Annotated in this window: 67 protein-coding genes, 1 rRNA gene, 1 riboswitch and 1 other annotated feature; of the genes, 65 read left to right on the forward strand and 3 right to left on the reverse strand. The window is 44.5% G+C overall.

Annotated elements, in window-relative coordinates; translation table 11 throughout:
* Positions 1-84 (forward strand): 5S ribosomal RNA (gene rrf, locus IEY34_RS38185); the annotation flags it as partial.
* Between the two features lie 396 nt (positions 85-480).
* Here rrf and IEY34_RS28455 read toward each other — a convergent pair.
* Together IEY34_RS28455 and IEY34_RS28460 are read right to left on the reverse strand one after the other, a co-directional pair.
* A complete protein-coding gene (locus IEY34_RS28455) occupies positions 481-1,779 on the reverse strand; it encodes an ABC transporter ATP-binding protein (RefSeq protein ID WP_189018493.1) in 1,299 nt (432 codons plus the stop codon).
* A gap of 11 nt (positions 1,780-1,790) precedes the next feature.
* The gene (locus tag IEY34_RS28460; RefSeq protein WP_189018495.1) at positions 1,791-3,515 is read right to left on the reverse strand and encodes an ABC transporter permease; all 1,725 of its coding nucleotides are present in this window, start codon (positions 3,513-3,515) and stop codon (positions 1,791-1,793) included.
* A 314-nt stretch (positions 3,516-3,829) separates the two neighbouring features.
* A riboswitch (M-box (ykoK) riboswitch) is annotated at positions 3,830-4,000 on the reverse strand.
* Positions 4,001-4,408: 408 nt separating this feature from the next.
* On the opposite strand from IEY34_RS28460, the gene IEY34_RS28465 reads away from it, so the two are divergent.
* The 7 genes from IEY34_RS28465 to pssA all read left to right on the forward strand — a co-directional run bounded on the left by IEY34_RS28465 (position 4,409) and on the right by pssA (position 12,755).
* Complete coding sequence (locus tag IEY34_RS28465) at positions 4,409-4,870, forward strand: CtsR family transcriptional regulator (RefSeq protein ID WP_029196492.1); 462 nt, start codon at positions 4,409-4,411, stop codon at positions 4,868-4,870.
* Between the two features lie 13 nt (positions 4,871-4,883).
* Positions 4,884-5,396 carry a protein-arginine kinase activator protein McsA gene (gene mcsA, locus IEY34_RS28470; protein ID WP_189018497.1) on the forward strand — a complete coding sequence of 171 codons (513 nt, stop codon included), beginning with the start codon at positions 4,884-4,886 and terminating at the stop codon, positions 5,394-5,396.
* Between the two features lie 66 nt (positions 5,397-5,462).
* Complete coding sequence (gene mcsB / locus IEY34_RS28475) at positions 5,463-6,482, forward strand: protein-arginine kinase McsB (protein ID WP_373291366.1); 1,020 nt, start codon at positions 5,463-5,465, stop codon at positions 6,480-6,482.
* 60 nt (positions 6,483-6,542) lie between these two features.
* A complete protein-coding gene (clpC, locus tag IEY34_RS28480; RefSeq protein ID WP_189018501.1) occupies positions 6,543-8,984 on the forward strand; it encodes an ATP-dependent protease ATP-binding subunit ClpC in 2,442 nt (813 codons plus the stop codon).
* 157 nt (positions 8,985-9,141) lie between these two features.
* On the forward strand, positions 9,142-10,572 hold the full coding sequence (gene radA, locus IEY34_RS28485; RefSeq protein ID WP_189018503.1) for a DNA repair protein RadA: 1,431 nt from the start codon (positions 9,142-9,144) through the stop codon (positions 10,570-10,572).
* Positions 10,573-10,813: 241 nt separating this feature from the next.
* A complete protein-coding gene (disA, locus tag IEY34_RS28490; RefSeq protein WP_189018505.1) occupies positions 10,814-11,893 on the forward strand; it encodes a DNA integrity scanning diadenylate cyclase DisA in 1,080 nt (359 codons plus the stop codon).
* Positions 11,894-12,005: 112 nt separating this feature from the next.
* A complete protein-coding gene (gene pssA / locus IEY34_RS28495; protein ID WP_189018507.1) occupies positions 12,006-12,755 on the forward strand; it encodes a CDP-diacylglycerol--serine O-phosphatidyltransferase in 750 nt (249 codons plus the stop codon).
* A 77-nt stretch (positions 12,756-12,832) separates the two neighbouring features.
* Here the strand turns inward: pssA and IEY34_RS28500 are convergent, their stop codons facing one another.
* Complete coding sequence (locus IEY34_RS28500; RefSeq protein ID WP_079418106.1) at positions 12,833-13,228, reverse strand: nucleoside triphosphate pyrophosphohydrolase family protein; 396 nt, start codon at positions 13,226-13,228, stop codon at positions 12,833-12,835.
* A gap of 154 nt (positions 13,229-13,382) precedes the next feature.
* Here IEY34_RS28500 and IEY34_RS28505 point away from each other — a divergent pair, with 154 nt between their 5' ends.
* The 57 genes from IEY34_RS28505 (at position 13,383) to truA (ending at position 55,398) form a co-directional block, all read left to right on the forward strand.
* Positions 13,383-14,450 carry a PIN/TRAM domain-containing protein gene (locus IEY34_RS28505; RefSeq protein ID WP_189018509.1) on the forward strand — a complete coding sequence of 356 codons (1,068 nt, stop codon included), beginning with the start codon at positions 13,383-13,385 and terminating at the stop codon, positions 14,448-14,450.
* 132 nt (positions 14,451-14,582) lie between these two features.
* Positions 14,583-15,287, forward strand: a complete 705-nt coding sequence (gene ispD / locus IEY34_RS28510) for a 2-C-methyl-D-erythritol 4-phosphate cytidylyltransferase (protein WP_189018511.1) — start codon at positions 14,583-14,585, stop codon at positions 15,285-15,287.
* The gene (gene ispF, locus IEY34_RS28515) at positions 15,284-15,769 is read left to right on the forward strand and encodes a 2-C-methyl-D-erythritol 2,4-cyclodiphosphate synthase (RefSeq protein ID WP_189018513.1); all 486 of its coding nucleotides are present in this window, start codon (positions 15,284-15,286) and stop codon (positions 15,767-15,769) included. Before ispD ends, ispF begins: the two co-directional genes overlap by 4 nt.
* 33 nt (positions 15,770-15,802) lie before the next feature.
* On the forward strand, positions 15,803-17,257 hold the full coding sequence (gene gltX, locus IEY34_RS28520) for a glutamate--tRNA ligase (protein ID WP_189018515.1): 1,455 nt from the start codon (positions 15,803-15,805) through the stop codon (positions 17,255-17,257).
* Positions 17,258-17,593: 336 nt separating this feature from the next.
* Positions 17,594-18,265, forward strand: a complete 672-nt coding sequence (gene cysE, locus IEY34_RS28525; protein WP_189018517.1) for a serine O-acetyltransferase — start codon at positions 17,594-17,596, stop codon at positions 18,263-18,265.
* The gene (cysS, locus tag IEY34_RS28530; RefSeq protein WP_189018519.1) at positions 18,246-19,646 is read left to right on the forward strand and encodes a cysteine--tRNA ligase; all 1,401 of its coding nucleotides are present in this window, start codon (positions 18,246-18,248) and stop codon (positions 19,644-19,646) included. Before cysE ends, cysS begins: the two co-directional genes overlap by 20 nt.
* Complete coding sequence (locus IEY34_RS28535) at positions 19,643-20,074, forward strand: Mini-ribonuclease 3 (RefSeq protein WP_189018521.1); 432 nt, start codon at positions 19,643-19,645, stop codon at positions 20,072-20,074. The genes cysS and IEY34_RS28535 overlap by 4 nt, the downstream gene beginning before the upstream one ends.
* A gap of 51 nt (positions 20,075-20,125) precedes the next feature.
* Positions 20,126-20,872, forward strand: a complete 747-nt coding sequence (rlmB, locus tag IEY34_RS28540; protein WP_189018523.1) for a 23S rRNA (guanosine(2251)-2'-O)-methyltransferase RlmB — start codon at positions 20,126-20,128, stop codon at positions 20,870-20,872.
* Between the two features lie 5 nt (positions 20,873-20,877).
* Positions 20,878-21,390, forward strand: a complete 513-nt coding sequence (locus tag IEY34_RS28545) for an NYN domain-containing protein (RefSeq protein ID WP_189018525.1) — start codon at positions 20,878-20,880, stop codon at positions 21,388-21,390.
* A gap of 120 nt (positions 21,391-21,510) precedes the next feature.
* Positions 21,511-22,155, forward strand: a complete 645-nt coding sequence (gene sigH / locus IEY34_RS28550) for an RNA polymerase sporulation sigma factor SigH (protein ID WP_028557511.1) — start codon at positions 21,511-21,513, stop codon at positions 22,153-22,155.
* 224 nt (positions 22,156-22,379) lie between these two features.
* Entirely contained in the window at positions 22,380-22,529 is a 150-nt protein-coding gene (gene rpmG, locus IEY34_RS28555) for a 50S ribosomal protein L33 (protein ID WP_079418041.1), read from the forward strand.
* A gap of 19 nt (positions 22,530-22,548) precedes the next feature.
* Positions 22,549-22,761, forward strand: a complete 213-nt coding sequence (secE, locus tag IEY34_RS28560; protein WP_028557510.1) for a preprotein translocase subunit SecE — start codon at positions 22,549-22,551, stop codon at positions 22,759-22,761.
* Positions 22,762-22,785: 24 nt separating this feature from the next.
* A complete protein-coding gene (gene nusG / locus IEY34_RS28565) occupies positions 22,786-23,319 on the forward strand; it encodes a transcription termination/antitermination protein NusG (RefSeq protein WP_079418039.1) in 534 nt (177 codons plus the stop codon).
* A 101-nt stretch (positions 23,320-23,420) separates the two neighbouring features.
* Complete coding sequence (gene rplK, locus IEY34_RS28570) at positions 23,421-23,846, forward strand: 50S ribosomal protein L11 (RefSeq protein WP_029196472.1); 426 nt, start codon at positions 23,421-23,423, stop codon at positions 23,844-23,846.
* A 121-nt stretch (positions 23,847-23,967) separates the two neighbouring features.
* A complete protein-coding gene (gene rplA, locus IEY34_RS28575; RefSeq protein WP_189018527.1) occupies positions 23,968-24,660 on the forward strand; it encodes a 50S ribosomal protein L1 in 693 nt (230 codons plus the stop codon).
* A 54-nt stretch (positions 24,661-24,714) separates the two neighbouring features.
* Positions 24,715-24,869 (forward strand) — a sequence feature (ribosomal protein L10 leader region).
* A gap of 65 nt (positions 24,870-24,934) precedes the next feature.
* Positions 24,935-25,444, forward strand: a complete 510-nt coding sequence (rplJ, locus tag IEY34_RS28580) for a 50S ribosomal protein L10 (protein WP_189018528.1) — start codon at positions 24,935-24,937, stop codon at positions 25,442-25,444.
* A 55-nt stretch (positions 25,445-25,499) separates the two neighbouring features.
* Positions 25,500-25,865 (forward strand): 50S ribosomal protein L7/L12, encoded by a 366-nt coding sequence (rplL, locus tag IEY34_RS28585; RefSeq protein WP_057313458.1) that lies wholly within the window; start codon positions 25,500-25,502, stop codon positions 25,863-25,865.
* Positions 25,866-26,004: 139 nt separating this feature from the next.
* Positions 26,005-26,601 carry a class I SAM-dependent methyltransferase gene (locus IEY34_RS28590; RefSeq protein ID WP_189018530.1) on the forward strand — a complete coding sequence of 199 codons (597 nt, stop codon included), beginning with the start codon at positions 26,005-26,007 and terminating at the stop codon, positions 26,599-26,601.
* A gap of 381 nt (positions 26,602-26,982) precedes the next feature.
* Positions 26,983-30,522 carry a DNA-directed RNA polymerase subunit beta gene (gene rpoB / locus IEY34_RS28595; RefSeq protein WP_189018532.1) on the forward strand — a complete coding sequence of 1,180 codons (3,540 nt, stop codon included), beginning with the start codon at positions 26,983-26,985 and terminating at the stop codon, positions 30,520-30,522.
* Positions 30,523-30,591: 69 nt separating this feature from the next.
* On the forward strand, positions 30,592-34,212 hold the full coding sequence (gene rpoC / locus IEY34_RS28600) for a DNA-directed RNA polymerase subunit beta' (protein ID WP_308423063.1): 3,621 nt from the start codon (positions 30,592-30,594) through the stop codon (positions 34,210-34,212).
* A 188-nt stretch (positions 34,213-34,400) separates the two neighbouring features.
* Complete coding sequence (locus IEY34_RS28605) at positions 34,401-34,652, forward strand: ribosomal L7Ae/L30e/S12e/Gadd45 family protein (protein ID WP_189018536.1); 252 nt, start codon at positions 34,401-34,403, stop codon at positions 34,650-34,652.
* A 162-nt stretch (positions 34,653-34,814) separates the two neighbouring features.
* Positions 34,815-35,234, forward strand: a complete 420-nt coding sequence (gene rpsL, locus IEY34_RS28610) for a 30S ribosomal protein S12 (RefSeq protein ID WP_189018538.1) — start codon at positions 34,815-34,817, stop codon at positions 35,232-35,234.
* Between the two features lie 44 nt (positions 35,235-35,278).
* On the forward strand, positions 35,279-35,749 hold the full coding sequence (gene rpsG / locus IEY34_RS28615; protein ID WP_189018540.1) for a 30S ribosomal protein S7: 471 nt from the start codon (positions 35,279-35,281) through the stop codon (positions 35,747-35,749).
* A 39-nt stretch (positions 35,750-35,788) separates the two neighbouring features.
* Positions 35,789-37,864, forward strand: coding sequence for an elongation factor G (gene fusA, locus IEY34_RS28620; RefSeq protein ID WP_189018542.1), 2,076 nt, complete (start codon positions 35,789-35,791; stop codon positions 37,862-37,864).
* Between the two features lie 39 nt (positions 37,865-37,903).
* The gene (gene tuf, locus IEY34_RS28625; protein WP_047683193.1) at positions 37,904-39,094 is read left to right on the forward strand and encodes an elongation factor Tu; all 1,191 of its coding nucleotides are present in this window, start codon (positions 37,904-37,906) and stop codon (positions 39,092-39,094) included.
* A 239-nt stretch (positions 39,095-39,333) separates the two neighbouring features.
* Positions 39,334-39,642, forward strand: coding sequence for a 30S ribosomal protein S10 (gene rpsJ, locus IEY34_RS28630; protein WP_028557496.1), 309 nt, complete (start codon positions 39,334-39,336; stop codon positions 39,640-39,642).
* A 45-nt stretch (positions 39,643-39,687) separates the two neighbouring features.
* Entirely contained in the window at positions 39,688-40,311 is a 624-nt protein-coding gene (gene rplC, locus IEY34_RS28635; protein WP_029196463.1) for a 50S ribosomal protein L3, read from the forward strand.
* Positions 40,312-40,327: 16 nt separating this feature from the next.
* Positions 40,328-40,954 (forward strand): 50S ribosomal protein L4, encoded by a 627-nt coding sequence (gene rplD, locus IEY34_RS28640; RefSeq protein ID WP_189018544.1) that lies wholly within the window; start codon positions 40,328-40,330, stop codon positions 40,952-40,954.
* Entirely contained in the window at positions 40,951-41,241 is a 291-nt protein-coding gene (gene rplW / locus IEY34_RS28645; protein WP_028557493.1) for a 50S ribosomal protein L23, read from the forward strand. Before rplD ends, rplW begins: the two co-directional genes overlap by 4 nt.
* 32 nt (positions 41,242-41,273) lie before the next feature.
* Complete coding sequence (gene rplB / locus IEY34_RS28650) at positions 41,274-42,104, forward strand: 50S ribosomal protein L2 (protein WP_189018546.1); 831 nt, start codon at positions 41,274-41,276, stop codon at positions 42,102-42,104.
* A gap of 39 nt (positions 42,105-42,143) precedes the next feature.
* Positions 42,144-42,422: a 30S ribosomal protein S19 gene (gene rpsS / locus IEY34_RS28655; protein ID WP_029196461.1), complete on the forward strand. Its 279-nt coding sequence runs from the start codon at positions 42,144-42,146 to the stop codon at positions 42,420-42,422.
* Positions 42,423-42,452: 30 nt separating this feature from the next.
* On the forward strand, positions 42,453-42,785 hold the full coding sequence (gene rplV, locus IEY34_RS28660) for a 50S ribosomal protein L22 (RefSeq protein ID WP_047683189.1): 333 nt from the start codon (positions 42,453-42,455) through the stop codon (positions 42,783-42,785).
* Between the two features lie 13 nt (positions 42,786-42,798).
* Positions 42,799-43,461, forward strand: coding sequence for a 30S ribosomal protein S3 (gene rpsC / locus IEY34_RS28665; protein ID WP_189018548.1), 663 nt, complete (start codon positions 42,799-42,801; stop codon positions 43,459-43,461).
* A gap of 3 nt (positions 43,462-43,464) precedes the next feature.
* Positions 43,465-43,899 carry a 50S ribosomal protein L16 gene (gene rplP / locus IEY34_RS28670; RefSeq protein WP_161407565.1) on the forward strand — a complete coding sequence of 145 codons (435 nt, stop codon included), beginning with the start codon at positions 43,465-43,467 and terminating at the stop codon, positions 43,897-43,899.
* Positions 43,889-44,086: a 50S ribosomal protein L29 gene (gene rpmC, locus IEY34_RS28675; protein ID WP_028557487.1), complete on the forward strand. Its 198-nt coding sequence runs from the start codon at positions 43,889-43,891 to the stop codon at positions 44,084-44,086. Before rplP ends, rpmC begins: the two co-directional genes overlap by 11 nt.
* 27 nt (positions 44,087-44,113) lie before the next feature.
* Complete coding sequence (gene rpsQ, locus IEY34_RS28680) at positions 44,114-44,377, forward strand: 30S ribosomal protein S17 (RefSeq protein WP_079418009.1); 264 nt, start codon at positions 44,114-44,116, stop codon at positions 44,375-44,377.
* Between the two features lie 35 nt (positions 44,378-44,412).
* A complete protein-coding gene (gene rplN / locus IEY34_RS28685; RefSeq protein WP_028557485.1) occupies positions 44,413-44,781 on the forward strand; it encodes a 50S ribosomal protein L14 in 369 nt (122 codons plus the stop codon).
* A 55-nt stretch (positions 44,782-44,836) separates the two neighbouring features.
* Positions 44,837-45,190, forward strand: coding sequence for a 50S ribosomal protein L24 (rplX, locus tag IEY34_RS28690; protein ID WP_079418006.1), 354 nt, complete (start codon positions 44,837-44,839; stop codon positions 45,188-45,190).
* Between the two features lie 33 nt (positions 45,191-45,223).
* The gene (gene rplE, locus IEY34_RS28695) at positions 45,224-45,766 is read left to right on the forward strand and encodes a 50S ribosomal protein L5 (protein ID WP_189018549.1); all 543 of its coding nucleotides are present in this window, start codon (positions 45,224-45,226) and stop codon (positions 45,764-45,766) included.
* 36 nt (positions 45,767-45,802) lie between these two features.
* Positions 45,803-45,988: a type Z 30S ribosomal protein S14 gene (locus IEY34_RS28700; protein ID WP_029196455.1), complete on the forward strand. Its 186-nt coding sequence runs from the start codon at positions 45,803-45,805 to the stop codon at positions 45,986-45,988.
* A 33-nt stretch (positions 45,989-46,021) separates the two neighbouring features.
* On the forward strand, positions 46,022-46,420 hold the full coding sequence (gene rpsH / locus IEY34_RS28705; protein ID WP_056834171.1) for a 30S ribosomal protein S8: 399 nt from the start codon (positions 46,022-46,024) through the stop codon (positions 46,418-46,420).
* A 29-nt stretch (positions 46,421-46,449) separates the two neighbouring features.
* A complete protein-coding gene (gene rplF, locus IEY34_RS28710) occupies positions 46,450-46,992 on the forward strand; it encodes a 50S ribosomal protein L6 (RefSeq protein ID WP_047683181.1) in 543 nt (180 codons plus the stop codon).
* Between the two features lie 101 nt (positions 46,993-47,093).
* Positions 47,094-47,462 (forward strand): 50S ribosomal protein L18, encoded by a 369-nt coding sequence (rplR, locus tag IEY34_RS28715; RefSeq protein ID WP_079417997.1) that lies wholly within the window; start codon positions 47,094-47,096, stop codon positions 47,460-47,462.
* 28 nt (positions 47,463-47,490) lie between these two features.
* Positions 47,491-47,988, forward strand: coding sequence for a 30S ribosomal protein S5 (gene rpsE / locus IEY34_RS28720; protein ID WP_189018551.1), 498 nt, complete (start codon positions 47,491-47,493; stop codon positions 47,986-47,988).
* Positions 47,989-47,999: 11 nt separating this feature from the next.
* A complete protein-coding gene (gene rpmD, locus IEY34_RS28725) occupies positions 48,000-48,188 on the forward strand; it encodes a 50S ribosomal protein L30 (protein WP_079417994.1) in 189 nt (62 codons plus the stop codon).
* A gap of 35 nt (positions 48,189-48,223) precedes the next feature.
* Complete coding sequence (gene rplO / locus IEY34_RS28730; protein WP_189018553.1) at positions 48,224-48,664, forward strand: 50S ribosomal protein L15; 441 nt, start codon at positions 48,224-48,226, stop codon at positions 48,662-48,664.
* Positions 48,664-49,968 (forward strand): preprotein translocase subunit SecY, encoded by a 1,305-nt coding sequence (gene secY, locus IEY34_RS28735; protein ID WP_079417987.1) that lies wholly within the window; start codon positions 48,664-48,666, stop codon positions 49,966-49,968. The genes rplO and secY overlap by 1 nt, the downstream gene beginning before the upstream one ends.
* Positions 49,969-50,053: 85 nt before the next feature.
* Entirely contained in the window at positions 50,054-50,704 is a 651-nt protein-coding gene (locus tag IEY34_RS28740) for an adenylate kinase (RefSeq protein ID WP_189018555.1), read from the forward strand.
* Complete coding sequence (gene map / locus IEY34_RS28745; RefSeq protein WP_189018557.1) at positions 50,704-51,456, forward strand: type I methionyl aminopeptidase; 753 nt, start codon at positions 50,704-50,706, stop codon at positions 51,454-51,456. Before IEY34_RS28740 ends, map begins: the two co-directional genes overlap by 1 nt.
* A gap of 10 nt (positions 51,457-51,466) precedes the next feature.
* On the forward strand, positions 51,467-51,772 hold the full coding sequence (locus IEY34_RS28750; protein ID WP_373291365.1) for a KOW domain-containing RNA-binding protein: 306 nt from the start codon (positions 51,467-51,469) through the stop codon (positions 51,770-51,772).
* 2 nt (positions 51,773-51,774) lie between these two features.
* Positions 51,775-51,993 carry a translation initiation factor IF-1 gene (gene infA, locus IEY34_RS28755; RefSeq protein ID WP_009676800.1) on the forward strand — a complete coding sequence of 73 codons (219 nt, stop codon included), beginning with the start codon at positions 51,775-51,777 and terminating at the stop codon, positions 51,991-51,993.
* Between the two features lie 126 nt (positions 51,994-52,119).
* Entirely contained in the window at positions 52,120-52,233 is a 114-nt protein-coding gene (gene rpmJ, locus IEY34_RS28760) for a 50S ribosomal protein L36 (RefSeq protein WP_003333770.1), read from the forward strand.
* A 19-nt stretch (positions 52,234-52,252) separates the two neighbouring features.
* Positions 52,253-52,621, forward strand: coding sequence for a 30S ribosomal protein S13 (gene rpsM, locus IEY34_RS28765; RefSeq protein WP_145669519.1), 369 nt, complete (start codon positions 52,253-52,255; stop codon positions 52,619-52,621).
* 18 nt (positions 52,622-52,639) lie between these two features.
* The gene (rpsK, locus tag IEY34_RS28770) at positions 52,640-53,035 is read left to right on the forward strand and encodes a 30S ribosomal protein S11 (RefSeq protein WP_189018559.1); all 396 of its coding nucleotides are present in this window, start codon (positions 52,640-52,642) and stop codon (positions 53,033-53,035) included.
* Positions 53,036-53,161: 126 nt separating this feature from the next.
* Positions 53,162-54,106 carry a DNA-directed RNA polymerase subunit alpha gene (locus IEY34_RS28775; protein WP_029196443.1) on the forward strand — a complete coding sequence of 315 codons (945 nt, stop codon included), beginning with the start codon at positions 53,162-53,164 and terminating at the stop codon, positions 54,104-54,106.
* A 24-nt stretch (positions 54,107-54,130) separates the two neighbouring features.
* Positions 54,131-54,496, forward strand: a complete 366-nt coding sequence (gene rplQ / locus IEY34_RS28780; RefSeq protein WP_079417964.1) for a 50S ribosomal protein L17 — start codon at positions 54,131-54,133, stop codon at positions 54,494-54,496.
* A gap of 140 nt (positions 54,497-54,636) precedes the next feature.
* Positions 54,637-55,398: a tRNA pseudouridine(38-40) synthase TruA gene (gene truA / locus IEY34_RS28785; RefSeq protein ID WP_189018561.1), complete on the forward strand. Its 762-nt coding sequence runs from the start codon at positions 54,637-54,639 to the stop codon at positions 55,396-55,398.
* Positions 55,399-55,556: the final 158 nt, after the last annotated feature.

A 55,556-nucleotide genomic window follows, 5' to 3' on the forward strand; every position in this document is an offset into this window, starting at 1 on the left:
CCCATCTCGAACACGACCGTTAAGCCCTCCAGCGTCGATGGTACTTGAACCGCAGGGTTCTGGGAGAGTAGAACGTTGCCAAGCAGCTTAGAAACCTTACAAGGAGAAATCCTCGTAAGGTTTTTTCTGTTACTTTGAGAGTGACCCCATTTTCCTCATGCCTGCGAAAAAAATCGTGATATGGGTGAATAGGCAAGCTACGATAGCTTATTGTCCGTTCATATATAGCTTGCCTATTTATAGCTGAGCACAGCATTTTCAAAAAATAAATTGGTACACGCCCCTACGTTAAGTAGGGGTATTTTTGTAAATACTGTAAGTAGGCTTGGTGTTTGCAACACAATGTTAGTGTCCAACGACAGAATACTGACTTGCTTGAAAATGTTAATATTACGGCAATAGAGTGACAGAATAGTTACCTGGTCTCTGCAATCAGCATCATCAGTCAGCAGCCATGTAGATGTTCTATGGCTACATTTTTCATTCCGACGTCGCAGCTGTTTCGTGTTCAATATATAGATTTTTTGCTTTTTCATCGTATGCCAATAATTCAGCATACCTTCCCCAATCAATCAAAATATCTAATTGATGACCTGCTTCTTCCAAACCAAAATGCTTTTCGAAGATTTCCAAGAAAAATTCCCGTTCCATTTTATTGTTTGATTTAGAATGCAAAATCCAGATAATCTTTTCTATCATTGGGACATGATGCAGCACTTGCTTTTTGAAGATATCCTTCCTGTCCAAAACACTGGCATCAGCAAAGTGGCTTCCAATTTCAGTTAATTCAATATCTCCGTGCTGGATGTTGGCAAATCCGAGCATCTGGGCTGCTTCGACGATTGGCAAAAAATCCTCCAGGTTAAGGCTTAATTGATCAGCTAGCTTGTATAAATCAACCGTTTTTCCAAGATCATCAATCAATTCAATAAATCCTGTTAACGCACCTGCAGGTACTTCTTGAACCTTTTCGATCTTTTTCTTCTGTTCTTCGACATGTTCATTCTGCTTTATTTCACGTTTGGTCAATATGGAATAAATTTTATCAACAAGCCCGGTAAATTGTGCCTCCTGTTTATCGCGCCAATGTGGCATAGGAATCAAAATATCCGCTATAACACGAGCTGGATCACGAGATAAGACAATCGCCCGATCGGACATATAGACCGCTTCTTCAATACTGTGTGTGACCATAATAATAGATTTTGTTGGAATCTTCTTTTCTGTCCATAATTCAAGCAAATCCCGCTTGAGGTTTTCCGCTGTTAACACGTCTAAGGCCGAGAAAGGCTCATCCATCAAGAGAATATCTGGTTCCATGACAAGAGCGCGGCCAATGCCTACACGTTGTCTCATACCACCTGAAAGTTCCTTGGGATATGCGCCTTCGAATCCATCGAGTCCAACCATATCAATAATAGAGAGGGCTTTACGCATTTTTTCTGTTTCTGTTAATAATTTGTTTTCAAGTCCTAACTTTACGTTCTCAAGTACAGTAAGCCAAGGAAATAACGCAAAGGATTGGAACACCATCCCTACTCCTGGATTTGTTCCTTGTATCTCTTGCCCGTTATAGAAAACTGTTCCTTGAGAAGGAGGCACAAGTCCGGCGATAATCCTAAGTAAGGTGGACTTACCCGATCCTGAAGGGCCCAGAATGGATACAAACTCACCCTCTGTAATATTCAACTGTATATCTTCTAGGATGCTGACATTCGTAGTGTTTGGCATATCATAACGTTTGCTGACTTTTTGAAGTTGAATCAACGCATTTTTCATGGCAAGCACCTCTATTCCAGATGATATTTTTTTTCTGAGATGGCGTACAACTTACGCCAAACCAAGCGATTTACAAGAACAACCAAAAGACACATTACAATAATTCCCCATATGATTTGGGGCCAATCCCCATTTGTTGTTGCCTGGGCGATAAACGAACCTAATCCAGACGCTTGCAAATTGTGATCCTTCCAAGATACAAGTTCGGAGACGATACTCGCATTCCAGGCCCCTCCGCTAGCAGTAATGCATCCCGTAATGAGAAATGGAAAAACGCTTGGTAAAATTAACTTCTTCCATGTTTGAAGGCGAGTCAGTCGCAAAATTGCCGCGGCTTCTTTCAAATCGGAAGGAATAGCCATCGCTCCGGCGATGACGTTAAACAAGATGTACCACTGTGTCCCCAACATCATGAGAGGAATAGCACCAATGTTCATACTGACACCAAGTTTCAGGTATAGAATCGTAAACAAAGGGAAAGCCATATTTGCCGGAAACGAAGCCAGCACTTGTACAATGGGCTGGGCAATTCTTGAAAGTTTAGGATTCATACCGATCATGACACCAACAGGAACCGTCCATATTACAGCGAAAATGGTTGATACGAATACGCGAAGAGCTGTCTGCAATCCGAGTACTATAACTCTTAGTAATTCATGCCAACTTAGCTGTATGATTTCAAGGATAGCTTCATAGACAAATTTGGCAACGAATACGATAACGATGATCCAAATGATCCGGATTACAATTTTGGACACAAGAGACGGTGGTTTAGGCAAATGGATGGAGGAACTTCTTTTTTTTAATTTACCTTTTAAATCATGAAAGAAAGTGCCCACAGTATGATTGACATAACGAATGAATCTCGCGCGTTTTATAATGTCATAAACCCATGATTTCGGGACTTCACCTGCTTCGGATTGCTCGTTCTTAAATTTTTGTGCCCATGCAACAAGTGGCCGCCAAAACAATTGGTCCACAAGACATATCAAGATCACCATGGTAATAATAGAATATACAATGGCCTTTACGTTCCCTTGGTCAGCGGCCATTGCCATGTATGAGCCGATTCCAGGCAAGTGAATATCTTGATTCAACACGCTAATCGATTCGCTCGCTGCGAGAAAGAACCAGCCTCCACCGAATGACATCATGCTGTTCCACACTAATCCGATCATAGAAAAAGGCACTTCAAGCTTTGTAAAGCGAGACCATACGCCGAGACGATGAATGCTTGCAGCTTCGTTTAGAGGACGTGGAATTGTCTTAAGTGAATGATAAAAGCTGAATGTCATATTCCAAACCTGACCCGTAAAAATGGCGAAAATCGAAGCGCATTCTACGCCGAGCAGACTTCCAGGAAATAACGCCATGAACATCAACACGGTTGCTGAAAGGAAACCAAGCACCGGTACAGACTGCAAGATGTCGATGGCAGGAATCATGATTTTTTCAGCAATGCGGTTATAAGCAGCGATTCGCCCATAAACAAATGTAAATAACAGTGAAGCTCCGAATGCAATAAACATTCTGAGAAGCGATCGTCCCGCGTAGTAAGGAAGCAATTGCGGGTCAAGGCTCATCGTCGGTTGATTGCTTTCGGATAAAGGAACTTTCATCCCCGCACCAAGATGGGCCGTTAAATAAAGAATGGATAAGAGCATGAGAATAACCGTAACATCGGCCAAACCGAATTTATATTTATTGCTAATAGTGAGAAACCCGTTCCATTTCATCGCGAAATCCTCCTTTACAAAAAAAAGCTCTCCTCACTTTGCATGAGGAGAGCGTAAATATTCCATCATTCCGCACCACATTGGTGCATCAGTTCAATTACTCAAGCCCTTTGATATAAGGTCTTGAACTTGATTTCTGATTCACTGAGGGCATACGGGTAGACAGATACACTGTTCCTTGGTTGCATAGCACATTGTAAGTTATTCGACTGTTGCATTCGACTACTACTGTCCATTCCAGTTTCCCCCTTTGTTCATAAATATGAAAGCCCCCAGGGTTTGGTCCCAGGGGGCATAAGTTCACAATGAAATAAACCGGTTCCCCCTAGTCCAGTTTTAGCACTATACAACGTAAAGAGCCATTGCTCTTAGCCACATTATGAAAAGCCTTAATCCGGCAGTTCCTGTTCTACCCATTGGCATCTTTCGATATTTCCGGGCAGTGGCCTATGTTTGTATAGGAGCCTCACCTAACGAGGACATATTCAATTCCTTTGAAATCGTACTCCTTAGTGCATTTACTTGTCAATAGAAAACCAGGAATTTACATAATTATTTATTGTAAACTGAAATTTGCAGCCAAGAGTCAAGCAATCAGAAAAAATTATAAAATTATTTTTTAGAAAAAATATGCTTGGAAATAGATCCAAACATTGGTGGACTGAGAATGTTAGAAAAAAAGAATTAATTGGAACTTGCCCCTACGTTAAGTAGGGGTATTTATGTAAATACTGTGAGTGAGTAAATTATGAAACAGGTCAGATTTCTGTCGCAAGACAGTTTAGAAGCAGCACTTGTCAAAAAGAAAGGAAATGATTATAATCTAGTTAAGGTCAAAGAAAGTCAAAGTCAATCAAAGTCAATTTACTTCTAGCAGTCTGGAGGATGAATTGATGCGTAACGTATCAGAAATCATTGAGCAGTATTTGAAACATGTCCTGCAGCAAAGTTCCGAAGGGGCTATTGAGATTCAACGCAACGACTTGGCTGATCAATTCCAATGCGTACCATCCCAAATCAACTATGTAATTAGTACACGGTTCACCTTGGAAAAGGGATACATTGTGGAGAGCAAGCGTGGCGGTGGCGGATACATTCGTATTCAGAAGATCGAGCTCAAGAGTCATGGGTCTATTTTGGACCACATTTTTCGCACGATTCACACACACATAGATCAAGTCACCTCAGAAGGACTTGTATACCAGCTGCAGGAGGGTCACTATATTTCAACCCGAGAAGCTAACCTGATTCGGGCAGCGATATCCAGAGATGTGTTGACCTTCAAGCTCCCGCTGCGCGATGAAATTCGGGCTAAGATTCTTAAAGCAATGCTGATATCCTTGCTTAGCAGATGAGGAGGCATAAGAAATGGTTTGTCAGGAATGCGGTAAACGACCGGCGACTCTTCATTTTACGAAGATTATAAATGGAGACAAGAACGAGTTCCACATTTGTGAGAATTGCGCTCGGGAGAAGGGCGAGATGATACCGGGGACGTCGAATGGATTTTCGATTCACAATTTGCTATCCGGCTTGCTCGATTTTGAACCTTCATCCCTGTCCGCCGCGAAGTCACAGGCCATCCGTTGTGAGAACTGTGGCCTTACGTATTCGCAGTTTAGTAAATTAGGTCGTTTTGGTTGCGGAGCGTGCTATCAAAGCTTTTCTGAGAAGCTGGACCCTCTTTTCAAAAGGGTTCACGGCAACATCGTTCACGTAGGAAAAGTACCTAAGCGGAGCGGTGGAATCATTCAATGCAAGCGTGAAGTCGATACCCTCAAGAAGGATATGATGGCTTGTATTGAAGCGGAAGAGTTCGAAGAAGCAGCTAAGATTCGTGATCAAATTCGTGAGATCGAGAAGAAAATTGCGGGTATGTGATTTTGTAAGGAAGGTGTGAATCCAGTGACACTACAACGGTTTACAGGAGATGCATTGAGCGAATGGATGAAGGGTGAAGGTCCTGAGTCGGATATCGTCATTAGCAGTCGGATCCGGATTGCACGCAACCTTCGAGATTATCCCTATCCCATGTTAGCTACCAATCAACAATCACAGGAAGTACTTGTTCAGTTGTCAGGAGTTCTAGAGAATGAGGAGCTGGAAACGATTAGTCATTTCTCGCTGATCCCACTTTCGGAACTTAATGAGCTTGAACGAATGGTTCTTGTGGAGAAGCACTTAATTAGCCCGAATTTAGCTAACGAATCCAGAAATGGCGCCGTTATTTTAAGCGAAAATGAATCCATCAGTATTATGATCAACGAAGAGGATCATCTTCGCATACAATGTTTATGTCCCGGCTTTCAGATTAAAGAAGTGTGGGATTTGGCGAATCAAATCGATGATATTTTTGAAACGCAAATGGATTATGGATACGATGAAAAGCGTGGCTACCTAACAAGCTGTCCTACGAATGTAGGGACCGGAATTCGCGCTTCCGTCATGATGCATCTGCCTGCTTTGGTGCTTAGCCAACAAATTAATCGGATTTTATCGGCAGTTACCCAGGTTGGGTTGACGGTTAGAGGATTATATGGGGAAGGCAGCGAAGCTTTAGGTAATCTGTTCCAAATTTCGAATCAGATTACGTTGGGGCAATCCGAAGAAGAGATTATTGATAATTTACACAGCGTGGCTAGACAAATTATTGAGCATGAACGTGCGGCCAGACATAAGCTGATGCAAGAATCGAGAATGCGGATAATAGACCGTGTGAACCGTTCTCTCGGCATTTTGTCCTATGCAGGGATCATGGACTCTAAGGAAGCTGCGCAGCGTTTGTCCGATGTAAGATTGGGGATTGATCTTGGGATCATTAACAATGTTTCATCCGATGTGCTCAATGAGCTGCTGGTGATGACGCAACCAGGGTTTCTCCAGCAATATGCAGGTGAGAAGTTGAATGCCGAAGAGCGTGATATACGCCGGGCAGAGCTGATCCGTGAAAGGTTCGGCAGAATTTAATGAGCATTAGATTCATCCTTTAGGTTTTCCATAGATATACTACTTTTGGAGGTGTTCTCTATGATGTTTGGCAGATTTACAGAACGTGCGCAGAAAGTGCTTTCTTTGGCACAAGAGGAAGCAGTTCGCTTAGGGCATAACAATATCGGCACTGAGCACATTTTACTTGGTCTTATTCGCGAAGGGGAAGGCATTGCTGCTAAAGCACTCGTTGCTCTGGGCCTCGGACTTGAGAAAATTCAAGACGAAGTCGAATCTCTGATTGGCAGAGGACAAGAACAGCCTACCAATATTGCGTATACGCCTAGAGCGAAAAAAGTCATCGAACTTTCGATGGATGAAGCTAGAAAACTAGGTCACACTTATGTGGGGACTGAACATATTTTACTAGGACTTATTCGCGAAGGCGAAGGGGTTGCGGCACGTGTGCTGAATAACTTGGGTGTGTCTTTGAACAAAGCGCGTCAACAAGTGCTTCAACTACTAGGCAGCAGTGAGACTGTATCACCAAGCCACGGCAGCAACCAGAATGTGAATACACCTACCTTGGATGGGTTAGCGAGAGATCTGACTGCTTATGCCAAAGAGGGACATTTGGACCCTGTGATTGGCCGAAGCAAAGAAATTGAGCGTGTTATTCAAGTGCTTAGCCGCAGAACCAAGAACAATCCTGTGCTAATTGGCGAGCCGGGTGTTGGTAAAACAGCGATTGCTGAAGGCTTGGCGCAAAAAATTATTAACAACGAAATTCCGGAGACGTTGAAGGATAAAAGAGTCATGACCCTCGATATGGGCTCTGTTGTGGCAGGGACCAAATATCGCGGTGAGTTTGAAGATCGCCTGAAGAAGATCATGGACGAAATTCGCCAAGCGGGTAACATCGTACTGTTCATTGATGAGCTTCATACCTTGATTGGCGCTGGTGGAGCTGAGGGAGCTATTGATGCTTCCAACATCCTCAAACCGGCTCTTGCCAGAGGTGAACTGCAGTGTATTGGTGCGACAACGTTAGATGAATATCGTAAATATATCGAAAAAGACGCTGCGCTTGAACGCCGCTTCCAACCGATTACGGTTGATCAACCATCGCCGGATGAAGCGATACAAATTCTTTATGGATTGCGTGATCGGTATGAAGCGCATCACCGTGTGAAAATCACTGATGCTGCTATTCAAGAAGCTGTTAAACTCTCGGATCGTTACATTACAGACCGCTTCCTACCTGATAAAGCGATCGATTTAATTGATGAGGCGAGTTCCAAGGTTAGGCTTCGCTCTTACACGGTACCGCCATCCTTGAAACAGCTTGAGAATAAGCTGGAGGATATCCGCAAGGAGAAAGACGCGGCGGTTCAAAGCCAAGAGTTCGAGAAAGCGGCCGGTCTTCGCGATACAGAGCAAAAGCTTCGTGAAGAGTTGGATACTACGAAGAACGAATGGAAAGAGAAACAAGGTCGTTTGGATACGGAAGTTACGCCGGATGACATTGCCCAAATCGTAGCGAGTTGGACGGGAATTCCGGTCAGCAAGCTGGCGGAAGAAGAAACTGAGCGACTGCTCAAGATGGAAGAGATTCTTCATGAACGCGTCATTGGTCAAGAAGAAGCTGTTAAATCGGTTAGCCGCGCTATCCGCCGCGCGAGAGCAGGACTTAAGGATCCGAAGCGTCCAATGGGCTCCTTCATTTTCCTAGGACCAACGGGTGTAGGTAAAACAGAATTGGCGCGCGCGTTAGCGGAATCTCTATTCGGTGACGACAATGCCGTAGTGCGTATCGATATGTCCGAGTATATGGAGAAGCATTCGACATCCCGACTCGTTGGGGCGCCTCCAGGCTATGTGGGTTATGAAGAAGGCGGCCAACTTACCGAGAAGGTTCGTCGTAAGCCATACTCCGTCGTACTGCTCGATGAAATCGAAAAAGCGCATCCGGAAGTGTTCAACATCCTCCTTCAAGTTTTGGAAGATGGCCGTTTAACGGACTCCAAAGGCCGCACGGTTGATTTCCGCAACACATTGATTATTATGACATCCAATGTGGGTGCCGATGTGATCAAGAAGAATTCGTCCCTGGGCTTCACGGCTGCGGTTGATGCCGGCAGAGACTATACGAATATGAAAGACAAAGTGATGGGCGAGCTTAAGAAAAGCTTCCGTCCCGAGTTCCTTAACCGGATTGACGAAACGATTGTTTTCCATTCCTTGGATGAAACACATATCGCCCAAATCGTCAGCTTGATGGCAGAAGATCTTCGCAAACGTCTCAAAGAGCAAGAAGTTGACTTCTTGTTGACAGATAAAGCAAAAATGTTCTTGGCCAAAGAAGGCTTTGATCCTACGTATGGGGCAAGACCGCTGCGTAGAGCCATTCAGAAGCATATTGAAGATCGCTTGTCTGAGGAACTGCTTAGAGGAAATATTTCCAAAGGCGACTCCTTGACGATTGATGAAAACGAAGGCGAGCTTGTCGTCTTGAAGGGCGAAGGCGTAGTTGCTAAATAAATGAAAAGCAAAAAAGCATTTTGCATCATCCAGCGTGGATGCGGCAAAATGCTTTTTATTTGCTTTAGCCTTTTCAGGTGCTTCATAATCATAGTAAGCTTTATTTGGAAAAAGAATTTTGAAAATAAATGATTAATTGGAGAAGTGATTCTTACATATGAAAAAGAAAACCACATACAAGTGTACCAGTTGCGGTCAAGAGCATCCCAAATGGCAAGGTTCGTGCAGCAGTTGTCGGGAGTGGAATACGCTAGAAGAAGAAGATGTTATCAACGCTCCTAGTGGTGGTCAAAAAGGCGTAACGAAAAAAAAGAATGTTGTCATTAACCGTCTTACCGATACCGTGTCTCAGAACAGTGATAGGATTGTTACTAAATACAATGAATTTAATCGCGTAATGGGTGGAGGGATCGTTAAGGATTCGGTTACGATTATCACGGCTGTTCCAGGTGCGGGGAAATCTACACTTTTGTTGCAAATATCAGATGATGTGGCGAGGCAAGGGTTGAAAGTGTTGTATGCTTCAGGGGAAGAAAGTGACAGCCAGATCAAGAGAAGAGCTGAGCGGGTCCTGCAAAATATTCATAAAAACGTCTGGGTTTATTCGGATAATAGCTTGAATAATGTCTTAGGTTGTATTGACCAGGTAGATCCGGATTTGATTATTATTGATAGTATTCAAACTTTTTTATTGGAAGAATATCCACAAAGACCTGGGTCCCCCACGCAAACGATGGAATGTGCCAATACGCTCCTCAAAATTGCCAAAGATGCGCAAAGACCAAGAGCCATTATCATGGTTGGACAGATGACGAAAGATAACGAATTAGCTGGTTTAAGAGCATTAGAACATTTGGTCGATGCCGTTCTTGTTCTGGAAGGGGAAGAAGGTGAGGAGCTGAAACAGCTATTCTCCACTAAAAACCGCTACGCCAGCACAGGAGAACTTGGATTTTTTACAATGGGAGAGCAAGGATTGACACCTATTGATAACCCCTCAGAGTTCTTCATGACGCAAAGAGACGAAAATGATGTTGTGAGTGGGAGCGCATTAACAGTCGTTAAAGAAGGCACAAGACCGATCATTCTGGAAATAGAAAGTTTAGTATCAACCACGTTCATGCCATACCCAAGCCGGATTGCTGAATGTTTAAAAAAGGACCATGTAAACACACTTATCAGCATCATGGAACAAAGAGCTAATATGCCTTTACATGATAAGAATGTGGTTGTGAAAACAACGGGGGGTATTCGATTAAAGGAACAGTCCTCAAACTTAGCCGCGATCATGAGCATTGTCTCTTCCTGCAAGAATCAAGGTATTCCTAATGATACTGTTTTTATCGCAGATATTGGATTAACGGGCGAATTAAAGAAAGTACCTACGTTGGAACTAAGAATCAGAGAACTTGAAAGAATGGGTTTCAAACGAGTCTATGTAGCGCTTAATGGTTTGAAAAGCACAACTTCGTTTTCTACAATAAAGGTGGTCCCATGTAAAACCTTGAGTCAGGTCATACACTCAGTATTTGGTTCATCCAACCAAGGCAAAGAGCAGAGAGCACCCTGGGATGAGGAAGATAATTAGCATGAAATAGGATATAGTTATATACTTAAGCGTTTATCAATTATAGACAACTTCTTTTAAAGGAAAGCATTTTCCGTTATACTGAGTTGTAAGGATTTAGCAACTGGACTCTATTCTTAGTCCAATCCGGATTAAGGATGTTTAGGTTGAATCAAAACAGCATGAATTTCGAATGTGACATGTATGATATATGTAGAGACTCTTGTGGTCATTCAACCTGCAAGCCTTCAGGAGGAAAATGATGAGTAAAGAAGAGATAAAGCGAGACGTCATGAGCCAATTGCTGCAAATGGTAGCGCCTGGCACTCCGTTCCGCGATGGTTTGGAGAATGTCCTACGCGCCAAAACGGGTGGACTTCTTGTAGTTGGCTATAGCGCAGAAGTGCGAGAAATCGTAGATGGCGGTTTTTCGATCGATTGCGATTTCTCGCCTAACTACTTATATGAGCTTGCCAAAATGGATGGCGCGATTATTCTAAGTGAAGATATCAAGCGAATTCTTTATGCGAACACACAACTAATCCCGGACTCCTCGATCTCCTCTTCAGAGACGGGAATTCGCCATCGCACAGCGGAACGAGTTGCGAAGCAAACGAACAAATTAGTGGTCTCAATTTCACAGCGGCGAAATGTCATTACCTTATATCAAGGCAATTTACGCTATGCGCTCAAAGATATCGGTGTTATTTTGACCAAAGCGAACCAAGCGATTCAGACCTTGGAACGTTATAAAGTGGTGCTTGATCAATCGTTGACGAATCTGAGCGCGTCTGAGTTTGAGGAATTAGTTACGCTGCATGATGTTACCAATGTTATTGCTCGTTTCGAGATGGTTTTACGCATTAAAGCGGAGATCAATCGATATATTAATGAATTGGGGAATGAAGGACGCCTCATCAGTATGCAATTGGAAGAACTTGTGGGGAATGCGGAACTTGAAGCTCGTTTGCTCGTAAAAGATTATGTAAGAGAATTATCCGAAGACCGAGTCAAGGAGATGCAAGCAGGTTTGAAGCGGTTATCGTCAGATGAGCTGTTAGAACCGCACCAAATCATTCGCTTACTTGGTTATCCGCATACGAATTCCATCGTCGAAGAGCCGGTTTCACCTCGAGGGTTCCGGGTTCTTGGGAAAATTCCGCGACTTCCTTCCATCATTATTGCTAATCTGGTGGAGAAGTTCGGATACCTGCCACATATGATGATGGCGACAATTGAAGAACTGGATGAAGTTGACGGAATCGGGGAAGTGAGAGCCCGTGCCATTAAAGAAGGGCTCAAGAGAATTCAGGAACAAGTGTTCATTGACAGACATATTTAAAGTGGATACAATCAGTAAGTATCAATGTTGAGATTTTGTGAAGTCATTCAGTCGATAAGGTTTTATTAAGTCGAGATTAGGGTATAGTAAATTCAGAGGTGGACAAAAACATATGTTAACGAAATCGATTCCCAGTCTTTTTACAGTAGGGAACTTATTCCTAGGTGTTCTTTCAATTATTCTAGCTTTTAGCGGTGAACACGGGATTGCAGCTGTGCTCGTCATTGTCGCTATGTTGCTGGATGGTCTGGATGGACGTGTCGCAAGAGCGTTAAATGCCCAAAGTGAATTTGGTAAAGAATTGGATTCCTTGTCGGATGTCATTTCTTTCGGTGTAGCTCCTGCCTTCATCATGTACGTTGTTGCTTTCAATGATCCTAGCGTGATTAGTCCAGCGTTTGCTTGGATCGTCACAGCGATTTTCCCGATTTGCGGTGCGCTTCGTCTTGCTCGGTTCAATGTCGTTGCGGGTACACCAGGCTACTTCATCGGTCTTCCAATCCCGGCAGCTGGTGGCGTTCTCTGTACATTAGCTTTGTTCGTGAATGAGATCAATGTGTATGTTCTTTTGGTAAGCACAATTATGTTGTCTTACTTGATGGTAAGCACAGTCAAATACCCGAATTTCAAGAAAGCTGGCATTCCCAAAGCAGCAATTTGGATTACGCCGATTATTGTTGCCGTAGCTGTTCTTATTGCAATCAAATGGCCAGAGTCCATTTCCAAAATGATTTTCGTACCTTTATTGGGGTACGCGCTTTACGGCTTAAAAAAAAACGTTGATGGATTCTTCATCCGTCTGCGCAGGAAGAACAAAACACGCGGCAGAGACGATTCGAAGTCCGTTAAATCGGATGTCTAGGTCTTAGTACGAAAATAAAAAGCATTTATTTTCTTCTGATGTAATCAGAAAGAAGATAAATGCTTTTTTTCGTTTGTTCATGACATGTTAAAAAGTCCTAATGTTGTGCATTTCTTCGATTCGTTCTCAACGACTTGTTCCAAATTAATGTCAAGAATGTTGCTTAGTGCGGACATATAGAACAAGTTCCTGCCCAGCTCGTTGCTCACAACTTCGATGCATTGTTCACATAAGTGTCCTGTTACATGAGTGCCGAGCACATCCTTGGCTTCATTCAAAGTCATCTCGGGATGATACTCTTGCTTGGCCGCATGAACCTGAATACATCCGCATTCGGTTATGGATTTCACCACGGAACGATTGGCGGCTGCGCCTGACTGTTGAAATTTGGATAAGACGTCAAGCAGACTTCGGTGACGGAGTAACAATTCGGATACTTGATCTTGAAACTGCTTTAAAGTCAAGGAGCTCATTCCATCCACCTCTGGTGTGTTGGTAACTTCCAATTTCATTATAAAGGAAGCCCTCTAATATTTCAATTTTCCATGTGAAGAAGTGATTAACGTTGGAGAAATTGGAACATAATTGTAATAAAGCTTTATCAATGTTGAAGTAGGGGGTGAATCTATGATGAGGAAATGGGTACAGTTCATTTTGGCCATCATGGGTGGCAGTTTAGGTTATGGGTGGAGCGATACTATTTTTCGAACGACAGGATTCATAAGTGAAGCAGGTAATGGGATTTGGATGAATAGTTTGTGCGCTGTCGTCATGTTTTTCGTTTCCGGGTGGGTGGCAGGTCAAGGGATGAAGCTCTTGATAAAAGGTGAGAAGAATGTTGTAGATATCCCGGTTTCTGATCTGCTTTCTGGGACGCTGGGGTTAGTCATTGGTCTGCTTATCTCTGTCATGGTGTTCCCTGTGCTCGAGCAAGCGAAGTGGGCTGGTCCCTTCCTTCCTTTCATCGTATCCGCTGTATTAGCTGTGATGGGCTTCAGAATCGGGTATAGCAAGCGGGAAGAATTGGTTCAGATGATGGTGAGAAGCCGGTCAACCGGACCGGAGAAGCAAACACATCGCCCTTATGAGGAACACAAGATTTTGGATACGAGCGTTATTATCGATGGGCGAATTGCTGATATTTGCAAGACCGGATTTATCGAAGGAACCTTGGTAATCCCGGAATTTGTTCTGGAAGAGCTGCAGCACATCGCGGATTCGTCGGATTTACTCAAGCGGAATCGAGGACGACGCGGTCTGGATATTTTGAACAAGATCCAGAAAGAACTTGAAGTCAAGGTCCTTATCTATGAAGGGGATTTCGAAGAAATATCGGAAGTCGACAGCAAGCTTGTCCGTCTGGCCAAGGTATTGCAAGGCAAAGTGATAACCAATGATTTTAATCTCAATAAAGTCTGTGAATTGCAGGGTGTTTCGGTGCTGAACATCAATGATTTAGCGAATGCTGTGAAGCCTGTTGTTTTGCCGGGAGAAGAAATTATTGTTCAAGTCATTAAAGACGGCAAGGAACATGGACAAGGTGTCGCTTACCTGGATGACGGCACGATGATCGTCGTGGAAGGCGGACGTGAGTTCATTGGGATGACACTTGAAGTGATGGTCACCAGTGTGCTGCAGACGTCTGCGGGTCGGATGATCTTCGCCAAACCTAAACTATTGGAAAAAGCACAATAAAACCAGTATGATAGGGAGATGTAACATAGCCTGGACAAACGTGCTCGTCCTAGAAGGACGACGGAGTCGTCTAGCCTTAGGCCTATGCTTACGAAGAAAGCTTTCTGACGAAAGCGAGTAGTTGGAGGACTTATGGGGAAGCTAGGGGTTATCATCGTGGCAGCGGGCAAGGGCTCGCGCATGGGAACGGCTGAAAGTAAGCAATACTTACAACTGGGACAGAAGCCAATTCTGGTACATACCTTGCAATTATTTCAAAACATACAGGAAGTGCATGAAATCATTCTGGTGGTTGGGGAGCACGACATAGATCGCTGTAGAAGCTATGTACAGGACTATGGGCTGTCTAAGACGACTCATGTGCTAGCAGGAGGCGCTGAGCGCCAAGATTCTGTTAGACGGGGGCTGGACTCCTTACAGCAGGGGACCGATTGGGTGCTCGTTCATGATGGTGTTCGGCCATTCGCCAAAAAAGAACATGTGTTCGATTGTCTGAGAAAGGCACAAGAACAAGATGCAGCCGTTCTGGCCGTACCTGTAAAAGATACAATCAAAGTGGTAGATACGGAAAAGCGAATTCAATCTACACCCGATAGACGAAGCTTGTGGGCGATCCAAACGCCGCAAGCTTTTCGGCTTTCCGTTCTGCAGGAAGCGCATGAACGCGCTCTTCAAGAGAACTTCATAGGGACAGATGACGCTATGCTGGTCGAACGAATCGGGACAACGGTGCATGTGGTCGAAGGAGATTACTACAATATCAAGATCACAACACCGGAAGATCTGCCATGGGCAGAATGGATTTTAAACAATGTTAGGGGAGAGGGACAGCTATGATTCGCGTAGGACAAGGATTTGATGTTCATCAATTGGTGGAAGGCCGCAAGTGCATTATTGGAGGCGTAACGATTCCTTACGAAAAAGGACTGCTGGGCCATTCAGATGCCGACGTGCTGCTTCATGCCATTAGCGATGCGATTCTTGGCGCATTGGGGCTGGGCGATATCGGGAAACATTTCCCGGATACCTCAGCTGAGTTTAAGGACGCGGACAGCCTGGTGCTGCTGAAAGAAATTTGGCAGATGGCCAAAGATCGAGGATACCGGTTGGGAAATACTGATTCCACGATCATTGCCCAGAAGCCGAAGATGCTGCCATACATTCCGCAAATGGTAGAGATTATTGCCGCAGCGCTGGAGACAACGCCGGAACAAGTGAATGTGAAAGCGACAACGACGGAACAGCTCGGTTTCACGGGCCGCGGGGAAGGCATTGCTGCGCAATCGGTTGTTTGTTTAATTCGAGATGTGCTAGAATAGCAGGTATTATTGGGGATAAGAGGAGATACAGTCATGAATCAACCTTTACGTGTGCGTTATGCACCAAGTCCGACTGGACATTTACATATTGGCGGTGCTCGTACGGCACTGTTTGATTATTTATTGGCGCGTCGTCATGGCGGAGCCTTTGTTGTCCGCTTCGAAGATACGGATCAAACCCGCCATAAGGAATCAGGCATCGAGGATCAATTGAATGGTCTCAGATGGCTTGGCTTGGAGTGGGATGAGAGCGTTGATATCGGAGGACCTTATGGTCCCTACCGCCAGATGGAGCGATTGGATATCTATCAAACCTATCTGGATCAACTGCTGCAGAACGGGCATGCTTACCACTGCTATTGTTCAGAAGCAGATTTGGAGCAGGAGCGGGCTGAGCAAGAAGCCAGCGGCGAGATGGGCGGCTACTCCGGAAAGTGCCGTCACTTAACGCCAGAGCAGGTTGCTGCTCACCAAGCGGAAGGACGCAAGCCGTCTACCCGTTTCCGTGTGCCAGCAGACCGTATGATTGAAATCGAGGACAAAGTGCGGGAGCATGTTGAATTTGAATCCAATGGTATCGGTGATTTCATTATTGCGCGCACAGACGGCATTCCGACGTATAACTTCGCGGTCATCGTCGACGACCATTTGATGAAAATCAATTTGGTTATTCGCGGTGAAGAGCATCTGTCCAATACGCCGAGACAAATCTTGATGTATGAAGCTCTGGGGCTTCCTATCCCTGATTTTGCTCATTTGGCATTGATTCTGAATCCCGATCGCAAAAAAATGAGCAAACGGGATGAGTCCATCATCCAGTTTATTGAGCAATACAGAGAACTTGGTTACCTGCCGGAGGCGGTCGTTAATTTCATCGCGCTGCTTGGCTGGTCTCCGGGCGGCGAAGAAGAAATCTTCACGAAGGAAGAATTGATTGCTCAGTTTGACCTGGATCGCGTATCCAAGAGTCCGGCTGTGTTTGATATGGATAAATTGAATTGGATGAACAATGCTTATTTGAAAAAGGCTCCGCTCACGCGCGTTGTTGAGCTTAGCGTGCCTCATTTGCAAAAAGCAGGCTATATCCAAGGTGATCTGGATGAAGCGGCGCAGGACTGGATTACGGCACTCGTAGGCCTTAATCAAGACAGGATGCGCTACGCGGCGGAGATCGTCGAACTATCGAGCATCTTCTTCAAAGATGAGCTCGTCATCGACGAAGAAGCGGCTGCTGTTCTCAAAGAAGAGCATGTTCCGGTTGTGCTGGCTAGCTTCCTAACCCAAGTTGAGCAAGCGGAAGCCTTCACCGTAGAGGCGATTCCTGCTTTGTTGAAACAGGTACAGAAGGATACTGGCTTTAAGGGCAAACAACTGTTCATGTCCATTCGTTCGGCCTTAACGGGACAAGTCCATGGCCCAGACCTGAATGTATCTCTTTATCTGCTTGGTAAAGAAAAAGTCGCTTCCCGGCTTAGGAACTTATTGTAAAGCGAGTTTCTTTTCGCTATACTTAACTCAATACACAGTGCGATGATCAGGAGAGTACGTTTATTATGGGATTCATCAGAGAGGATAATCGAGGCCTAACGGCTTCGGCTGTGAGTTATCCAATCCCTGTAACCGGAAATGCACCTGGGAGCTGCCGCGCCGAATACTCGCCCGAGTAAAGTAGGCGCAGCCGGAGTACCCACGTTACGGGAACCTAAGTTGGGAGACTTCCGAGTCACCAAGCAGAGTGGAACCGCGATAACTACGCCTCTGCAGCCATATGGCTGCGGGGGCTTTTTTGCATATTTTTCTACTGAGAAGCGAGAAGGTGAGAGCATGTGGACATCCGTCAAATCTGATATTTCTGCCGTATTCGACAACGACCCGGCTGCACGCAGCTGGTTTGAAGTTGTGTTTACGTATTCTGGGCTTCATGCGATTTGGGCGCATCGAGTGGGCCACTGGTTCTACAAACGGAAGATGTATACCATTGCTCGGGTGATTTCGCAGTGTAGTCGCTTCATGACGGGTATTGAGATTCACCCTGGAGCGACGATCGGCCGCAGACTGTTCATTGATCATGGCATGGGGGTCGTGATTGGAGAAACCTGTGAAATCGGTGACGATGTAATTCTCTACCAAGGTGTTACTCTTGGTGGCACAGGAAAAGAAAAAGGGAAGAGACACCCAACAATTGGCAATAATGTAGTGGTAGGCTCAGGGGCCAAAATTCTTGGATCTTTTCTTGTAGGCGAGAATTCACGCATTGGATCTAATGCGGTCGTCATTCAGGAGGTTCCACCCAACAGCACTGTCGTCACGATGCCGGCTAAGCTTGTTAAGCGGGATGGTGTTCGCGTGAATCGTTTGGATCACGGCAGTTTGCCGGATCCGATTATTGATATATTTCAGGAATTGCAGCAGCAAATTAATGATCTCAAGAAACAGCTTGAACAAGAACGGTCAAAGAATGGAGAAGCGAGAGAACATGACGCTCAAAGTGTATAATACATTAACACGCAAGAAAGAAGAATTCATTCCCATAGAGCCAGGCAAAGTAAAAATGTACGTTTGCGGTCCTACCGTCTATAACTATATTCATATCGGGAATGGTCGTCCGGTTATCTTTTTTGATGTCGTACGCCGCTATCTGGAGTCGCAGCAGTATGAAGTGAACTACATTACGAACTTTACCGATGTGGATGATAAAATGATTCGCAAAGCCGAGGAACTGGCGGTTACAGTTCCAGAGCTGGCAGAAACGTTCATCCATGCTTTTCTTGAGGATATCGCTGCGATTGGAGTTCACGAAGCCAGCATGAATCCGCGGGTTACGGAGAACATTCAGGAAATCGTTGATTTCATAGCTGTTCTCGTGGAGAAAGACTATGCGTATGAAGCTCGCGGCGATGTCTACTATCGCACTAGCAAATTCGCTGACTACGGCAAGCTGTCGAATCAAAATCTGGATGAACTCCAATACGGCATTCGGATTGAGGTGGATGACCGCAAAGAAAGTCCGCAGGATTTTGTCCTGTGGAAAGCCGCGAAGCCAGGCGAGATTTACTGGGATAGCCCTTGGGGGCAAGGCCGTCCAGGCTGGCATATCGAATGCTCGGCGATGGTTCGCAAATATCTGGGTGAAACGATCGATATCCATGGAGGTGGGCATGATTTGACATTCCCTCATCATGAGTGCGAGATTGCCCAGACAGAAGCGGTAACGGGCCAGCCGATGGCGAATTACTGGATGCACAATGCTTTCTTGAACATCGACAATGAGAAAATGTCCAAATCGCTTGGCAACGGTATTTTAATTCGTGATTTAGTGAAGCAAATTAAGCCGGAAGTGTTCCGTTTCTTCATGCTGTCTGCTCATTATCGCAACCCACTGAATTTCAGTGATGAAAGTCTGAAGCAGGCTGCGAATGCTCTGGAACGGATTCAGAATGCCTACGATAATTTGAAACATCGGTTGGCTACAGCGTCAGATTCCAGTGAAGTGGATCCACAATTGACGGATCGTGTAGCAGCGATTGTTGCACAATTTGTGGATAAAATGAATGACGATTTCAATACACCGGATGCGATTACGGCTGTATTCGAGTTGGTCGCTGAAGCTAATTTATATTTACAGCAGGAGCGGGTACACGCGGCTGTTTTGCAGCTTTTCATAAATCAATTGCAAGCTTTCGATCAGACATTAGGCATTCTTTCGCAGCTAGCAGATGAACTGCTGGATGAAGAAATCGAACAACTTATTATAGATCGGACGGAAGCTCGCAAGTCCAAGAATTGGGCTCGTGCTGATGAAATCCGCGACCTGCTAACGGAGAAAGGGATATACTTGGAGGATACACCACAGGGAATTCGGTGGCGCCGCAAATGACCGATACCGTAACGGACCATGCGAATCTTTTTATTTTCCCGCCATCCAAAAGCCCGCATTTGCTCAATCCGCTAGTCTTAGCCTATATTGGGGATGCGGTATATGAGGTCTATATTCGGCAATATGTCATATCTGGGCTTAATCATCGGCCTAACCACTTGCACAAAGCATCAACAGGCTATGTGTCTGCGAAGGCGCAATCCAAGCTGCTTGAAGCTTTGATGCCGATGCTCACGGAAGAGGAAGTGGATATGGTGAAGCGGGGGCGGAATGCCAAATCGGGAACAACAGCCAAGAACGCGGAGGTGCTGGAATACCGGCACAGTACCGCGTTTGAGTGCTTAATCGGATATTTATACTACAAGCAGTCATTTGAACGATTGAAAGAAATTATGGACTTCGCGTTAACTTACAAGAAACAAACATAACGGTGATATAGCAGTATTTTGGATAAAGGTAAATGCCTAGGAGGAACATGTATGGAAGAAGATCAAGAATATATTGGCGGTAAGCACTCCGTATTGGAAGCTATTCGTGCCGGCCGCACGATTAATAAAATATGGATTGCGGAGAGTGCGCAGAAGCAGTTCGCAGGTCCCATCGTGGCAGAAGCCAAAAATTTGGGAATCCTGGTCCAGTTTACGGACAAGCGGAAGCTTGACCAGATGGCGGAAGGGCTGCAGCACCAAGGTGTCGTAGCGCAAGTAGCTGCATACGCCTATGTGGAAGTGGAGGATATTGTAGCCAAAGCGAAAGAACTAGGGCAAGAGCCTTTTATCTTGATTTTGGATGAGATTGAAGATCCGCATAATCTAGGTTCCATTTTACGTACGGCTGACTGCACAGGGGTTCATGGGGTGATTATCCCCAAAAGGCGTTCGGTGGGACTCACCGCGACCGTTTCCAAAACATCGGCGGGTGCCGTTGAATATGTACCTGTAGCCCGTGTGACGAACATTGCGCAGACCATCGAGAAGTTGAAAGAGCAGGGAGTTTGGGTAGCTGGAACGGACGTATCCGCTGCTCAGGATGTGTATAAAGCGAATTTTAATATGCCGATTGCGCTTGTCATAGGCAATGAAGGCAAGGGTGTCGGTCGATTAATTAAAGAGAAATGTGACTTCCTGGTTAAGCTGCCAATGGCGGGACATGTGAATTCTTTGAATGCTTCTGTTGCCGCGGGTGTATTGATGTATGAAGTAGTTAGACAGCGCAAACAGAGCTAAATGCTATGGAAGAGTTTCTGATTGTAGATGGCTACAATATCATCGGAGCTTGGCCTGAACTGAGCAAACTCAAAGATACGGATCTGGAAGGCGCGCGCGATAAGCTGATTCATATGCTGGCTGAGTATCAGTCTTACTCAGGTATGAAGGTCTATCTTGTTTTTGACGCGTATATGGTACCTGGACTAGGGAAGAAGTACGTGCAGAGCAAGCTGATCGTTCTCTATACCAAAGAGAAGGAAACGGCGGATGAACGGATAGAACGCTTGGTCACGAATCTGATGGGCCGCCGTAAACAAATCTATGTGGCGACCTCGGATATGATTGAACAGCATGTTATATTCGGCAAAGGAGCTCTGCGATTGCCAGCTGGCGAACTGCTGGTCAAAATCAAGCAAAATCGCAAAGAGGTCCGTGAGCGCATTCATCCAGAGACGTCCTTGAAGCGGAATCCGTTTGAAGGAAAGCTGAGCAGCGAAGTCAAGGCGCAATTCGAGCGTTGGCGCAGAGGAGAGTGAAATCCTCCAAATGCTAGAAATGGTGCGGTTCCCCGTTGACGGTGTGAGATTTCATCATGTATACTTAACCTAAACTTTTATAGTGAATCTGGGTAGTCCTGCAGGCCGGAGGGATTGTTGGTGAGTGTCGACCTCAAAGAACTGAGAATGTATGATTATGACCTCAAGCCAGATGAAGACATCGTCGAAGCAGTCCGTGAAGGCAGTAGCGAAGCGTTGGAATACCTTATCAATAAATATAAGAATTTCGTACGTGCCAAAGCACGTTCTTATTTTTTGATAGGTGCAGACCGAGAAGACATTGTGCAGGAAGGCATGATAGGTTTATATAAATCTATTCGCGACTTCCGAGGAGACAAGCTTGCTTCATTCAAAGCCTTTGCTGAACTGTGCATCACACGACAGATCATCACGGCCATTAAGACAGCAACGCGTCAGAAGCACATTCCTCTTAATTCCTACGTGTCACTGGACAAGCCTATCTATGATGAAGATTCTGATCGTACCTTACTTGATGTCATTAGTGGTTCTCGGGTCACAGATCCCGAGGAGCTCGTGATTAATCAAGAAGAGTTTACGGGCCTTGAAGATAAAATGGGAGAAATATTAAGTGACTTGGAGCGTAGAGTACTTATGCTCTATCTCGATGGTAGATCCTACCAAGAGATCGCTGTCGATCTCGATCGACATGTGAAGTCCATTGATAATGCTCTCCAACGCGTCAAACGCAAGCTAGAACGATATTTGGAAGTCAGAGACTTATAGAAAGTGCCCGTACTGCTAATGCAGCGCGGGTATTTTTCTTTGTGCGCATGTTTAACAATTCACTGGAGGGTCTATACTGTTGATACTCTCGCTTTTGTGAGACTTGTGCCTTGACACTCTATCACGGATTGTGATAAAGTATTTCAGGTAGCCCTAAAAGTCGCTTTCTTTTTGACGCGCTTCGAAGGGCTTTAATTAGAACGTGTCTGTAGGAGGTGTACATCATGCGGGTCATCATCACATTAGCGTGCACAAATTGCAAACAAAGAAACTATGCATCCACTAAAAATAAGCGCAACAATCCCGACCGTATTGAGTTGAAGAAATATTGCAAATTTTGCAATGAACATACTGCTCATCGCGAGACTAGGTAGTTCTTTGGAGGTGTAGTTTGTGGCGTTCTTGGCTAGAATGAGACAAAGCTTCGGATCCACTTTTTCCTTCTTCACCGACAGTTGGACAGAACTCAAAAAGGTCAAGTGGCCAAGTCGCAAAGAGATGACTACCTATACGCTTGTCGTTATTGGTACCGTAGCTTTTGTTGCTATTTATTTTTTTGTGCTTGATCTAGGCATTTCTGAGTTGCTGCGCCTTGTTTTTAAATAAACAGGACTATAGGTGAATTTATTCATGGAAAAAAGATGGTACGTCGTACATACCTATTCAGGGTATGAGAACAAAGTGAAAGCCAACCTAGAGAAACGTGTAGAATCTATGGAAATGACGGACAAGATCTTCCGTGTGCTTGTGCCTATGGAAGAAGAACTGGTAAACAAAGACGGCAAGAAAAAAGTCGTCATGCGTAAAGTTTATCCAGGGTATGTCCTCGTCGAAATGATTCAAACGGATGACTCTTGGTACGTAGTGCGTAATACGCCAGGAGTGACTGGATTCGTAGGTTCTACAGGATCCGGCTCTAAACCGACTGCATTATTACCTGAGGAAGTTGAATCTATTTTGAAGCATATGGGGATGGAAGAGCCGAAGGAGATTATCGACTTCGAACTCAAAGAAACCGTTCGCGTCAAAGTGGGACCTTTCGCAAACTTTGTTGGATCTGTTGAAGAAATTGTGGCTGACAAGGGTAAACTTAAGGTGCATGTCAACATGTTTGGTAGAGAAACCCCGCTTGAGCTCGATTTCGACCAAGTGGAAAAGCTATAAAACAAGACAACCAAGGGTTTCTGCCAGGTCTATTCCTCGGGATAGACCTTCGTTAGTGGGATCGCACGAGATTCCATATTAAAAGCAAGGAGGTGTCTATCATGGCAAAAAAGGTTATTAAAATCGTGAAGCTTCAAGTTCAAGCTGCGAAAGCAAATCCAGCACCACCGATCGGTCCAGCATTGGGTCAAGCAGGTGTGAACATTATGGCTTTCTGTAAAGAGTTTAATGCTCGTACTGCTGATCAAGTTGGTCTTATCATTCCGGTTGAAATCACAGTATTCGAGGATCGCTCCTTTACATTCATCACTAAAACGCCTCCGGCTGCAGTTCTTCTTCGCGTCGTTGCTGGTATCGAAAAAGGATCCGGTGAACCAAACAAAAAGAAAGTTGCAACTGTGAAACGTGCAAAAGTTCGCGAAATCGCTGAACAAAAAATGCCTGACTTGAATGCTGCATCCGTTGAGGCTGCAATGCGTATGGTCGAAGGTACTGCTCGCAGCATGGGAATCACTATCGAAGATTAATTCCGCAAGGAATGCGGTTAACCGCTAAGCATCTGCTTGCGAAGTGAGTTTTCTTTGAGGGAACTCTTCAGCCGCTCGGTGGGAGGATTATCCGCTAATACCACTAAGGAGGATTATCATTATGCCTAAACACGGTAAAAAATACCGCGAGGTATCTCAGCTTGTAAACGCTGAAGCCTTGTATGATCCGTCAGAAGCAATCGAGCTTGTTAAGAAAACAGCTCCTGCTAAATTCGATGAAACTGTAGATGTTGCAGTTCGTCTGGGTGTTGACCCAAGAAAACAAGATCAGGCTGTTCGTGGTGTTGTCGTACTTCCACACGGTACTGGTAAAACGAAACGCGTACTCGTTTTTGCTAAAGGCGACAAAGCGAAAGAGGCTGAAGCAGCTGGTGCAGATTTTGTTGGTGATGCTGACATGATCAACAAAATTCAACAAGGTTGGTTCGAATTTGACGTTTGCGTAGCTACTCCAGACATGATGAGCGAAGTTGGTAAACTGGGTCGTATCCTCGGGGGTAAAGGTTTAATGCCAAACCCTAAAGCAGGAACAGTTACTTTCGACGTTACCAAAGCTGTTCAGGAGATCAAAGCTGGTAAAATCGAATACCGTCTTGACAAAGCAGGACAAATTCATGCTCCACTTGGTAAAGTATCTTTCGATGCAGACAAGTTGAACGAAAACTTCAAAGCATTGGTTGATGCGCTTGTTAGAGCGAAACCAGCAGCGGCTAAAGGTGTTTACCTGAAGAACATTGCTGTATCTTCGACTATGGGCCCAAGCGTACGTGTGAACCTGTCAACCTTCAGATAAGTAGAAGCTTCCAGTTGACTTAGGTTGCTGGGCGTGATACTCTATCAAAGGTCCCAAAAATGAATATGCAAACCGTAGACAGTAGGTGCCGCAAGGCTTAATTTCCTACCGAGGTGTTATGATATATATAACGATTTCTTTGTACATCAGGGAAAAAGTGAACACATCATGCCTTCGTAGCGTCTACGAAGGCATTTCTTATTTGATAAGGAATGCTGATGCTCCTACTGTTTGCGATCTTGAAAGATAAATGTATAAAGAAGTGAGGTGTACTATGGCAAACGCGAAAATTCTTGCAGAGAAAGAACTAGCAGTAGCTGAAGTAACTGAGAAGTTTAAAGCTAGTGCTTCTACAATCATCGCAGACTACCGCGGTTTAAACGTAGCTCAAGTAACACAGCTGCGTAAAACCTTGCGCGAAGCTGGTATTGAATTCGTAGTTCTCAAGAACTCGTTGGCTAGACGCGCATCGGCAAATGCTGAGCTAAGCGCATTGGATGAATACCTAACAGGTCCAACTGCTATTGCTTTCAGCAAAGACGATCTAGTTGCTCCAGCGAAAATCTTGACTGAATTTGCGAAAAAGAATGATCAATTGAGCGTAAAAGGTGGCGTGGTCGAAGGCCGCGTAGTTGGATACGATCAAATCAAAGCACTTGCAGAACTTCCATCCAGAGATGGTCTTCTCTCCATGTTGCTTAGCGTTCTTCAAGCTCCAGTTCGTAACTTTGCACTTGCTGTTAAAGCAGTTGCTGAGAAAAAAGAAGCTGAAGGTCAAGCTTAATTTTGTTTTACAACAACAACCACAAAATATATGAAATGATAATGGAGGTTTAACCATGAGCACAAATGCAACGATCCTAGAAGCAATCAAAGGCATGACAATCTTGGAATTGAACGACCTGGTTAAAGCAATCGAAGAAGAGTTTGGCGTAACAGCAGCAGCTCCAGTAGCAGCTGGCGGTGGCGCAGCAGTAGCAGTTGAAGAAGCTCAAACTGAGTTTGACGTTATCTTGACAAGCGCTGGCGCTTCCAAAATCAACGTAATCAAAGTAGTTCGCGAAATCACAGGTCTTGGCCTGAAAGAAGCGAAAGACCTTGTTGACGGAGCTCCAAAAGCAGTTAAAGAAAAAGTTAGCCAAGAAGAAGCAGACGCTGTTAAAGCTAAGCTTACAGAAGCTGGCGCTTCCGTAGAAGTGAAGTAATTTCTTTTTCTTAAAAACCTCTTGAAGCTAGTCTTCAAGGGGTTTTTTTCAACCTAAGTTTTTACCCTTAGGAAAGCCTTAGGAACGCGCTCTGTTATTTGATTTTCCTATAGGTAAAAAAGAAGGAGGGAAGCTTATCGTGTCAGAGCACTATTATACAGAGCGGCCCACCGTTAAACGTGATGTTCACACCATGCAAGAAGAGCTGCGAGGTAAGACGTATACGTTTCTGACGGATGCGGGTGTCTTTTCGAAAAAAGGTGTCGATTATGGGAGTAAGCACTTAATTGAAACGATGCAGCTGAAAGAAGACGACAAAGTTCTGGATGTTGGCTGCGGCTATGGACCTATTGGGCTTAGCGCGGCTGTGATGTGTCCGAAGGGACATGTGACTATGGTCGACATCAATGAAAGAGCGATTGAACTTTCCTTGGATAATGCCAAGCGCAATGGCATTGCCAATGTGAGCATTCTGCAAAGCGATCTGTTGGAACAAGTGAAGGAACAGCGTTTCGATGCTGTGCTGACCAACCCTCCGATTCGCGCCGGTAAAGAAGTGGTTCATCGCATTTTTACAGATGCTTATGATTGCTTGGTGGAGGGTGGATCTATCTGGGTTGTTATTCAGAAGAAACAAGGTGCTCCTTCAGCAATGAAAAAGCTGGAATCTCTCTATCGTGAGGTTGTTGAGGTGTCCAAGGATAAGGGCTATAAAATTCTCAAAGCAACAAAGTAGGCTACCGAGGGCAACAGGCTGAAAGTCTTATCACACAATCGTGGGAATTTGTTTGACTTGACTTTTTACATGTGGTATTATTAAAAAATGTCAGTATTAAGATGGGACACATGTCTTTAGTTAACAAAAATGTCAAGTACTTTTTTTCGTCCGAGATGAATAAAATTTGAACGTATAACGTATAATGTTTGAATTTTAGGAAACTCTAACAGGATGAGAAGAAATATTTGGAAAAGTTTCAGTGATTACAGAGAAAAACCTTCATCCATACAGTCGCTTATTCGGACGGGCTCCACTAACGGAGGCGTCCTGAGTGTACGTCGGTCGAAGTTTTTCTTCTTTCTTTTTATTTATTGAGTAGAGTTGAGGGGTGAATGAAAGTTGGCGGGACATCTTGTTCAATTTGGACGACGTAAACGCAGGACTTATGCACGAATTAATGAGGTGCTGGGCATTCCAAACCTGATTGAAATCCAGCAAAAATCGTATGAGTGGTTTTTGGAAGAGGGACTACGTGAGATGTTTCAGGATATCTCTCCGATTCAGGATTTTACAGGTAACCTAGTACTGGAGTTTATTGACTATAGCTTGGGTGATCCTAAGTATTCAGTTGATGAATCCAAAGAACGCGACGTAACCTATGCGGCGCCGTTAAGAGTCAAAGTCCGTTTGATTAATAAGGAAACCGGTGAGGTCAAAGAACAAGAAGTGTTCATGGGGGATTTCCCTATCATGACTGACACGGGAACGTTCATTATTAACGGTGCGGAGCGTGTAATCGTCTCCCAGCTCGTTCGTTCACCCAGTGTTTATTATAGCACGAAAGTGGATAAAAACGGCAAAAAAACTTACACCGCAACCGTTATTCCGAACCGTGGAGCTTGGTTAGAACTTGAGACTGATGCCAAAGATATCATCTATGTTCGGATCGATCGCACACGTAAAATTCCAGTTACTGTCTTGCTTCGTTCATTAGGTTTTGGCACAGATGCTGAGATCTTGGATTTGCTAGGCGATAACGAATACATCCGCAATACGCTCGATAAAGATAACACGGATTCTACGGAAAAAGCGTTAATCGAGATCTATGAGCGTCTTCGTCCGGGTGAGCCACCTACGCTTGATAATGCAAGAAGCTTGATCGTTGCTCGTTTCTTCGATCCTAAGCGTTATGATCTTGCGAATGTAGGGCGCTACAAAATCAACAAAAAACTTCACATCAAAAATAGATTGTTCAATCAACGTTTGGCTGAAACATTGGTGGATTCCGAAACAGGAGAAATCATCGCAGAAGCTGGGCAATTGCTTGACCGTCGTGTACTGGATGAAATCCTTCCTTTTATTGAAAAAGGAGCAGGTTACCAAGAGTTCACGATTCCTAAAGGCGTAACAGGAGCGGATACAATTCCGATGCAATGCATCAATGTATACTCGCCAACAGAAGAAGGTAAAATCGTTAAGGTTATTTCCAATGGTGTGATTGATAAAGCAGTCAAGAACATTACGCCTGCTGATATCATTTCATCCATTAACTATTTTATCAACTTGCTGCATGGTATCGGGAATACGGATGACATTGACCACTTGGGTAACCGTCGTCTTCGTTCCGTAGGTGAATTGCTGCAAAACCAATTCCGTATCGGTCTATCCCGTATGGAGCGCGTTGTTCGTGAGCGGATGTCGATTCAAGATGCGAACGTCATTACGCCGCAGGCTTTGATTAACATTCGACCAGTTATTGCGTCGATCAAAGAGTTCTTCGGTAGTTCCCAGCTTTCACAGTTTATGGACCAAACGAATCCCCTTGCTGAATTGACGCACAAAAGACGTCTTTCTGCACTCGGACCCGGCGGTTTGACGAGAGAGCGCGCAGGGATGGAAGTTCGTGACGTGCATCACTCTCACTATGGCCGTATGTGTCCTATTGAGACGCCTGAGGGACCGAATATTGGTTTGATCAACTCCTTGTCTACGTTTGCCCGTATTAACGAGTATGGCTTCATTGAGGCTCCTTACCGTTGGGTAGATCCGAAGACAGGTCTGGTTACCAATCAAATCGCATACCTGACTGCTGATGAAGAGGATAACTATGTTATCGCTCAAGCGAACGCAGAACTGACGGAAGAAAATAGATTCGTTGAAGATGCCATTATCGTTCGTTACAAGGATGATAACTTAACGCTTCCGGTTGAACGCGTCGATTACATGGACGTTTCTCCAAAGCAAGTTGTTTCCGTTGCAACGGCGCTAATTCCGTTCCTCGAAAATGATGACTCCAACAGAGCGCTCATGGGATCCAACATGCAACGTCAAGCGGTACCTTTACTTATTCCTAAAGCACCTCTCGTAGGTACAGGTATGGAGCATAAGGTCGCTAAAGACTCAGGAGTATGTATTGTATCCAAATTTGATGGAATTATTGAGAAAGCTGCTGCCAACGAAATTTGGCTGCGTCGCCAAGAATTGGTGGACGGCAAATTAGTCAGTGGCAACATCGTCAAATATAAGCTTCACAAATTTATGCGTTCCAACCAAGGAACTTGTATCAATCAACGTCCGATTGTTAAAAAAGGACAATTGGTCAAGGCTGGCGAGATTCTTGCCGATGGGCCATCGACAGAGCAAGGGGAATTGGCGCTTGGGCGTAACGTTGTCGTAGCTTTCATGACTTGGGAAGGTTACAACTACGAGGATGCCATTTTGCTTAGCCAAAAGCTTGTGAAGGAAGATGTCTATACTTCGATTCATATCGAGGAATACGAATCCGAAGCTCGTGATACGAAGCTTGGACCTGAAGAAATTACACGCGATATCCCGAACGTTGGGGAAGATGCACTGAAGAATCTTGATGAGCGCGGAATCATCCGTGTCGGTGCCGAAATCGGCGCAGGCGACATCCTTGTTGGTAAAGTAACACCGAAAGGTGTAACGGAGCTTACAGCGGAAGAAAGATTGCTGCATGCGATCTTCGGAGAGAAAGCTCGTGAAGTTCGTGATACATCCCTTCGCGTACCGCATGGTACAGATGGTATTGTCGTAGACGTGAAAGTATTTACTCGTGAGAATGGCGATGAGCTGCCTCCAGGCGTTAACCAACTCGTACGTGTCTATATCGCGCAAAAACGGAAAATTTCCGAAGGCGATAAAATGGCCGGACGCCATGGTAACAAAGGGGTAGTAGCACGTATTCTTCCTGAAGAAGATATGCCTTTCCTGCCAGATGGTACGCCAGTTGAAGTTGTTCTGAATCCACTAGGGGTTCCTTCACGGATGAACATCGGTCAAGTGCTTGAAGTTCACTTAGGTATGGCTTCCAAATACCTCGGTATCCATGCTGCAACACCGGTATTCGATGGAGCGCGTGAGTATGACGTGTTCGATGCGATGGAAGAAGCCGGCATGCAGCGCAGCGGTAAAACGATTCTGTACGATGGTCGTACGGGTGAGTCGTTCGAGCGTGAAGTTACCGTTGGCGTCATGTACATGATCAAATTGGCGCACATGGTTGATGATAAAATCCATGCCCGTTCCACAGGACCTTACTCCCTTGTTACTCAGCAGCCGCTGGGTGGTAAAGCGCAGTTCGGTGGACAACGTTTCGGTGAGATGGAAGTATGGGCGCTTGAGGCTTATGGAGCGGCTTATACACTGCAAGAAATCCTTACCGTGAAGTCAGATGACGTTGTTGGCCGTGTGAAAACATACGAGTCGATCGTCAAAGGTGAAAATGTTCCAGAACCAGGTGTTCCGGAATCCTTCAAAGTTTTGATCAAGGAGCTTCAAAGCTTGGGGATGGATGTCAAAATCCTGTCCGGCGATGAGGAAGAGATCGAAATGCGAGAAGCCGATGATGATGACGAAGTCACCAGCGATAAATTAAACCTAAACTTAGAGGGCTCTGAACTAGGAGTCAACGAATAAAGAACACCACAATAGATCGAGAACGATTCACTGCATAGTGGGTTTAAATTCTTAAAGGAGGGTTGCTCCTTGATGGACGTTAACAACTTCGAGTTTATGAAAATCGGCTTGGCATCACCCGATAAAATTCGCTCTTGGTCCCGTGGGGAAGTAAAGAAGCCGGAAACGATTAACTACAGAACCTTAAAGCCTGAGAAAGAAGGTCTTTTCTGCGAAAAGATCTTCGGGCCTACGAAAGATTGGGAATGTCATTGCGGTAAATACAAACGTGTTCGCTATAAAGGCGTCGTTTGTGACCGTTGTGGCGTTGAAGTAACACGCCAGAAGGTACGTCGTGAGCGCATGGGTCATATTGAACTTGCTGCTCCGGTATCGCACATCTGGTACTTCAAAGGTATCCCGAGCCGCATGGGGCTTGCGCTGGATATGTCTCCAAGATCCTTGGAAGAAATTATCTACTTCGCTTCCTATGTTGTTACGGATCCAGGTGATACGCCTTTGGAGAAAAAGCAGCTGCTTTCCGAGAAAGAATACCGCAGTTACCGTGAGAAGTACGGGTATGCTTTCCAAGCCGGTATGGGTGCTGAGGCCGTTAAGAAATTATTGGTCGACATCGATATCGAACGTGAAGTAGATACGCTCAAAGAAGAACTCAAAACGGCGCAAGGTCAACGCCGTAATCGTGCGATTAAGCGTTTGGAAGTTATGGAAGCTTTCCGTAACTCCAAAAACATGCCTGGTTGGATGATTCTGGATGTACTTCCGGTTATCCCTCCTGAGCTTCGTCCGATGGTACAGCTCGACGGCGGTCGCTTCGCGACTTCCGACTTGAATGACTTGTATCGTCGTGTTATTAACCGTAACAACCGTCTCAAAAGATTGCTCGACCTAGGGGCTCCGGATATCATTGTTCAAAATGAGAAACGGATGCTTCAAGAAGCTGTCGATGCGCTTATTGATAACGGTCGTCGCGGCCGCCCTGTAACAGGACCTGGTAACCGTCCTTTGAAATCCCTCAGCCATATGCTGAAAGGTAAACAAGGCCGTTTCCGTCAAAACTTGCTCGGTAAACGTGTCGATTACTCCGGACGTTCCGTTATCGTTGTAGGTCCTAACCTGAAGATGTACCAATGTGGTCTTCCGAAGGAAATGGCACTTGAATTGTTCAAGCCTTTCGTTATGAAAGAGCTTGTGAATAAAGGTCTGGCTCATAACATTAAGAGTGCGAAACGCAAAGTAGAGCGCGTAAGCCCGGATGTATGGGATGTTCTAGAAGAAGTCATCAAGGAGCACCCGGTTCTTCTGAACCGTGCCCCTACGCTGCATAGACTTGGTATTCAAGCTTTCGAACCGATTCTGGTTGAAGGCCGCGCCATTAAGCTTCATCCGCTCGTTTGTACAGCTTACAACGCTGACTTCGACGGTGACCAAATGGCCGTTCACGTACCGTTGTCCTCTGAAGCTCAAGCTGAAGCTCGTTTGCTGATGCTCGCATCAGGCAACATTTTGAATCCGAAAGACGGTAAGCCGGTTGTTACGCCTTCACAGGATATGGTTCTGGGAAGCTTCTATTTGACAACGGACAACAAATTCGCCAAAGGTGCAGGTTCTATTATCAGAACTGTTCACGAAGCTGTTTCTTCTTACCAATCGGGCAAAATGGCACTGCACGCACGGGTAGCTATTCCTGCTAGAGCATTGAACAAAACAAGTTTCTCTGAGAAACAGCAAAATGCTATTCTGATTACAACAATCGGAAAAGTTATTATGAATGAGATCTTCCCTAGCGACTTCCCTTTCATTAACGAACCAACTAAAACGAATTTGTTGAATGGTATTCCTGATGCTCACTTTGTTTTTGAAAAAGGTGCTGATCTTAGAGCCATTATGTTGGAACGCGAAGAGAACAAAGCGGTAGGTAAAGAATATCTCGGTTCGATTATTGCTGAGTGTTTCCGTAAATACCATACAACGCAAACTTCGATGATCCTTGATAAAATCAAAGAGCTTGGATTCACCTATTCCACGAAAGCTGGTATTACCGTTGCTGTCTCTGACGTTGTTGTTCCAACTGAAAAAGTAGCCATCCTCAAAGATTGCGAAGAGAAAGTACGCGTAGTTACGAACCAATACCGTCGTGGTTTGATTACGGATGAAGAGCGTTATGACCGCGTTATTGCGATCTGGAGTAAAGCGAAGGACGAAATCACAGAAATCTTGATGAAATCCCTAGATAAATACAACTCCATTAGCATGATGGTTGAATCCAAAGCACGGGGTAATAAATCCCAGATTACTCAGCTTGGCGGTATGCGTGGTTTGATGGCGAATCCATCCGGTAAAATTATGGAGTTGCCAATTAAATCGAACTTCCGTGAAGGCTTAACGATCTTGGAGTACTTTATTTCCACGCACGGAGCGCGTAAAGGTCTTGCCGATACAGCACTTCGTACAGCGGATTCAGGGTACTTGACTCGTCGTCTCGTTGACGTTGCGCAAGACGTTATCGTTCGTGAAGATGATTGCGGAACTGACAAAGGCTTCATGGTTAGCAAAATTCAAGATGGTAAAGAGGTTATTGAAGATCTCTACGACCGTATTGAAGGACGTTATGCGTATGAGACTCTGCGTCATCCGAAAACAGGTGAAGTGATTGTTCAGCGCAATGAACTGATTGAATCGGGAATTGCGGATACAATTATTGAAGCTGGCATCGAGAAATTGCAAATTCGTTCCGTTCTTAGCTGCCGCACCAATCATGGTGTTTGTAAGAAATGTTACGGTCGTAACTTGGCTACTGGCCAGTTTGTCGAAGTTGGGGAGGCAGTTGGTATTATCGCTGCGCAATCCATCGGTGAGCCAGGAACACAGTTGACGATGCGTACGTTCCATACCGGTGGTGTTGCCGGAGATGATATTACACAAGGTTTGCCGCGTATTCAAGAGCTCTTCGAAGCTCGGAATCCAAAAGGTCAAGCGATCATATCCGAGATTGATGGTACAGTCAAAGAAATTCGCGAAGCCAAAGATCGTCGTGAAATTGAAGTTCAAGGCGAAGCGGAATCCAAAGTCTATGCTGTTCCTTACGGTTCACGTGTACGTGTTTCATTGAATCAACAAGTGGAAGCTGGAGACGAGTTGACTGACGGATCTATCGATCCTAAGGAAATGCTTCGTATCAAAGGTATCCGCGGCGTGCAGAACTATATTCTGCAAGAGGTTCAACGCGTTTATCGTAACCAAGGGGTAGAAATTAACGATAAGCATATCGAAGTTATGGTTCGTCAAATGTTGCGTAAAATTCGCATCGTGGACGCTGGAGATACAACGCTTCTTCCAGGTTCCTTCGTAGACATTCATGAATACGAAGCAGCTAACAAAGTAGCCTTGTTCGCAGGCAATGAACCGGCTGTTGCAAGACCTATCTTGCTCGGTATTACCAAGGCGTCCCTTGAGACTGATTCCTTCCTTTCTGCCGCTTCCTTCCAAGAGACGACACGTGTCTTGACGGATGCAGCAATCAAAGGCAAGGTTGACCAATTGCTCGGTCTGAAGGAGAACGTTATTATCGGTAAACTCATCCCTGCAGGTACAGGTATGCCTCGTTACCGGAATATTCGTATCACGGATCCGAACGAAGTTGTCGTGCAAGATGAGGACCTCGAAAAAGAAACAGTTGCAGTCGAATAATGACGATATAAAAGAGAGAGGGATACTCACTTTATATGAAGTGAGTATTCCTTTTGATTTTTTTAGGTGAAACTATCGAGTTGTTTGAAGGAGTTAGAAGTTATTCCTTGACACTCCAAGTTCTAAGTGCTAATATATCGTAGTGTGCCTAAGTTGATATTCTTTCCTTTCTTTGTAGGGGGTGCCTTATGTCTTATGATAAAGTCAAACAGGCGAAGAATATAAGTGTAGGTACCAAGAAAGTCACGAAGATAGTTGAGCAAGACAAGGCTATCGAAGTATTTGTTTCCAAAGATGCAGATCCGCGATTGACGATAAAACTGGTGACTCTCTGTACGCAGAAGGGAATACCTGTAACCTACGTAGATTCTATGAAGATGCTAGGTAAAGCATGTGGAATTGAAGTTGGAGCTGCGGTAGCAGCTGTTGTAAATGAATAAACGCTAATGACGTTTTTGTTAGTGGGCTTAGCATACATAAAGTTTTCATGACTTTTGCAGCTGTCCATGGCAAGGACTTTCTATTTGCTCATTTATGACTCGCCTGGATCTGTGGGCTTGCAAGAGAACATCATGTTATGAATGTAGGGAGGAGGTGGCGATATGCCAACAATTAACCAACTAGTACGTAAAGGTCGTCAAGCGAAGGTGGAAAAGTCTAAATCACCAGCTTTGCAAAAAGGTTTTAACGCTTTGAAAAGAGAAGCAACGGATTTGAGTGCACCTCAAAAACGTGGTGTCTGCACGCGTGTAGGTACTATGACTCCTAAGAAGCCTAACTCCGCACTTCGTAAATATGCACGTGTTCGTTTAACGAACCGCGTAGAGGTGACAGCTTATATTCCAGGTATCGGTCACAACCTGCAAGAACACAGTGTTGTATTGATCCGTGGAGGTAGAATTAAAGATCTTCCAGGGGTACGTTATCACATCGTGCGTGGCGCGCTGGATACTTCCGGTGTTAACAACCGTAAGCAATCCCGTTCCAAATACGGTACTAAACGTCCGAAAGTTAAAAAATAAGAGATAATAATCAGGGATGATTCTTATAAGAAAGGGGGATAACTATGCCTCGTAAAGGTCCAGTTACTCGCAGAGACGTATTGCCAGATCCAATTTATAATAGCAAACTCGTTACTCGTCTTATCAATCGTATTATGGTTGATGGAAAAAGAGGGGTAGCACAAACTATTCTTTACAACGCTTTTAACCTCGTGAAAGATCGTACAGGTAAAGAGCCGATGGAAGTATTCGAAACAGCTATCAAAAACATCATGCCAGTACTAGAAGTTAAAGCTCGCCGTGTTGGTGGAGCAAACTATCAAGTGCCTATCGAAGTAAGACCTGACCGTCGTTCGACATTAGGTTTGCGTTGGTTGGTAAACTACTCCCGCCTACGCGGTGAGAAGACGATGGAAGAAAGATTAGCTTACGAAATTATCGATGCTAGCAACAGCACGGGTTCTTCCGTTAAAAAACGTGAAGATACACACAAAATGGCTGAAGCTAACAAAGCATTCGCTCATTATCGTTGGTAGAATAAGAAAACTAATTACAGAAAGGAGACATAACGACCTATGGCTAGAGAGTTCTCCTTAAAAAACACACGTAATATCGGGATCATGGCTCATATCGATGCTGGTAAAACGACAACAACAGAGCGTATTCTTTACTACACTGGTAAAGTTCACAAAATCGGAGAAGTGCACGAAGGTGCTGCTACGATGGACTGGATGGAACAGGAGCAAGAGCGCGGAATTACGATTACTTCCGCCGCTACGACTGCGCAATGGGAAGGTCACCGCATCAATATCATTGATACCCCGGGACACGTTGACTTTACTGTTGAAGTAGAGCGTTCCCTTCGTGTGTTGGATGGAGCAGTTGGTGTATTTAGTGCGAAAGAGGGCGTTGAGCCTCAATCGGAAACAGTTTGGAGACAAGCTGATAAATACAATGTTCCACGTATCGCTTACGTAAACAAAATGGATATCATCGGTGCAGACTTCTTGCAAGTTGTTGAATCCATGCGTCAAAAACTTGGTGCAAATGCAGTTGCTATTCAACTTCCGATCGGTGCTGAGAGTGATTTCAAAGGCATCATCGATTTGGTTGACGAAGTGGCGTATATGTACAAAGATGATCTTGGCAAGGATATCGAGAAAGTCGAAATTCCTGCTGAGTTCAAAGATCAAGTTGCAGAACTTCGTTTGGAATTGATCGAGAAAGTTGCTGAGCTTGATGAAGAGCTTACAATGAAATATCTCGAGGGCGAAGAAATTTCTGTTGACGAAATCAAAGCAGCTCTGCGTAAAGGTGTCTGTGAAGTGAAAATCTTCCCAGTTATCGTAGGGTCTTCTTACAGAAACAAAGGTGTTCAATTGATGTTGGATGCAGTTATTAACTACCTGCCATCCCCTCTTGATGTGCCTGATATCAAAGGTGTACTTGACGATGGTACTGAAGTGATTCGTAAGTCTGCTGATGATCAACCGTTCTCAGCACTTGCATTCAAAATCATGACAGATCCTTTCGTTGGTCGTCTTACCTTCTTCCGTGTATACTCTGGTACATTGAACTCCGGTTCCTATGTCGTTAATGCGACTAAAGGCAAACGTGAGCGTGTTGGTCGTATTCTGCAAATGCATGCGAACTCACGTCAAGAAATCAGCATCGTATACGCAGGTGATATTGCCGCGGCTGTTGGATTGAAAGATACAACAACTGGCGATACACTTTGTGATGAGAAGAACCCTGTTATTCTTGAGAGAATGGTCTTCCCTGAACCGGTAATTCAGCTTGCTGTTGAACCGAAAACGAAAGCCGATCAAGATAAAATGGGTATCGCATTGCAAAAACTTGCAGAAGAAGATCCTACGTTCCGTGCTTCTACAGATGAAGAAACAGGACAAACGATTATCGCGGGTATGGGTGAGCTTCACCTTGAAATCCTCGTTGACCGTATGCTTCGTGAATTCAAAGTAGAAACCAATGTAGGTAAACCTCAAGTAGCATACCGTGAAACATTCCGTGCTTCTGCTAAAGTTGAGGGTAAATTCGTTCGTCAATCCGGTGGTCGTGGTCAATACGGACATTGTTGGGTTGAGTTCGAACCTCAAGAAGCTGGCACTGGTTTCATCTTCGAGAACAAGGTAGTAGGCGGATCTATTCCTAGAGAGTATATCGCACCTATTCAAGCTGGTATCGAAGAGTCCATGAAAAACGGTGTAATCGCAGGATTCCCGCTCGTGGATATCAAAGCTACTGTTGTCGATGGATCATACCATGATGTTGACTCCAATGAAATGGCGTTCAAAATTGCGGGATCCATGGCACTTAAAGCAGCAAAAGAAAAATGTAAACCGGTTCTTCTTGAGCCAATCATGAAGGTTGAAGTTACTGTACCAGAAGAGTACATGGGCGATGTTATGGGTGACCTTAACTCCCGTCGTGGACGTATCGAAGGTATGGACAGCCGTCATGGAGCACAAGTCATCCGTGCTAAGGTGCCTCTTTCCGAAATGTTTGGTTATTCCACAACACTTCGTTCGAGAACACAAGGCCGTGGTGTCTACTCCATGGAACTTTCACATTATGAAGAAGTACCTAAGTCCATTGCAGAAGAAATTATTGCAAAAGGCAAAGGCGCTTAATATAAAACTAATAGTCACTCTAAGGAGGAATCGTTTAAAATGGCAAAGGCTAAATTTGAACGTAACAAACCGCATGTTAACATCGGTACTATCGGTCACGTCGACCATGGTAAAACAACTTTAACAGCTGCAATCACTACTGTATTGTCCAAAAGATACGGTGGAGCTGCAGTAGCATTCGACCAAATCGATAAAGCACCAGAAGAGCGCGAGCGCGGTATCACAATCTCCACAGCTCACGTTGAGTACGAAACACCTAATCGTCACTACGCACACGTTGACTGTCCTGGACATGCCGACTATGTTAAGAACATGATTACTGGTGCAGCACAAATGGACGGAGCGATCCTGGTTGTATCCGCAGCTGACGGCCCTATGCCGCAAACTCGTGAGCACATCCTTCTTTCCCGTCAAGTAGGCGTACCTTACATCGTTGTATTCCTTAACAAATGTGATATGGTTGAAGACGAAGAGTTGCTTGAATTGGTTGAGATGGAAGTTCGCGACCTTCTTAACGAATATGAGTTCCCAGGCGATGATACTCCAATCATCCGTGGTGCAGCTCGTGAAGCTCTTGCTAACCCAGAAGGTCCTTGGGCTGACAAAATCATCGAGTTGTTCGAGCAAGTTGATACTTATATCCCAACTCCTGAGCGTCAAACTGACAAACCGTTCCTTATGCCGGTTGAGGATGTATTCTCAATCACTGGTCGTGGAACAGTTGCAACTGGTCGTGTTGAGCGTGGTACTGTTAAAGTACAAGAAGAAGTTGAAATCGTTGGTATCGCTGAAGAAACTCGTAAATGCATCGTAACTGGTGTAGAGATGTTCCGTAAATTGCTTGATTCCGCTCAAGCTGGGGACAACATCGGAGCATTGCTTCGTGGTGTTGACCGTAAAGACATCGAGCGTGGACAAGTTCTTGCGAAACCGGGTTCAGTTAAACCACACACGAACTTCACAGCACAAATCTACGTTCTAACTAAAGAAGAGGGTGGCCGTCATAAGCCTTTCTTCACTGGTTACCGTCCACAGTTCTACTTCCGTACAACTGACGTAACGGGTATCATCTCCCTTCCAGAAGGTACTGAGATGGTTATGCCAGGTGATAACATCACAGTTACAGTTGAACTGATCAACCCAATCGCAATCGAAGAAGGAACACGCTTCGCGATTCGTGAAGGCGGACGTACAGTTGGTGCGGGCGCGGTTGCTACAATTCAAAAATAAGACCTTTTTATAGAAGAAACACTCATCGTTTTGGCGGTGAGTGTTTTTTTTGTGCGAATGCCTAAAATAAGCTTGCAATTCGTTTTCAAATTTTATATAATATAAAACGTTGGTCTGTGACGTTGCGATGATGCGAAAGGTTGCCGACACACCTGGCCCCTTTGCCATGGGGAAGGCTGTTGGAGAATTTTCGCGGAGTATGTCCGATACTAAATTGGGCGATAGAAGGAGGGACTTATATGGCAAAGCAAAAAATTCGTATCCGTTTGAAAGCTTATGATCACAGAATCATTGATCAATCAGCTGAGAAAATCGTGGAAACTGCCAAGCGATCCGGTGCAGGTGTATCCGGTCCGATTCCGCTTCCGACAGAGAAGCAAATCATCACGATTCTTCGTGCGGTACACAAGTACAAGGATTCGCGTGAGCAATTCGAAATGCGTACGCATAAGCGTCTAATCGATATTGTGAATCCTACACCACAAACAGTTGATGCTTTGATGCGTCTAGACTTACCGTCTGGCGTTGACATCGAGATCAAACTGTAAAACAACTATAGAATGAACGTTTAGGAAGGAAATGAGGTGTCAACGATGAAAGGTATCTTAGGAAAAAAACTTGGGATGACACAGTTGTTTACTCCGGAGGGTAATGTAGTTCCGGTAACTGTCATTCAAGCGGGACCATGTGTGGTACTGCAAAAGAAAGATGTGGACAACGACGGATATGAGTCGATCCAAATCGGTTTTGATGATGTTAAAGCTAGCAGAATCATTAAACCAGAGCTTGGCCATGCGAAAAAAGCAGGGGCAACGCCTAAGCGCTACGTTAAAGAAATTCGTGGCATTCAGTTGGGTGACTATGAAGTTGGTCAAGAACTGAAAGCAGATCTGTTTACAGAGGGCGAATTCGTTGATGTAACGGGTACTTCCAAAGGTAAAGGTTTCCAAGGTAACATCAAAAGACATAACCAATCCACGGGCCCTATGGCACACGGATCACGTTATCACCGCGGACCAGGTTCAATGGGTTCCATTCAAGCAAACCGCGTTCCTAAAGGTAAGAAATTGCCAGGGCACATGGGTAACGAAACAGTAACTTTGCAAAATTTGCAAATCATTAAAGTAGATGCTGAGCGTAATGTATTGCTAGTTAAAGGTTCCATTCCGGGCCCTAAAAACAGCTACGTTAGCGTGAAGTCTGCTGTTAAAAAGTAAGAAAGGAGGAAGACAGATGCCAAAAGTAGCTTTATATAATGTAACAGGTGCTCAGGTAGGAGAAGTTGAACTGTCTGACGTTGTTTTCGGAATTGAACCTCACGTTCACGCGATTCACGAAGCTGTTCTCTTGCAACAAGCGGCTGTGCGTCAAGGAACACACAAAACAAAAGGTCGTTCAGAAGTACGCGGCGGCGGTCGTAAACCTTGGAAACAAAAAGGAACAGGCCGTGCTCGTCAAGGTAGTATTCGTGCTCCACAGTGGAAAGGCGGCGGTACCGTATTCGGACCAACTCCTCGTAGCTATGGTTTCAAATTACCTAGAAAAGTTCGTCGCTTAGCGATCAAATCCGCTTTGTCCTCGAAACTTATCGATAACAACTTGATCGTATTGGATCAACTTGAATTGAATGCTCCTAAGACGAAAGACTTCGTAGCAATCTTGAACAACCTGAAAGTAGATCGTAAAGTATTGGTTGTAGGCGTTGCTAACGACTCCAACGTTGCTTTATCTGCTCGCAATATCCCAGGTGTGAAATTCGTTGCTGCTAATGGTGTGAATGTTCTTGATGTCATGTTGTATGACAAATTGATCATTACACAAGAAGCTGTACAGAAAGTTGAGGAGGTGCTTGCACAATGAAAAATCCACGCGACATTATCAAGCGCCCGATCATCACTGAGCGTACAAGCGACCTAATGGCTAATAAAAAGTATGTTTTCGAAGTGGATCTTCGCGCTAACAAAACAGAAATTAAACAAGCTATTGAAGCAATCTTCAAAGTGAAGGTTACAAATGTAAACACATTGAGAATGCCAGCTAAGCCTAAACGTTACGGCAAACACTCCGGCTACACTTCCATCTGGAAAAAAGCTATCGTGTCCCTAAGCGCAGAAAGCAAAGAATTGGAATTCTTTGAATCGGTATAAACCCCATTTCTTAAAGTTAGGAGGAAATCAGAGTGCCAATTAAAAAATATAAACCAACCTCACCAGCTCGACGTGCGATGTCGGTTTCTACTTTTGAAGAAATCACAACATCAACACCGGAGAAATCATTGCTTGCTCCTCTGTTCAAGCATGCTGGTCGTAATAACCAAGGTAAAATTACGGTTCGTCACCATGGTGGTGGACATAAGCGTAAATACCGGATTATCGACTTCAAACGCAATAAAGATGGAATACCAGGACGCGTTGCTACAGTTGAGTACGATCCTAACCGTTCCGCAAACATCGCATTGATCCATTATGCAGATGGCGAGAAAAAATACATCATCGCTCCTAAAGGTCTTAAAGTGGACGATCGCATCGTATCCGGACCGCAATCCGACATTAAAGTAGGTAACGCTCTTCCATTGGAAAACATTCCAGTTGGTACAGTTATCCACAACATTGAGTTGAAACCTGGCAAAGGTGCACAATTAGTGCGCGCAGCTGGTACAGAAGCTCAATTGCTTGGTAAAGAAGAAACTTACGTAACGATTCGCCTTTCATCTGGTGAAGTTCGTAAAGTCCTTAAAGTTTGCCGCGCAACAATCGGTTCTGTTGGTAACGAAGATCACGAACTCGTGAAAATCGGTAAAGCAGGACGTAATCGTTGGAAAGGCAATCGTCCACAAGTTCGTGGGGTCGTAATGAACCCGAATGATCACCCACACGGTGGTGGTGAAGGACGTGCACCAATCGGACGTAAATCACCTATGTCTCCATGGGGTAAACCGACGCTTGGTTTCAAAACTCGCAAAAAAGGTAAAGCATCCGATAAATACATTGTACGTCGCCGTACGAAGTAATATGAATTCTCTTAAGGTTCAAGGAAGGGAGGAACACCCATGGGTCGCAGCTTAAAGAAAGGTCCATTTATTGATGGATACTTACTGAAAAAAGTAGAAGACTTGAACACTTCCAGTAAAAAACTGGTTATCAAAACGTGGTCCCGTCGTTCTACGATTTACCCGCAATTCGTTGGTCACACTTTCGGAGTGTATGATGGAAGAAAGCACGTGCCTGTATATGTAACGGAAGATATGGTTGGACATAAGCTTGGTGAATTTGCTCCAACACGTACTTACAAAGGTCACGACGACGATAAGAAAACCGGAAAACGTTAATTTCATTTTTAACCGAGAGGAGGTACTACCATGCAAGCAAAAGCAATATTGAACCACGCTCGGATTGCTCCTCGTAAAGCAAAGCTAGTTGTTGACTTGATTCGGGGAAAAGCGGTAGGTGAAGCGATCGCAATTCTGCGTCATACGCCTAAAGCAGCTTCTCCAATTCTGGAGAAATTACTTAATTCCGCAATTGCCAATGCAGAGCATAACTATTCATTGGATCTTAATAAATTAGTGGTTTCTGAGACGTATGTTAACCAAGGACCAACAATGAAAAGGTTCCAACAACGTGCAATGGGCCGCGCTAGCGCGATCAAAAAACGTACCAGCCACATTACAATCGTGGTATCTGAAAAATAAGGAGGGATAACGTGTGGGTCAGAAAGTAAACCCGGTAGGCTTTAGAATTGGTATTATTCGTGATTGGGAGTCCAAATGGTTCGCAGAGAAAGATTTCGGAACTCTGTTGCTTGAAGATGTTAAAATCCGCGAATACTTGAAGAAAAAACTTAAAGATTCCGCAGTTTCCCGATTCGATATCGAGCGCGCGGCTAACCGTGTGAACGTTACGATTCATACTGCAAAACCAGGAATGGTTATTGGTAAAGGCGGAGCTGAAGTTGAAGTTATTCGCAACTACATCGCTGCTATGTCCAATAAAAAAGTTCACATCAACATTTCTGAAATCAAAAGCCCTGACCTTGATGCTATTCTTGTAGCTGAAGCTGTTGCACTTCAATTGGAACGTCGTGTTTCTTTCCGTCGTGCGATGAAACAAGCTATGCAAAGAACAATGAGATCCGGTGCTAAAGGTATTAAAGTAGCAACTAGCGGACGTCTTGGCGGTGCTGAGATTGCTCGTACGGAAGGATATAGCGAAGGAACTGTTCCACTTCATACGCTTCGTGCGGATATCGACTATGGTACTGCTGAAGCAGCCACTACTTATGGACGTATCGGTGTAAAAGTATGGATTTATCGTGGAGAAGTACTTCCGCCTGCTAAGAAAAAGGCTCAGCCGGAAGGAGGAATTTAAATCATGTTAGTACCTAAACGTGTAAAACACCGTAAAGAACACCGCGGTAGCATGAAGGGTCGCGCTAAAGGCGGTACGGAAGTAGCTTTTGGCGAATATGGTCTGCAAGCGGTAGAACCGGCTTGGGTATCCAACCGTCAAATCGAAGCAGCTCGTATTGCCATGACACGTTATATCAAACGTGGCGGTAAAGTTTGGATTAAAATCTTCCCAGCTAAACCAGTTACACAAAAACCGCTTGAAGTTCGTATGGGTAGTGGTAAAGGTAACGTGGAAAAATGGGTTGCTGTAGTAAAACCGGGTAAAATTTTGTTTGAACTTGCTGGTGTAAGTGAAGAGGTCGCTCGTGAAGCGATGCGTCTTGCTGCTCACAAGCTTCCAATCAAAACGAAATTCGTGAAAAGAGAAGAAGTAGGCGGTGAAGCAAATGAAGGGTAGTGAATTCCGGAACTTAACCACTGCTGAAATTGAGCAAAAAGTTAATGGTTTTAAAGAAGAACTCTTTAACCTCCGTTTTCAACTAGCTACTGGTCAATTGGACAACCCGACTCAAATTCGTGATTTGCGTAAAGAGATCGCTCGTGCCAAGACTATTTTGCGTGAAAGAGAATTGGGGATTGGGTAACCAAATCTAGAAGGGAGGGTTCCTTAGATGGCTGAACGTAACGATCGTAAAGTCCTGATCGGTAAAGTTGTCAGCGATAAAATGGATAAAACCATTGTTGTTGCTGTCGAAACTTACAAAAAACATGATCTCTATCACAAGAGAATCAAACACACGAAGAAGTTTAAAGCGCATGATGAAAACAACCAAGCTAAAATTGGTGACACTGTGAAAATCAGTGAAACTAGACCATTGTCCAAAGATAAAAGCTGGAGACTGGTTGAAGTAATTGAAGTTGCAGTTGTTATCTAATATTATAGACATGAACCTCGAAAGGAGGGAATACGATGATTCAACCATTTACTCGTTTGGCTGTCGCTGACAACTCAGGTGCGAAACAATTAATGTGTATCCGCGTTTTGGGTGGTACTGGTCGTCGCGTTGGTCACATTGGTGATTTGATCGTCTGTTCAGTAAAAGAAGCAACACCAGGTGGCGTTGTCAAAAAAGGTGACGTTGTTAAAGCAGTTATCGTTCGTACGAAGAGCGGAGCTCGTCGTAAAGACGGTTCATATATCTCATTCGATGAGAATGCGGCTGTTATCGTGAAAGAAGATAAAAGCCCACGTGGTACACGTATCTTTGGACCAGTTGCGCGCGAACTTCGTGACAGAGACTTCATGAAGATCGTATCCTTGGCTCCAGAAGTTATCTAAGAACAGTTACGATGTTTGTTTTCCTAACGGGAAACCTCAGGAGGTGTAGAAGCTAATGCCAAGATTAAAAAAGAGATTAGAATCTCATAACAATAAACTGCACGTGAAAAAGGACGATACGGTTTTTGTGATCACGGGTAAAGACAAAGGTAAAAAGGGTCGCGTTATCGCTGCTTATCCTCGTCAAAACCGTGTACTAGTTGAAGGTGTAAACATGGTTAAGAAACATGCGAAACCATCTCAACAGAACCCACAAGGCGGTATCTTGAATCAAGAAGCTGCGATCCACGTTTCTAACGTGATGCTGATTGATCCTAAGAGCGGCAAACCTACTCGCGTAGGATACAAAGTATTGGATAACGGAACGAAAGTTCGTATCGCGAAAAAATCCGGCGAAGTTATCGATTAATACAACCAAGCATGGAAAGGAGGCCAATGAGTCATGGCAGTAAGAATGAAAGATCGTTATTTGAACGAAATTACTCCAGCGTTAATCCAAAAGTTTAACTACTCAACAGTCATGCAAGTTCCTAAAGTCGAGAAAATCGTTATCAACATGGGTGTTGGTGAAGCTGTTTCGAACTCCAAAGTACTTGACACTGCAGTAGAAGATCTTCAAAAAATCTCTGGTCAAAAACCAGTTGTAACTAAATCCAAAAAAGCAATCGCGGGTTTCAAACTTCGTGAGAATATGCCAATCGGCGTGAAAGTAACTCTTCGCGGCGAACGCATGTATCATTTCTTGGATAAACTCTTCAACGTATCACTTCCACGTGTACGTGACTTCCGTGGTATTTCCAACAAGGCTTTTGATGGCCGTGGAAACTACACACTAGGTTTGAAAGAACAACTCATTTTCCCTGAAATTGAGTATGATAAAATTGATAAAGTTCGTGGTATGGATATTGTTATCGTAACGACGGCTAAGTCTGACGAGGAAGCTCGCGAGCTTTTAACACAACTCGGAGCACCATTCGTAAAATAGGTCACCAGTCGTACCTATCAGGAGGTGTTATATTAAGTGGCAAAAACTTCGATGAAAGTCAAACAGCAACGTACCCCGAAGTTTAAAGTGCAAGCATACACACGTTGTGAGCGCTGCGGACGTCCGCATTCAGTGCTTCGCAAGTTCAAAATTTGTCGGATTTGTTTCCGCGAATTAGCACATAAAGGTCAGATTCCTGGCGTTAAAAAAGCAAGCTGGTAATCACCCTATTTTCGGGAAGGAGGTTTACACAAAATGGTCATGTCAGATCCAATTGCAGATATGCTAACTCGCATTCGTAATGCGAATATCGTACGTCATGAAACAGTTGAAATTCCCGCATCAAAAGTGAAGAGGGAAATCGCTGAAATCCTTAAAAAAGAAGGATTTATCCGTGATGCTGAGTACGTAGAAGATAGCAAACAAGGTATCATCCGTTTGTTCCTGAAATACGGTTCAAACAATGAGCGTGTTATCTCTGGTTTGAAAAGAATTAGTAAACCAGGTCTACGCGTTTATACAAAATCACAAGAAGTCCCTCGTGTATTGGGCGGATTAGGGATTGCCATCATCTCCACATCTAAAGGAGTTATGACGGATAAAGATGCTCGTCAATCCAAAGCTGGCGGAGAGGTTATCTGCTACGTTTGGTAATACAATTGTAATTGAATGGAGGTGCAAACATGTCTCGTATTGGTCGTAAGCCAATCACCATTCCAAGTGGTGTAAATGTAACACTAGACAATACTCAAATTACGGTAAAAGGCCCTAAAGGTTCTTTGTCCCGTGAACTTCATAAAGATATGAAAGTAAATGTTCTAGAAAACGAGATTTCCGTTGAGCGTCCTTCCGATAACAAACTCCACCGTTCCCTGCATGGTACAACACGTAGTGTTGTTGCCAACATGGTAAGTGGCGTAACGGAAGGCTTCACGAAATCTTTGGATCTAGTAGGCGTAGGTTACCGTGCAAACAAAAGCGGTGACAAACTAGTTCTCAACGTGGGTTACTCCCATCCTGTTGAAATCACTCCTGAGAACGGTATTGAATTCGATGTTCCAACGAACACGAAAATTATCGTTAAAGGTATCGATAAAGAATTAGTTGGTGCAATGGCAGCTAAAGTTCGCTCCGTACGTGAACCAGAGCCGTATAAAGGTAAAGGGATCAAGTATGAAGGCGAGCGCATCCTTCGTAAAGAAGGTAAAGCTGGTAAGAAGAAATAAGATCGTAAGATCGCGAGTAATAGCTAAAAGTTCTCTCGAGAGAGCTTGCTACGTAAGCATAAGCCTCGCATCATAAGATGATGAAAGGAGTGTAAGTATAGATGATTACTAAAAGCGATAAAAACAAAGCACGCTTGAAAAGACACCTTCGTGTTCGTAAGAAAATTGAAGGTACAACTGTTCGTCCGCGCTTAAACATTTTCCGTTCTTCCAAACACATGTACGCTCAATTGATCGATGATACAACGGGTGTAACAATCGCATCGGCATCGACTCAAGATAAAGATCTGAAAAGTGATATTGGTAACGGTGGTAACGTAGAAGCTGCTCGTAAAGTTGGCGCATTAATCGCTGAGCGCGCGAAAGCTAAAGGCTTTGACAAAGTGGTTTTTGACCGCGGTGGATACCTTTATCATGGACGTGTTCAAGCATTAGCTGACGCAGCTCGTGAAGCTGGACTAGAATTCTAGGAAAAACATATATAAGGAGGTAAAAGACTTGCGTATAGATCCTAATACTTTAGAGCTAACAGAAAAAGTCGTTAATATTAATCGCGTAGCTAAAGTAGTAAAAGGCGGACGTCGTTTCAGCTTCAGCGCACTTGTTGTCGTTGGCGATGGCAATGGCTGGGTTGGCGCAGGAATCGGTAAAGCTTCCGAAGTTCCTGATGCAATCCGCAAAGGCATTGAAGATGCGAAAAAGAACTTGATTCATGTTCCTATCGTAGGCACTTCGATTCCTCACCTTGTAACTGGTAAGTTTGGCGCAGGACGCGTCCTGTTGAAACCAGCTTCCCAAGGTACTGGAGTTATCGCAGGCGGACCAGTTCGTGCAGTACTTGAACTTGCTGGTATCGGCGATATCTTGACAAAATCCCTGGGTTCATCGAACTCCATGAACATGGTTAACGCAACGCTTGAAGGCTTGAGCCGCTTGAAAAAAGCGGAAGAAGTTGCAAAGCTTCGTGGCAAAACAGTTCAAGAGCTATTAGGTTAGGAGGGGTAAACATGGCGAAACAATTACAAATTACCCTAAAACGCAGCCTGATTGGCCGCCCTGAGACACAACGCGTTACTGTGAAAACACTTGGTCTGCGCAAGCTGCACCAAACTGTTCTTCATCAAGATAATGCTGCAATCAGAGGCATGGTTAATCAAGTTAGCCATTTGGTAGAAGTTAAAGAAATCGAAGCATAGTAACACATATTAAGATTTAGAGGAGGTGTGCAACGATGAAGTTACATGAGCTAAGTTCTGCTATTGGTTCCCGTAAAGCTCGCAAGCGTGTTGGACGTGGTACTAGTAGCGGCATGGGTAAAACATCAACTCGCGGACACAAAGGTCAAAACGCACGTTCCGGTGGAGGCGTTCGTCCTGGTTTCGAGGGTGGACAAAACCCGTTATACCGTCGTTTACCTAAACGTGGTTTCACGAATCGTTTCCGTACGGAGTACGCAATCGTGAACCTTGAAGATTTGAACAATTTCGCAGCTGGTACTGAAGTTACTCCAGAAGTTTTATTGGAGACTGGTATTGTTAAAGCTCCTAAAGACGGCATCAAGATTTTAGGAAACGGTGAAATCACAGTAAAATTAACCGTTAAAGCGAATAAGTTCTCTCAATCAGCGATTGAGAAAATCCAAGCTGTCGGCGGTCAAACCGAGGTGATTTAATGTTCAGTACCATAGCCAACATCTTCAAGGTAGAAGATTTACGGAGAAGAATTCTATTCACGCTCATTTTGCTTATCGTCTACCGCTTAGGCGCGTTCATTCCGGTGCCGAACATTAACACTGATGTTCTGAAACTGCAAGACCAAGCGAATCAGAGCGATGTCTTTGGTTTGCTTAACACGTTTTCCGGCGGTGCGCTCTTCCAATTCTCCATCTTCGCGATGGGAATTATGCCTTACATTACAGCTTCTATCATCGTTCAGCTTTTGTCCATGGATGTAATCCCGCGCTTCGCGCAGTGGGCAAAAGAGGGTGATGTCGGAAGAAAGAAGATGACACAGGTTACTCGGTACGGTACGATTGTGCTAGGTGTGATTCAAGCTTTCGGTCTTTCCATTGGGTTTAACCGCCTTTACAGCGGACTCGTGATTGATCCGGGCTTCACTACTTTTGCCATGATTGCTATTATACTGACAGCTGGAACAGCTTTCTTGATGTGGCTTGGTGAGCAAATCACGGAGTATGGGATTGGCAACGGTATTTCCATTATCATCTTTGCAGGTATCGTCGCGGCGATTCCTACAAGCATACAGCAAATCTACAAATCACTGTTTGCGACCGAAGGAGCTTTGTTCCTGAATATCGTGAAACTGATCATTATTGCCTTGGTTGTCATACTGATTATTGCCGGCGTCATATTCGTTCAACAGGGTGTTCGCAAGATACCTGTGCAATATGCCAAACGCGTAGTTGGTCGTAAAATGTATGGTGGTCAAACCACGCACATTCCACTTAAAGTGAATGCTGCTGGCGTAATCCCAGTCATCTTCGCCTTATCGTTGTTGATGTTTCCCCCTACCATTGCTAGTTACTGGAGAGGAAATGTCGTTGCAGAGTGGATTATTAATAACTTGAGTATTAACCAAACTGCACCACTAGCGATTGTCTTGTATGTACTGTTGATTATTGGCTTCACTTACTTTTATACCTTCGTTCAAATTAATCCAGTTCAAATGGCTGATCAGATGAAGAAAAATGGTGGGTATATTCCTGGTATTAGACCTGGTAAGACAACTTCTGTTTATCTGACTCGTGTAATGACTAGAATTACTCTTTCTGGAGCTCTGTTTCTCTCAGCAATCTCGATCCTTCCGATGTTATTCGGAGGACTTGCAGGTTTGCCTAGCTCGGTTCGGATTGGTGGTACATCTTTACTTATCGTAGTAGGCGTTGGTCTTGAGACGATGAAACAAATCGAGAGCCAATTGATTAAGCGGCATTACAAAGGGTTTATCAATAAATAGCTAATAGGTTCTGATGGGGCAAGTTATGCGACATCGGCACCTATTGTGCTGTTCGTAATGCCGAGTGCGATGGGAGGTTTTAAAGTTGAACGTAATTTTTATGGGGCCTCCTGGTGCAGGCAAAGGTACGCAGGCAGAGAAAATCGTTAGTGAATTTCAAATTCCTCATATTTCAACTGGAGATGCTTTTCGCTTGGCGATGAGCCAAGGAACACCACTTGGTGTTGAAGCCAAAGGTTATGTGGATAAGGGACTTCTGGTTCCGGATGAAATCACGAACGGTATTGTGAGAGAGCGACTTGCTCAACCAGATTGCGACAAAGGCTTTTTGCTTGACGGGTTCCCGAGAACCGTTGCTCAAGCAGATGCGCTTGCTGAAATCGTTGAATCCTTGGGTAAAAAGATTGAGATTGTTATTAATCTTTCCGTTGATCGCAGTTTCTTGCTTGCTCGACTAACCGGCCGAAGAATTTGTAAATCCTGTGGTGCTACGTATCATGTAATCTTCAACCCACCAAAGCAAGATGGCGTATGCGATAAATGTTCAGGTGAGTTGTACCAACGATCGGATGATACGGAAGAGAAAGTCGGAACACGTTTGGATGAATATATCAACAAAACGGCTCCGCTGCTGGATTACTACCAAAAGAGGGAATTATTGCGTGAGGTTAACGGGGAACAAGACATTCATGCGGTAACCGAACAAATTAGCTCACTGCTACGAGGTCTAGCGTAATGATCATTTGTAAGTCCGAGGTTGAACTAGACCTAATGCGAGAAGCTGGTCGTATCGTAGCCGAAACGCACCGCTTATTGGCAAGGGCGATTCGTCCGAACATTACAACGAAAGAACTTGATCAGATCGCAGAGGAATTCATTCGCAGTCAGGGAGCGATTCCATCTTTTAAAGGCTATAACGGTTTTCCTGGAAGCATTTGTGCTTCAGTCAACGAAGAATTAGTTCATGGTATTCCTGGTCCAAGAAAGCTGGTTGAGGGCGATATCATCAGTATTGATATCGGTGCTCAGTATAAAGGCTATCATGGAGATTCTGCTTGGACTTATCCCGTTGGTGAGATTTCAGAAACGGCCAAACGTTTGTTAGCCGTGACCGAAGAATCATTATACAGAGGCATAGCAGAAGCTAAACCGGATACTAGACTCTACACGTTGTCGCATGCAATCCAAACTTGTATTGAAGACGCAGGCTTCTCCGTGGTTATAGAGTATGTCGGTCACGGTATCGGAACGGATCTTCACGAAGAACCCCAAATTCCGAACTACGGTGTTCCTGACAAAGGACCTCGTCTCAAACCAGGCATGGTCCTAGCCATTGAACCCATGGTGGTTGTTGGCGAAAGATATGTCCAAACACTCGAAGACGATTGGACGGTTGTCACTTCGGACCGTACACTGTGTGCTCATTTTGAACATACGATTGCAATTACGGCAGCCGGTTATGAAATATTAACTTTGCCTAGATCGTAGGTGATGATGTGTGGATAAGTTGATTCCCAAAGTGGGTCAAATCGTAAAGGTGCTTCGCGGTAGAGATCCCGGAGAATATGCGGTCGTGATTGGCATTGTAGATGAGCGTTTCGTCTGGCTTGCAGACGGCTATCATCGCAAATTCGATCAACCAAAGAAGAAGAACCTGAATCATCTTCAATTACAAGAAACGATTAGCAGCGAAGTGGAGTCCAGCATTAGGGAAACAGGTCGTGTTACTAATGGGAAGTTGCGCTTCGCAATTGCCAAATTCGTTGAACTTATGCAAGATGAAGCACAAGAGAAAGGAGAATGACTGTGGCCAAAGAAGATGTAATTGAAGTAGAAGGTACAGTGATTGAACCTCTTCCGAATGCAATGTTTAAAGTTGAATTGGAAAATGGTCATAAAATCCTAGCCCATGTATCCGGAAAAATCAGAATGCATTTTATCCGCATTTTGCCTGGAGATAAGGTTACCGTAGAATTATCGCCTTATGATTTAACACGAGGCCGTATAACCTACCGTTTTAAATAAATGTTCGGCTTAGATGTAAGTTACTCTCTCAAGGCGTATGCTTACGAAGCAAGTTTTCTAACGAAAACGCAACATGGTGCTTACGATTGCAAGATTTCTTGAAGAAATCTTAAAGGAGGGCTTAAAATGAAGGTAAGACCGTCAGTAAAACCGATTTGCGAGAAATGCAAAGTTATTCGCCGTAAAGGTAACGTAATGGTAATTTGTGAAAATCCTAAGCATAAACAAAAACAAGGTTAAAAGGAGGTGCAATCTGTAGATGGCACGTTTAGCTGGAGTTGACTTACCTCGTGACAAACGAGTTGTAATCGCGTTGACTTACATTTTCGGTATCGGCACTACAACTGCTCAGAAAATTATCGCTTCAACAGGTATCGACGGCAGTACTCGCGTTCGCGACCTTACGGAAGATGAAGTGAGCAAAATCCGTGATGTAATCGACAAAACCCTTAAAGTAGAAGGCGACCTTCGCCGCGAAATTTCCCTAAACATCAAACGTCTTATCGAAATCGGATCCTACCGTGGTCTTCGTCACCGTCGTGGTCTTCCTGTTCGTGGACAACGTACTAAAACTAATGCTCGTACACGTAAAGGTCCTCGTCGTACGGTAGCTAATAAGAAGAAATAATAAAGGGGGTTAGAGCTAATGGCAAAACCTAAAAAAGTCGTCCGTACGAAACGTCGTGACCGGAAAAATATTGAGACTGGTGTGGCACACATCCGTTCAACATTTAACAACACGATCGTAACGATCACGGATCCGCATGGTAACGCAATTTCTTGGGCAAGTTCAGGAAACCTTGGATTCAAAGGTTCCCGTAAAAGTACTCCTTACGCAGCGCAAATGGCAGCTGAAAAAGCAGCTAAAGCAGCTATGGAGCATGGCTTGAAAACTGTTGAAGTTATGGTTAAAGGACCAGGAGCTGGCCGTGAAGCAGCAATCCGCTCTTTGCAAGCAGCAGGTCTTGAAGTAAACCTGATTAAAGACGTGACTCCGGTTCCTCATAATGGCTGCCGTCCTCCAAAACGTCGTCGCGTATAATTCAGGATCACTTTGTAGTATAATTATCCTAAAATCGTGAATAATGGTTGGAAGGATAGGCATACTATAGAATTTTGAAGCGAAGTATCCAGAGGGAAACGACGTATTGAATGGAGGGTACATTTCATGATCGAAATCGAAAAGCCAAAAATAGAAACTGTAGCATTAAGTGAAGATGGCGCTTATGGTAGATTTATCATTGAGCCGTTGGAACGTGGCTATGGTACAACCTTAGGTAACTCACTACGTCGTATCTTACTGTCCTCTTTACCCGGGGCAGCAGTAACCTCTGTCCAAATCGATGGCGTTTTGCATGAGTTTTCAACGATTCCTGGCGTGCTTGAGGATGTAACGGAAATTATCCTCAATCTGAAAGGTCTTTCGTTGAAAATTCACTCCGATGAGGAGAAAGTGCTTGAAATTGATGCTGAAGGAGAAGGCAACATCACGGCGGCAGATATTCGCGGTGATAGCGATGTGGAGATCCTTAACCCGGATCTACATATTGCTACCTTATCTCCAGACGCGCGTCTTCATATGAGGATTCATGCGGGCAGAGGTCGCGGTTATGTCCAATCGGACAAAAATAAGCATGAAGAGCAACCAATTGGTGTAATTCCAATTGATTCGATCTACACGCCTATTACCCGAGTAAACTACAGTATTGAGAATACTCGCGTCGGCCAAGTGACTAACTATGATAAGTTGACCCTCGAAGTGTGGACCGATGGAAGTATTCGACCAGAAGAAGCAGTGAGCTTGGGTGCCAAAATCTTAACGGAACATTTGAACTTGTTCGTCGGTTTGACGGATGAAGCCAAGGACGCTGAGATTATGGTGGAGAAAGAAGAAGATAAGAAAGAGAAAGTTCTAGAGATGACTATCGAAGAACTTGATCTATCCGTTCGTTCTTACAACTGCCTCAAGCGCGCAGGGATTAACACCGTACAAGAGCTTATTACCAAAACAGAAGAAGACATGATGAAAGTTCGGAACTTAGGTCGCAAATCGCTTGAAGAAGTTCAAGAAAAGCTCGAAGAGCTTGGTTTGGGTCTTCGTACCGAGGAATAGTCTTGTCAGAAGGAGGTTAATTCAATGAACTACAGGAAGTTGAACCGCGATTCCAGTAATCGTAAAGCATTATTCCGTGATCTGGTAACAGATCTGTTCATACATGAACGCATTCAAACTACAGAAGCAAAAGCAAAAGAACTTCGTTCTATCGCTGAGAAGTTAATCACTCTTGCGAAACGCGGAGATCTGCACGCACGCCGTCAGGTAGCTGCTTTTGTTCGTAGAGAAGCTGCAAACGAGAATCAAGATGCGATTCAAAAACTGTTCTCCGATTTGGCACCTCGTTACTCCGAGCGTCCAGGTGGATACACACGTATCCTTAAACTGGGTCCACGCCGCGGTGACGCAGCACCAATGGTTTACCTAGAGCTAGTAGATCGCGCATAAAACGGATGGGAAAGGGTGGACGGAATCGACTTCGATTCTGGTGAAGCCCTTTTTTTGCAGTCTATGCTCGGTCTCTCTAGGCTGAGTTTAGCTTAGGCTAAACACGGAGATGGGAAGGATGACTCATGGAGGAACAAGCCTTGAGAAATCTACGTTTTACCATTAGTTATGATGGTACGGCTTATTCTGGCTATCAGATTCAACCCAGAGCAGACACGATTCAGTATCGGTTAGAACAAGCTGTTCTGTTGTTGACAGGTGAGAGGGTGAAAGTCATCTCATCCGGGCGTACAGATGCCGGTGTACACGCGAAAGCTCAAGTTATTAATTTCACCACGAATTCCAAGATCCCCGTGGAACGGTGGTGTTTAGCTCTTAATGCTAGACTACCCAGGGATATTGTTGCACATACCGCGGAAGAAGTACCTCCTTCCTTTCATTCTCGCAAAGCCGCGAAACGCAAGACTTACTGCTATACGATTCGCTCGGCGCGCTTCCCTGATGTCTTTCACCGCAACTATGAATACCATCACCCTACGCATTTAAATGTGGAAGCCATGAGAGAGGCGCTCCCTTGCTTGCTAGGAGAGCATGATTTCACTTCGTTTTGTACGGTGAGAACAGATAAGGAAGTTAAGGTGAGAACTCTCTTTGAGGTTCGAATGGAGACAGAAACCGATGAGTTGTCAGCAACAGGCAAGGTTGGCAGAATCCGTTTAATAGTGGCGGGCAATGGCTTCCTGTATAACATGGTCAGGATCATCGCAGGGACGTTGATTCAGATCGGTGAGGGTAAGAGACCCAGCAGCGATATGCAGCGAATTCTCGAAGCCCAGGACCGCGCTGAGGCGGGCCCTACGGCCGAAGCCATGGGATTAACCTTATGGAAAGTCGAGTATTAAAAAGCCTCAAATACTACTTGATTCTTATCGATCTTTCGTGTAAAATATAACTTGGCGTTTCGTGATCGGCTACCCCACAGCCCCTGATCCTTAACAGCCATTGAAACCATCCATCACGAATGTAAGTTAACTATGATAACGATGTTATTGAGATATAT

Source organism: Paenibacillus marchantiophytorum (assembly GCF_014640555.1).
GTDB lineage: Bacteria > Bacillota > Bacilli > Paenibacillales > NBRC-103111 > Paenibacillus_E > Paenibacillus_E marchantiophytorum.

What these genes read in the sequence shown, in the direction of transcription:
- tuf (WP_047683193.1), top strand. Translation starts at nt 37,904, where the DNA reads ATGGCAAAGGCTAAATTTGAACGTAACAAACCGCATGTTAACATCGGT.
- rpsS (WP_029196461.1), top strand. Translation starts at nt 42,144, where the DNA reads ATGGGTCGCAGCTTAAAGAAAGGTCCATTTATTGATGGATACTTACTG.
- IEY34_RS28775 (WP_029196443.1), top strand. Translation starts at nt 53,162, where the DNA reads ATGATCGAAATCGAAAAGCCAAAAATAGAAACTGTAGCATTAAGTGAA.
- rplC (WP_029196463.1), top strand. Translation starts at nt 39,688, where the DNA reads ATGAAAGGTATCTTAGGAAAAAAACTTGGGATGACACAGTTGTTTACT.
- secY (WP_079417987.1), top strand. Translation starts at nt 48,664, where the DNA reads ATGTTCAGTACCATAGCCAACATCTTCAAGGTAGAAGATTTACGGAGA.
- rpsK (WP_189018559.1), top strand. Translation starts at nt 52,640, where the DNA reads ATGGCAAAACCTAAAAAAGTCGTCCGTACGAAACGTCGTGACCGGAAA.
- rplK (WP_029196472.1), top strand. Translation starts at nt 23,421, where the DNA reads ATGGCAAAAAAGGTTATTAAAATCGTGAAGCTTCAAGTTCAAGCTGCG.
- fusA (WP_189018542.1), top strand. Translation starts at nt 35,789, where the DNA reads ATGGCTAGAGAGTTCTCCTTAAAAAACACACGTAATATCGGGATCATG.
- rplV (WP_047683189.1), top strand. Translation starts at nt 42,453, where the DNA reads ATGCAAGCAAAAGCAATATTGAACCACGCTCGGATTGCTCCTCGTAAA.
- IEY34_RS28500 (WP_079418106.1), bottom strand. Translation starts at nt 13,228, where the DNA reads ATGAGCTCCTTGACTTTAAAGCAGTTTCAAGATCAAGTATCCGAATTG.
- rpsH (WP_056834171.1), top strand. Translation starts at nt 46,022, where the DNA reads ATGGTCATGTCAGATCCAATTGCAGATATGCTAACTCGCATTCGTAAT.
- rplA (WP_189018527.1), top strand. Translation starts at nt 23,968, where the DNA reads ATGCCTAAACACGGTAAAAAATACCGCGAGGTATCTCAGCTTGTAAAC.
- disA (WP_189018505.1), top strand. Translation starts at nt 10,814, where the DNA reads ATGAGTAAAGAAGAGATAAAGCGAGACGTCATGAGCCAATTGCTGCAA.
- cysS (WP_189018519.1), top strand. Translation starts at nt 18,246, where the DNA reads ATGACGCTCAAAGTGTATAATACATTAACACGCAAGAAAGAAGAATTC.
- rplP (WP_161407565.1), top strand. Translation starts at nt 43,465, where the DNA reads ATGTTAGTACCTAAACGTGTAAAACACCGTAAAGAACACCGCGGTAGC.
- rplO (WP_189018553.1), top strand. Translation starts at nt 48,224, where the DNA reads ATGAAGTTACATGAGCTAAGTTCTGCTATTGGTTCCCGTAAAGCTCGC.
- rplJ (WP_189018528.1), top strand. Translation starts at nt 24,935, where the DNA reads ATGGCAAACGCGAAAATTCTTGCAGAGAAAGAACTAGCAGTAGCTGAA.
- IEY34_RS28605 (WP_189018536.1), top strand. Translation starts at nt 34,401, where the DNA reads ATGTCTTATGATAAAGTCAAACAGGCGAAGAATATAAGTGTAGGTACC.
- rpmC (WP_028557487.1), top strand. Translation starts at nt 43,889, where the DNA reads ATGAAGGGTAGTGAATTCCGGAACTTAACCACTGCTGAAATTGAGCAA.
- ispF (WP_189018513.1), top strand. Translation starts at nt 15,284, where the DNA reads ATGATTCGCGTAGGACAAGGATTTGATGTTCATCAATTGGTGGAAGGC.
- rplL (WP_057313458.1), top strand. Translation starts at nt 25,500, where the DNA reads ATGAGCACAAATGCAACGATCCTAGAAGCAATCAAAGGCATGACAATC.
- rplX (WP_079418006.1), top strand. Translation starts at nt 44,837, where the DNA reads ATGCCAAGATTAAAAAAGAGATTAGAATCTCATAACAATAAACTGCAC.
- rplN (WP_028557485.1), top strand. Translation starts at nt 44,413, where the DNA reads ATGATTCAACCATTTACTCGTTTGGCTGTCGCTGACAACTCAGGTGCG.
- gltX (WP_189018515.1), top strand. Translation starts at nt 15,803, where the DNA reads ATGAATCAACCTTTACGTGTGCGTTATGCACCAAGTCCGACTGGACAT.
- rplF (WP_047683181.1), top strand. Translation starts at nt 46,450, where the DNA reads ATGTCTCGTATTGGTCGTAAGCCAATCACCATTCCAAGTGGTGTAAAT.
- IEY34_RS28535 (WP_189018521.1), top strand. Translation starts at nt 19,643, where the DNA reads ATGACCGATACCGTAACGGACCATGCGAATCTTTTTATTTTCCCGCCA.
- rpmG (WP_079418041.1), top strand. Translation starts at nt 22,380, where the DNA reads ATGCGGGTCATCATCACATTAGCGTGCACAAATTGCAAACAAAGAAAC.
- rplQ (WP_079417964.1), top strand. Translation starts at nt 54,131, where the DNA reads ATGAACTACAGGAAGTTGAACCGCGATTCCAGTAATCGTAAAGCATTA.
- rpmJ (WP_003333770.1), top strand. Translation starts at nt 52,120, where the DNA reads ATGAAGGTAAGACCGTCAGTAAAACCGATTTGCGAGAAATGCAAAGTT.
- cysE (WP_189018517.1), top strand. Translation starts at nt 17,594, where the DNA reads ATGTGGACATCCGTCAAATCTGATATTTCTGCCGTATTCGACAACGAC.
- rpsJ (WP_028557496.1), top strand. Translation starts at nt 39,334, where the DNA reads ATGGCAAAGCAAAAAATTCGTATCCGTTTGAAAGCTTATGATCACAGA.
- radA (WP_189018503.1), top strand. Translation starts at nt 9,142, where the DNA reads ATGAAAAAGAAAACCACATACAAGTGTACCAGTTGCGGTCAAGAGCAT.
- mcsA (WP_189018497.1), top strand. Translation starts at nt 4,884, where the DNA reads ATGGTTTGTCAGGAATGCGGTAAACGACCGGCGACTCTTCATTTTACG.
- IEY34_RS28465 (WP_029196492.1), top strand. Translation starts at nt 4,409, where the DNA reads ATGCGTAACGTATCAGAAATCATTGAGCAGTATTTGAAACATGTCCTG.
- rpsM (WP_145669519.1), top strand. Translation starts at nt 52,253, where the DNA reads ATGGCACGTTTAGCTGGAGTTGACTTACCTCGTGACAAACGAGTTGTA.
- IEY34_RS28545 (WP_189018525.1), top strand. Translation starts at nt 20,878, where the DNA reads ATGGAAGAGTTTCTGATTGTAGATGGCTACAATATCATCGGAGCTTGG.
- mcsB (WP_373291366.1), top strand. Translation starts at nt 5,463, where the DNA reads ATGAAGGGTGAAGGTCCTGAGTCGGATATCGTCATTAGCAGTCGGATC.
- rlmB (WP_189018523.1), top strand. Translation starts at nt 20,126, where the DNA reads ATGGAAGAAGATCAAGAATATATTGGCGGTAAGCACTCCGTATTGGAA.
- rpsQ (WP_079418009.1), top strand. Translation starts at nt 44,114, where the DNA reads ATGGCTGAACGTAACGATCGTAAAGTCCTGATCGGTAAAGTTGTCAGC.
- pssA (WP_189018507.1), top strand. Translation starts at nt 12,006, where the DNA reads ATGTTAACGAAATCGATTCCCAGTCTTTTTACAGTAGGGAACTTATTC.
- clpC (WP_189018501.1), top strand. Translation starts at nt 6,543, where the DNA reads ATGATGTTTGGCAGATTTACAGAACGTGCGCAGAAAGTGCTTTCTTTG.
- rplD (WP_189018544.1), top strand. Translation starts at nt 40,328, where the DNA reads ATGCCAAAAGTAGCTTTATATAATGTAACAGGTGCTCAGGTAGGAGAA.
- rplW (WP_028557493.1), top strand. Translation starts at nt 40,951, where the DNA reads ATGAAAAATCCACGCGACATTATCAAGCGCCCGATCATCACTGAGCGT.
- map (WP_189018557.1), top strand. Translation starts at nt 50,704, where the DNA reads ATGATCATTTGTAAGTCCGAGGTTGAACTAGACCTAATGCGAGAAGCT.
- rpsL (WP_189018538.1), top strand. Translation starts at nt 34,815, where the DNA reads ATGCCAACAATTAACCAACTAGTACGTAAAGGTCGTCAAGCGAAGGTG.
- IEY34_RS28505 (WP_189018509.1), top strand. Translation starts at nt 13,383, where the DNA reads ATGATGAGGAAATGGGTACAGTTCATTTTGGCCATCATGGGTGGCAGT.
- rpmD (WP_079417994.1), top strand. Translation starts at nt 48,000, where the DNA reads ATGGCGAAACAATTACAAATTACCCTAAAACGCAGCCTGATTGGCCGC.
- rplR (WP_079417997.1), top strand. Translation starts at nt 47,094, where the DNA reads ATGATTACTAAAAGCGATAAAAACAAAGCACGCTTGAAAAGACACCTT.
- IEY34_RS28455 (WP_189018493.1), bottom strand. Translation starts at nt 1,779, where the DNA reads ATGAAAAATGCGTTGATTCAACTTCAAAAAGTCAGCAAACGTTATGAT.
- rpsG (WP_189018540.1), top strand. Translation starts at nt 35,279, where the DNA reads ATGCCTCGTAAAGGTCCAGTTACTCGCAGAGACGTATTGCCAGATCCA.
- IEY34_RS28460 (WP_189018495.1), bottom strand. Translation starts at nt 3,515, where the DNA reads ATGAAATGGAACGGGTTTCTCACTATTAGCAATAAATATAAATTCGGT.
- rplE (WP_189018549.1), top strand. Translation starts at nt 45,224, where the DNA reads ATGGCAGTAAGAATGAAAGATCGTTATTTGAACGAAATTACTCCAGCG.
- nusG (WP_079418039.1), top strand. Translation starts at nt 22,786, where the DNA reads ATGGAAAAAAGATGGTACGTCGTACATACCTATTCAGGGTATGAGAAC.
- ispD (WP_189018511.1), top strand. Translation starts at nt 14,583, where the DNA reads ATGGGGAAGCTAGGGGTTATCATCGTGGCAGCGGGCAAGGGCTCGCGC.